This window comes from Faecalibacillus sp. MSK20_93, from assembly GCF_020589945.1.
Classification (GTDB): domain Bacteria; phylum Bacillota_I; class Bacilli_A; order Erysipelotrichales; family Coprobacillaceae; genus Faecalibacillus; species Faecalibacillus intestinalis.
On sequence record NZ_JAJDKA010000024.1, the window covers coordinates 1 to 41,375 of the forward strand.

Consider the following 41,375-nt stretch of genomic DNA (forward strand, 5'->3'; position numbering starts at 1 on the left):
ACTCCGCCTAATAATTTAGAGCGAACCTCTAAGCACCGGATAATTTAATATACCAAGAAAAAGGGCAAACGCCCTTTTTAAAATTGTTTTAAATATTCTTCATTTAAAGCGATGACTTTTTTCATCATCTCTTGACCACAGGCACCAATTGTATTTCTTTTGTTGACACAAGTGTTGACATCAATTGCTTGATAAACATCTTCTTCAAAAACATCAGAGATATTTTTTAATTCTTCTAGAGAAAGTTCATCAAGATCTTTGTTTTGGCTAATTGCATATAAAACAAGTTGACCAATAATACCATGAGCATCTCTAAATGGTACACCTTTATTTACTAGATAGTCAGCAGCATCAGTTGCATTTGTAAAACCACCAGTAGCTGATTTTTTCATTTTATCTTTATTAAATGTTGTTGATTTTAACATATCACTTAATAATTGAAGGCATCCTTTAGTTGTATTTAAAGCATCAAAATACATTTCTTTATCTTCTTGCATATCTTTATTATAAGCAAGAGGAAGACCTTTCATAGTTGTTAAAAATCCCATAAGGGCACCATAAACACGTCCTGTTTTCCCTCTGATCAATTCGCAAATATCAGGGTTTTTCTTTTGTGGCATGATTGAAGAACCGGTTGAGAATGTATCATCTAAATCAATAAATTGATATTCATTTGTATTCCAAATAATCATTTCTTCAGATAAACGTGACATATGCATCATCATTGTAGACATTGCGCTTAAAAGTTCAATTAAATAATCACGATCAGAAACGCCATCAATACTATTTAAACAAGGTCCTTTAAAACCTAAAATTTCAGCACTGTATTCTCTATCTAAGGGATAAGTTGTTCCAGCAAGAGCCCCAGAACCTAATGGACAATAAACCATTCTTTCATAAATATCATGTAAACGTGATTGATCACGCTTAAACATTTCAAAATAAGCTCCCATATGATGAGCTAAAGTAATTGGCTGTGCTTTTTGTAGATGGGTAAAACCAGGCATGATGGTATCGATATGTTCTTTCATGATTTCGTGAATGGTTTTTAATAAATCAACAAGTAAAGTATTCAACATTTCGATTTGATCTTTTGTATAAAGTCTCATGTCTAAAGCAACTTGGTCATTTCTACTTCTACCAGTATGTAATTTTTTACCAGTATCACCAATACGATCAATCAATGTTGATTCGACAAAACTATGAATGTCTTCAAAGTTTTCATCAATTTCTAATGTTCCATTTTCAACTTCATTTAAAATTTCTTTTAAAGTTTTTTCAATTAGTTGACCTTCTTCTTGTGTTAAGATTTCTTGTTTTGTTAACATTTTTACATGACCGATACTTCCTTTGATATCTTGACTGGCAAAAGTTTTATCAAATTTAATAGAAGCATTAAAATCATAAACAAGTTGGTTTGTAGGTTTAGTGAATCTTCCACCCCATAAATTCATAAATTTCCTCCTTTAAATAAAAAGAGCAGTGGGCTCTTTTTATTTTTTGTTATTTAATTTCATTGCACGTACTTTAGTTGAAAGACCATATAAAGTAATAAATCCTTCAGCGTCATGATGATCATATAAATCACCAGTTTTAAATGATGCGATATCTTCATCATATAATGAATAAGGAGAAGTTGTACCTTCTTTAATAATATTTCCTTTATATAATCTAAAGTTTGTTGTACCTGTTACATATTCTTGAGTCTTATTAACAAAAGCAGTTAATGCTTCTCTAAGTGGTGAGAACCATTTAGCAGCATAAACAAGTTCAGCAAATTCAACAGAAACAAGACGTTTATATTTAAGTGTCTCTCTATCTAAGATAAGTTCTTCTAATTGTTGGTGAGCTTCCATTAAGATAGTTCCACCTGGTGTTTCATAAACACCTCTTGATTTCATACCAACAACACGGTTTTCAACGATATCGATAATACCAATACCATGTTGACCACCGATTTCATTTAATTTTTCTAAGATTTCTCTTTGAGACATCTTTTCACCATTTAAAGCAACAGGAACACCTTTTTCCCAATCAATTGATAAGTGAACATCTTCTTCTGGAGCTTTTTCTGGAGAATTTGATAATACTAATAAGTGATCATAATTTGGAGCACATGATGGATCTTCAAGTTCTAATCCTTCATGAGAAATATGCCAAATATTTCTATCACGTGAGTAACTATTATCAGCAGAGAAAGGTAAATTGATACCATGAGCTCTACAATATTCGATTTCAGATTCACGAGAATCCATTGTCCATTTTGGATCACGCCATGCAGCGATGATTTTTAAATCTGGAGCTAAAGCTTTAATACCTAATTCAAAACGAATTTGGTCATTTCCTTTACCAGTGGCACCATGACAAATTGCTGTTGCACCTTCTTGACGAGCAACATCAACAAGTACTTTTGCAATTAATGGACGAGCAGTTGCAGTCCCTAATAAGTATTTGTATTCAAATACAGCATCTGCTTGAACAGTAGGCATAATGTAATTTTCTACGTATTCATCAACCACATTTTTGATATAAAGTTTACTTGCACCACAAGCTTTAGCACGTTCTTCTAGACCGTCTAATTCTTCTTTTTGACCAACGTCAATACAGCAACAAATAACTTCACAATCATAGTTTTCTTTTAGCCATGGGATAATCGCAGTTGTATCTAATCCACCAGAATAAGCTAAAACAACTTTTTCTTTCATTTATAGTTTCCCCCTTATTTTTTATCTTATAAATTATTATTATCATAAACTACTTTTTTCAAATATGCAATATACTTGTCGAAATGTTGTAGACCCAAAAAGTAAGCCCCATCTTTATTATATATTAAAAATTTTTTTTCTTAATAAATCATTATTGACAAAATGGAAATTTGTCATATAATGGTTTTAAACTCGAAGACTAAAAGAGTAGTCTTTATGGAAATAAGAGCAATCCTATGTTGATGGAAGATAGGAATGGAAGTAAAGATGAAGCGCATTTACGAGAGAAAAGATGGAAATAGAAGTATATCTTTTGGTAGATCTGCCTTAAAGATGAAAGAGGTTGTAAGGTCAACTTACAACAATTAGAGTGGTAACGCGATCAGTCGTCTCTATTTAGAGACGGCTTTTTATTTTTTATAGGGGGAAAAGTAGAATGATTAATGTCGGAATTGTTGGTTCAACTGGTTATGGAGGATGTGAGCTTGTAAGATTTTTATTAACACATCCCAATGTCAATATTGAATGGGTTTCATCAAGAACATATAGTGATCAAGAATATAGTGATGTTTATAAAAGTTATTTCACTTTATTAGATCAAAAGTGTGTAGATGAAGATATTGAAAAATATTTAGATAATGTTGATGTTGTATTCTTTGCAACGCCTCAAGGGGTCTGTGCAAAGATGGTCAATGAAAATGTTTTAAAGAAAGTAAAGGTTATTGATTTATCTGCGGATTATCGTATTAAAGATGTTGAAACTTATGAATCATGGTATGGAATTAAACATGCTTCACCTGAATTTATTCAAGAAGCTGTTTATGGATTATGTGAAATCAATAGAGAAGATGTTAAAAATGCAAGACTGATTGCTAATCCTGGATGTTATCCAACATGTTCTATTTTATCGATTTATCCACTTGCTAAAGCAGGACTTATTGATATGGATACGTTGATTATTGATGCAAAGAGTGGAACAAGTGGTGCTGGTAGAGGAGCAAAAGTTCAAAATCTTTATTGTGAAGTGAATGAAAGTATTAAAGCTTATGGTGTAGCAAGTCATCGTCATACACCAGAAATTGAAGAACAATTAGGGTATGCTTCTTCATCAAAAGTATTACTTAACTTCACACCTCATCTTATTCCAATGAATAGAGGAATTTTAATTACAGCTTACGCTTCATTAAAAAAAGGAGTAAGTGAGGAAGATGTTAAAAAAGCGTATGATATTTATAAAGATGAATATTTCGTACGTGTCTTAAAAGAAGGAAATGTTCCAGAAGTAAGAAATGTAAAATGTTCAAACTTTGTTGATGTTGCTTATAAAGTAGATCCTCGTACACATAGAGTGATTATGATGGGAGCCATGGACAATCTAGTTAAAGGAGCTGCTGGTCAAGCAATTCAAAATATGAATATTATGTTTGGTTTAGATGAAAAGACAGGTCTTATGTTAGCACCTGCAGTTTTATAAGGGGAAAAAGAGTATGAAAATAATAGAAGATGGAACAGTTACTAATCCAAAAGGGTATAAAGGTGCTGGATTACATATTGGTATTAAAAAGAAAAATAAAGATTTTGCTTTAATTGTTTCTGATGTTGAAGCAAAAGCAGTAGGAACTTTTACAACAAATATGGTAAAAGCGGCTCCTGTTTTATGGGATAAACAAGTTGTAGAAAACAGTGATACAGTAAAGGCTATTGCGATTAATAGTGGGATTGCCAATGCTTGTACTGGAAAACTTGGTGAAGAAGCAAATGAAAAATTCGCAAATATTGTAGGAAATGCTTTAAATGTAGAAAAAGAAAAAGTATTGATTTGTTCAACAGGAGTCATTGGTAAACAATTATCTACTGATCCAATTGAAAAAGGGATTGATGAAGCTTTAAAACAATTAAAAGATGATCATCAAGCAGGAATTGATGTAGCTACTTCAATTATGACAACAGATACAAAACCAAAACATTTAGCTGTTGAAATTGAAGTAAAAGGAAAAACGGTAACTATTGGAGCATGTTGTAAAGGTTCAGGGATGATTCATCCAAATATGGCAACAATGCTTGGATTTATTACAACTGATTTAAATATTTCTAAAGAATTATTAAATAAAGCATTAAAATCAGTTATTCCAGATACTTTTAATATGATTTCTGTAGATAGAGATACTTCAACAAATGATACTGTTTTATTACTTGCTAATGGTTTGGCTGGTAATGATGAAATTGTAAAAGAAGATGAAGATTATCAAACATTTAAAGAAGCTTTATATTATGTTAATGAATACTTAGCTAAATGTATTGCAAGTGATGGAGAAGGGGCTACTAAATTATTAGAAGTAAATGTAAATGGTGCAAAAGATGTTAAACAAGCAAAAGTAATTGCTAAAAGTATTTGCACATCACCACTTGTAAAAACAGCTATTTTTGGAAATGATGCAAATTGGGGAAGACTTTTATGTGCGATGGGATATTCTGGGGAAGAATTTGATCCTTATCAAGTAGATTTATATATAGAAAGTGAATTTGGCAATTTAAAACTTGTAGAAAATGGGATGGCTACAGATTATAGTGAAGAATTTGCAACTAAGATTTTATCGAGTGATTATGTAAAAACAAATATTGAAATGAAAATTGCTGATGCAAAGGCAACAGCTTGGGGATGTGATTTGACTTATGATTATGTCAAAATCAATGCTGATTATCGTTCGTAGGGGGAAAAGAGATGCAACAAGAGTTTAAGAAGGAAATTAATAAAGCGGAAATTTTAGTAGAAGCGCTTGGATATATGCAAAAATATGAAGGTGATATTGTTGTTATTAAGTATGGTGGAAGTGCAATGACAAATGAAATCATCAAAAAGAGCGTTTTAAAAGATATTGCAGTTTTAAAATCAGTTGGGTTAAAACCAATTATCGTTCATGGTGGGGGAAAAGACATCAATAGAATGTTAGACCGTGTACAAATTAAAAGTGAGTTTAAAAATGGTCTAAGAGTTACTGATAGAGATACTTTAGAAATTGCGGAAATGGTTTTATCTGGAAAAATCAATAAAGGTCTTGTAACACATTTAGAACAAATTGGAACACATGCTGTTGGATTATCTGGAAAAGATGGAAATATGATTACGGTAGAAAAGGTTATGCCTCAAGGTGAAGATATTGGTTTTGTAGGGAAAATTACAAGTGTGGATACTACACTCATCAATACTTTATTAGATCAAGGGTATACACCAATTATTTCAACAATTGGTTTAGATGAAAAATATCATGCTTATAATATTAATGCAGATGATGTTGCTACAGCAATTGCACGCGCTGTTAAAGCAAGTAAACTTGTTTTCTTAACGGATATTGAAGGTGTATTAGAAGATCCAAATAACTCAGAAACATTGATTTCAAAAATTGATACTGAATCAGCTAAAGAATTATTTGAAAGTGGTATTATTACTGGAGGAATGATTCCAAAACTTAAAAACTGTTTAGAGGCAGTACAAAATGATGTTAAACGTGTTCATATTTTAGATGGTAGATTAGAACATAGCTTATTAATAGAAATCTTTACTAAAAAAGGTGTTGGAACAATGATAAAAAAATAGAACTCATAGCGAGTTCTATTTTTTTAATTTAATAATATTTATTTCATCATAAGTTAAAAAACGATGTTGCTCATTTGATTCTTTATGAAAACCATTAGAAATAAGAAGTGTCGTTCCATTATTTACATGTTTTCCACTAACATATTTTTTGCCTTTTTCCTTTGTTTCTATACTCCCTATAAAAGGAAGTTTATAATAACCACCAAGAGTATGACCTGATAGTTGAAGCTGAACAGAGCTCTCTTTTATTTGAGTAAAGTAATCTGGTTGATGGACTAAAGCAATTTTAAAATGGTTATTGTTATTTTCATTAATCAATCCAGAACAGTCACCTGTGTTTTCTAAACCTAGAAGGTCAATGACTGCATCTTTATAGTAAATGGAACGAGATTCATTATGCAAAACTTCAAATCCTGCTTCTGTTAATAGATTTGTACAATTTGTAGAATCGCTTTGATCTTTTTCACCCATAACTGCGAATTTACCATAATGAGATTGAATGTTTTTTAAAGTCTGACTTACTTTTTCTATTTCAAATGAAGAATCACTATAAATATCTCCACCAAAAAGAACAAGATCAACATCTTTTTGATTAAATTCTTTAACTGCTTTTTTTAATCGATTTAAATCTTCTTTTGTAGAAAGATTTAAATCAGAAAGATAACCAATCGTAAAACCATTAAATTCCTTAGGTAATGTCTTTTGAGTATAAGTAACACTTTTAAAACGATAAGTATCTTTACTTTGAATATACCATTGATAAAGACATAGAACTAAGAAAAGAGATAGGATACATAAAATGATTTTTTTTATTTTTTTCATTATTTTTTATTCATAATAACAGGAATAATCATTGGATTTCTTTTTGTTTTACGATAAAAATATTGAGAAAGAACATCTCTTGTTGTATTTTTGATTTCACCAAAAGTTGTTTTTCCTGCAAGTAATTGACCTAAAGCTTGGCCAACTAAATTTTCAGCTTCACGAATCATTGGAAAACTATCTTTCATATAGACAAATCCACGAGAAATAATCACAGGTTTTGTAAGTAACTTTCCTTCATGTGAATCCATAGCAATTAAAACAGAAACCATACCATCTTCAGATAAGATTTGACGATCCCTTAAAACAGCAGTTGATAAACCTGAAAGATCATTACCATCAACATAAATATCATCTACATGAATTCTTGGTCCTAAACGAGCAGTTCCTTTATTAAGTAAAATTGTATCTCCATTACTTAAAACAAATGTATTTTCTTTAGGAACGCCTACTTCTTGAGAAAGTTCAGCATGAATTTTCAACATACGATATTCTCCATGCACTGGGAAGAAATATTTTGGTTTTGTAAGTAATAACATTAATTTTTGTTCTTCTTGACTTGCATGTCCCGAAGTATGCAAATTATTGAACGCTGTATTGACTAAAACTTTGGCACCTGCTCTAAATAAGCGGTTAACAACAACATTGATACTTGATGCATTTCCTGGAATTGGACTTGATGAAAAGACAACAGTATCTCCAGGTTTGATTTTAACGAATTTATGTGTTCCATTAGCAATACGACTTAACGCAGCCAAAGCTTCTCCTTGACTTCCTGTACATAGAATTAAGATTTCATTATCAGGTAATTTTTTTGCTTCATTATTACTGATAAAGAAAGAATCAGGTGCTTTAATATAACCCATTTGTCTTGATACTTGGATGTTATTTTCCATTGAACGACCAAAAACAAGAATTTTACGATTAAATTTAACTGCTGCTTCTACGATTTGTTGGACACGGTGAACATTGGAAGCAAAAGTTGCTACAATTAAACGTCCTTCAGTTTTTCTAAATTCTTCTTGAACAGCATATGCTACTTGCTTTTCGCTTTTAGAAAAAGTAGGAACTTCAGCATTGGTAGAATCGCTTAATAATAAAGTAACACCAGTTTCACCTAAAAACGACATTTTTTGGAAATCAGCAGGATCTCCTACAGGTGTTAAATCAAACTTAAAGTCACCTGTTGAAACAATTCGTCCGTTAGGAGAATTAATAATAATTCCTAAACTTTCAGGAATAGAATGATTGGTTTTAAAGAAACCAATATTAAAATATTTAGTTTTTATTTGATATTCATCATCGATACGAATCAAGTGCGTTGCATTTGTTAAACGCTTTTCCTCTAACTTTCTTGTAATCATCGCACAAGCAAGGGGAGAAGCATAAATGAATGGTATTTTTACAACTTGTAGTAAAAAAGGAATTCCTCCAATATGATCTTCATGACCATGAGTAATCAATAATCCTCTAATTTTGTTTTCATTACGTTTTAAATAACTATAATCTGGAATGACATAATCAATACCAGGTAAACCTTCTTCAGCAAATTTTACCCCAGCATCAATAATGATAATTTCATTATCGTGTTCAACACAATACATATTTTTTCCAATTTCATTTAAACCACCTAAAGCATAGACTTTAGTATCGATTGTTTTATTATGTTTTGTATTTTTATAGTTTTTATGTGTTGATCTATGACGATTAAAATTTTTATTTTTTGTATTTTTATTGCCATTATATTTATTATGGATTGGCTTTTCTTGCATAAATGACCTCCTTATATTTTTTTGTTTTATTATAGCATAAACTTAAAATGTATTATAGACTATCAAAATGAAAAAAGTCAAATTATTATACCCAAAAATAAAAAAGATTCTCAAATGAGAATCTTAAATTTTTTTACATATAGCAATTGCTAGAGAATGAGGTCCAATATGACAAGAAACACTTAATGATAAAGGATCACAAATAATATTTTCACCTGGATAAAGTTCTTCAAGTTCTTTTTTTAATTCTAAAGCGGGTGCTTCATCATAAGTGTAAGCGACACAAATATGCACGTTATGATAGTCATCATCAAAGCGTTCTTTAATATCTTTAGCGATTGCTTCTTTCATGATTTTAGTTCCTCTAGCCATTGTTCTAGTTTTAGCGAAAGAATCTAATTTTTCACCTTGTATTTGTAAAATAGGTTTAATTTTTAACATCCCACCCAATAAAGCAGCAGCAGGGGTAATACGACCACCTTTTTTTAAATAATCAAGTGTATTAACAGTAATATAAATAGAAGCATTTAATTTATTTTCAGTTAAAATATCACAAATTTCTTGTCCTGATTTTCCTTGATCAGCTAATCTTTTAGCATCAATGACATCGTATTTTTGAGTAACAGAGATACGTTGACTGTCTACGACAAAAACACGATTATCGTATTCTTGTGCTAGCATCATAGCTGTTTGGCACGAACCACTTAATCCACTAGACATTGGAATATGAACGATTTCATCATAATCTTTTAAAATTTGATCCCATAATTCTTTAACGTTTCCTACAACAGGTTGAGAAGTAAAGATTTCTGCACCATTTAATTGTTTTTCAAAGAATTCTTCATGAGTTAAATTTATATCTTCATAGTATGTTTGATCATCAATAGTAAAAGGCATTGGCAAAACAAAAATACCAAGTTCTTTTGCTTCTTTTTGACGAATACCTGCATTACTATCAGTCACAACTGCGACTTTTTTCATAATACCACTCCATTTCTAGTATAATCACAAGCACATAATAACAGTTATAGCGATAAAATTCAAATAATATAAGCATATCACTTGTAAAAAAAAAGAGTTTTGGCATAATATAATGGAGGTGAAATTATGGAAGTTATTACAAATGTACAATTTGATGAAGTTATTTCTAAAGGTGTTGTTGTGATTGATTTCTTTGCTAATTGGTGTGGACCATGCAAAATGTTAGCTCCTGTTTTAGAAGAAGTTGCTCAAGAGTTACCAAAAGTTACATTTGCAAAAGTAGATGTTGATCAAGATCCTTCATTAGCAGGAAGATATGGAATTCAATCTATTCCACATTTAATTCTTTTTAAAGATGGTCAAGCTGTTGATCAAATTAGTGGTTTTGTTGGAAAAGATGTTATCTTAGAAAAACTTAATCCTTTATTATAATAGGCAGTTTGCCTATTTTTTACATATGATAAAAAATATTGTTTTAGATATGGGAAATGTCTGTTGTAAATGGGATGTTTCCTATATTGCAAGTCAGCTTGCATCTTCTTTAGAAGAAAAAGATTATATTATTAAACATTTATTCCAAACAAAACAATGGGCACAACTTGATCAAGGGGTTCTTTCTTTACAAGATGCCAAAAAACAATTAATTGAACAAATTCCTGATGAAAAAAGGGATTTAATTGTGTATGCTTTTGAACATTGGTTTGATTATTTTGATCAGTTTGATGAAATGGAAGAATTTATTAAAAGATATAAGGGTAAAGGATATCAATTTTATTTGTTGTCTAATTGTTCAATGCAATTTTATCAATATTATCAATCAAAATCTATTTTTCAACATTTTAAAGAGCTTTATACATCTGCAAAATATCAAAAAATAAAACCAAATTTAGATATTTATCAAGATTTTTTAAGTCGTTATCATCTAAAAGCTAATGAATGCCTTTTTGTTGATGATTTAAAAGAAAATATAGACGCAGCTATAAAAGTTGGTATGAAAGGCTTTGTTTATCATCAAAATATACAAGAGTTAGAGAAATATATAGAAAATATCTTATAAAAGTATGGATTATCATTTTTTATGATAAATACCATACTTTTTCTTTACCTATAAATATTTTGTGATAAAATGGGTGCAGAAATGTAAGAGAGGGAGAATATTTATGACAAAAAAGAAGAATAATTGGTATTCAAATCATAAAAAGCCTGTTTTAATTTGTGGAATCGTTGTTTTGGTTCTTCTTATTGTTTATTTAGCAGGAATGCTATATTACAATGATAAGTTTTTAAATGGAACAATGGTCAATGGGAGTGATGTTGGAGGAATGACATTACAAAAAGCAAATGATCAATTATCTAAGAAAGTAAATGGACAATCATTAAAATTGATTTTTAATGATGGACAAAGTGAAGTATTACAATCAGCTCAATTAGGTGTATCTTATAATAAAGATAATTCATTGAATCAATTAATGAAAAATCAAAATAAATGGGCTTGGTTTATAGGATTCTTTAAAAATGAAAAAAATACTTTAACTGATTTAATACAAATCAGTGATGAAAACTTAACAAATGGTATAGCATCAATGGAACATGCTAAAGAAGAAAATCAAATTGCACCAACAGATGCCTATATTCAATATAAAGATGGAAGTTTTTCAATTATTGAAGAAACGTTAGGATCAAAATTTAATATTGAAGAATTAGTTAAAAATATCAAGGTAGCTTTAAGTGAAGGAAAACAACAATTAGATGTTACAAAAGCAAATGGTTATGTTAAACCTCAAGTTTACAAAGATGATCAAGATTTGAATAATCAATTAAAGGCAGCAAATGAATATTGTTTATCAGCAATTACATATACAACACCTAAAGGAAAAGAAATTGCTTTAGATGGAAGTACACTTATTACTTGGTTAAGTAAACAAGATGATGGAAGTTATACAAAAGATGAAAGTGTTTTTAAAGAAAAATTAACTGCCTTTGTTAAAGAACTTGCAAGTCAATATAATTCCATTGGTGCAACAAGAACGTTTACTGGAAAAGATGGACAAAGTCATACAGTCAGTGGAGGAACTTATGGATTTAGAGTTTCTACTGATAGTGAAGTAAGTGCATTATTAAAAATGATCAATGAAAATAAAAGTGAAAATAATAGAATACCTGAACATACAGGACAACTTCCATCAGGAGAAAATGGTGGACTAGGAACGACTTATTTAGAAATCAATATTACAAAACAACATTTATGGTTTGTTAAAGATGGAAGTGTTGTTTTAGAAAGTGATTTTGTAAGTGGTAAAGAAAGTGATCCTACAAGACTTACACCAAGTGGTACATATTATATTTATAATAAGGAAAGAAATAGAGTTTTAAGAGGAACAAAACAACCAAATGGGAAATATGAATACGAATCACCTGTTTCTTATTGGATGCCATTTAATAAAGGTATAGGGCTACATGATGCTTCATGGAGAAGTACGTTTGGTAGAGATATTTATATTAATAGCGGTTCACATGGATGTATTAACTTACCAACAGGATTTGCTGGAAGCTTATATTCACAAATTTATGTTAATTTACCAGTCGTTGTTTATAGATAAAAAAAGAGATTGCATCAGCAATCTCTTTTCTGTACATTATTTTACAACAACGTTTTGAGCTTGTGGACCACGATCAGTTTCTACTACATCATAGTCAACAGTTTGACCTTCTTCTAATGTTTTGTATCCATCAGCTTGAATTGCAGAGAAGTGAACGAAGATATCTTTTCCTTCTTCACTAGTGATGAATCCGAATCCTTTTTCGGCATTAAACCATTTTACTTTTCCGACAGCCATGTCTGGTACCTCCTATAAAAATTACAAATGGAAATACTCTATGTATAAAATCGCAAATATGAGATTGTGTACATAAAGTGAAATACAACTTCCTCATATTTGAGATATTTTGGAAAATCATATAAAACCTTTGCATATCTATTATATCATTACAAAAAATATTTTGTAAACAGTTTCAATTTATTTTTTTAATGATAAAATAGAAAGAAGAGGAGGAATTATTATGCCATATATATCATTTAAAACAAATCATAAATTAACCTTAAGACAAGAAAATACAATTAAATCAAAATCGGGGGAACTCATTTCACTTATTCCTGGTAAAACAGAAAAAGCTTTGATGATTCATATGGAAGATGATCAAATTATGTATTTTAAAGGAGAAGAAACTCCTTGTATGATGATTGAAATCAATCTTTATAAAAGTGCAGAATTTGATGATAAGAAAAAATTAACAGAAGCGATGATTCAAATGATTCATGAAACAACGAAAATCGAAGCTGATAATATTTATGTTATTTTCCATGAATTTGATCATTGGGGACTTAATCAAACGTTGATTTAAAATAAGAGCAGGTTATCCTGCTCTTATTTGCTTACGTGGCCACTATTTAAACCTTCATCTTTTTTATTTAAAGGAAGCCAGTCTAAAATTTTTAAAATATAACGATCCCAGAAATCCCATTCATGATTTCCAGGTCCTTCTTCATAAGTTAAATCTACTTTTTCTTCAAGTAAAAAGTCACGATATTTACGATTTGTGGCAAGTAATAAATCATCCGTTCCAATACACATATACATTTTAGGAAGTTGATCATGAGGGATTTTCTTTACTAAAGCATAGTAATCTTTATCACTCTCTTTTAATTTTGTTATATCGCCAAATAAACTTTCATAATATTTTTTAGCGTCAACCCCTTGAATGATAGGAGGTTTACAATCTACCCAATCATCTAACATCAAAGCACTTGAAAGACCGGCAATAAAACCAAAAGTATTGTAATACTTTAAACCATTGACAATAGCACCATAGCCTCCCATTGAAAGACCAGCAATAAAAGTATCTTCTTTTCTATGAGAAAGAGGGAACATTGCACGTGTCATTTCTACAAGTTCTTCTCCAATAAATTGACTATATAAATTATGCGTATTTTCTTGATCAACGTAGAACATATTTTCTCCACTTGGCATCACGACACATAATCCTCTTTCACTCGCAAATCTTTGAATACGGGTACCATAAAGCCAATCATTTTGATCACCAAAGATACCATGTAATAAATAAAGTGTTTTATATTCCTTCTTTTGATTATATGTCATTGTATCCATATCTAATGTATCTGTTGGTAAAACAACAGTAACATCAACAGTTCTAAGTAATGCTTTTGATAAATAATTTAATTTAATGATTGCCATAACTACACCTTCCTTAATATATCTAAAGTATGAGAACTTACGCCAATCATATCTAATCTTTCACAAGTAGATAAATGGTATTGCATAAAAAGTTCAAATGTTTCGTCATCCATTTTATTTAAAATAGGACGCATATAATCTGCTGGTCCATCAGCAGCAATAATCTTAATTCTTTTTAAATTCAAATCTTGATTTAATTGATTGATCAGTTCGATTCTGACATAACTATAAAGATCATCGATATTGGTTTGTGTTTGAAAATGTTCATCAATTTTCCCACTTTTTAAAGCTTCCTTAATATGACCATCTCTAAAGCCATGAACAAGTACACTATAATCATTCATGACATAAGCAACTAAAATAACTCCTCCTGTTTTAGTTACACGTTTAGCTTCAGACAATGCTTTAAGTTTATCTTCGTAATTAAAAAGGTGATACATTGGTCCAAATAAAAGTGTTAAATCAAAAGTTTCATCTTGATAGCGTGATAAATCTAAAGCAGTTCCTTGATAGGCTTTCACATTACTTTTCTTTGCTTTTAACATTCCAAGATTATATTTCACAAGTTCAATAGCGTCTACTTCATAACCTTCTTGACTTAAAGCGACAGAATATCTTCCTGTACCAGCACCGATATCTAAAATACGATCACCAGCTTTTAAATAATCATGAATATATTTCATAGAAGTACGATATTCTACTTGTCCATGTTTTCTTAAAAGACGTTTGTCTTCACAAAATTTTCCATAATAATTTTCTAATTCATTCATACACTTATCCTTTTCATTATTATATTCTTTTTTATTGTATAATAAATCTTAAAAAGAATGTAGATATTTTTGTAAAAAATACTTTACAAAATTCATGAAATAGTGTAAATTAATACATGCAGTTGATACGGCGGACGTGGCGAAGTGGTTAACGCACCGGATTGTGGCTCCGGCACTCGTGAGTTCGATTCTCATCGTCCGCCCCATTTTTTAACTGTATAATAATAGTCCATGGCGGACGTGGCGAAGTGGTTAACGCACCGGATTGTGGCTCCGGCATTCGTGAGTTCGATTCTCATCGTCCGCCCCATTAGTGAAGATAAAGTCCTTAATAAAGGATTTTTTTGTTTATGGAGAAGAATATGATTAAATTAGTACAACCACAAATAACAGATTTAAAATATAGAAAAAAATTATTAAAAGATAAAAAGACCATGGATTTTAATAAAATCAATGGGGGAACTGTTGATTTTAATGAAAAAATATGGAAGTCTTGGTATCAGTTATGGATGAATGATACTAAACATTATTATGCTTATGTTTATGATGATGAAATAAAAAAATATATTGGTGAAGTATCTTATTATTTTGAAGAAGAATATCGAGAATATGTTTTAAATATTATCATTGAATATCCTTATAGACATTTAGGAAAAGGAAAAGTTGCTTTAGAACTTTTATGTAAACAAGCTAAAGAAAGTGGTCTACGCTTTTTATGTGATGATATTGAAACAAATAATCCTGCCAAAAAACTTTTTCTTGATTTAGGTTTTAAAGAAGTTTGGGCAAGAGAAAATATTACTATGTTGAAAAAACGCCTTTAGAACCAGGTTTGTTTTTTTTCACAAGATTTACACATCCTTTTTGTATACTTAAAACTATAGAAAGGATGAAGTCTTATGGAAAAGAAGCTAGATACGTATCTCATTTATTTAATTTATATTTTTGAATTTATTTATACAATAAGTTCACTCTATTTGAATGGTCATGCCATCTCTATAAGTGAAATGATAAAGAAAATGCCTATCTTTGATAATGTTTTTCAAATAGCTTATTGTATGATTTTTATAGTAGGTATTCTTTATTTTTTGTTTCTTCTTTATAAAATAGGACAACATAAAATCATTGATTTAAAGAAAAATACAGGTTTATTGTTTGGAATTATTTTTATGGATTTGGCATTATATAGATGTTTTATTATTCCAATGTTGATCATTTCACCAGCAATGAAGGTTGTTTGTATATGTTTTTTAATTCATTTACTTATTTATATTAAAAATCGAAAAATTTATATTTTAGGAAGATGAAAGTTTGTGCTTTCACCTTTTTTTCATTTAATCATGATATGATAAAAGTGGTGATAGTTATGAAAAAAATATTAATTGTAGAAGATGATCAAAGTATTGCATCTTCTTTAAAAGAAATGTTAGAGAAGAAAGGATATTTTATAGAGATTGCTGAATCTAAAAAGGAAACTTTAAAAAAAGTCAATGAATATGTTGATTTAATTCTTTTAGATATCCAACTTCCTGATGGTAATGGAATTGATTTATGTAAAGAGATTAAAGAAAAATATGAGATGCCTATTATTTTTTTAAGCTGTTTAAATGATGAAGAAACAATTGTAAAAGGATTAAATGAAGGTGGCGATGATTATGTTTGTAAGCCTTTTGGAATTAAAGAACTCTGTGCCAGAATTGAATGTGCTCTTAGAAAGGTAATAAAACAACAAGGAATCTATTATATAGATGACTTAATTATTGATACTTTAAAACATAAAGTATTTAAAGAAAATCAAGAATTAGAATTGAGTGCTATTACTTTTACTTTATTAGTAGCACTTGTCGAAGGACATGGAAGAGTACTTACAAGGGATTACTTATTGATGATGATTGAAGAGATAACAGGACATGTAGTAGAAGATAATACGTTAACTGTTCATTTAAAAAGACTCAGAAAGACTTTAGGGGAATATCAAAACCAAAAATATATTGAAACATTAAGGGGTGTAGGGTATCGGTGGAAGATATAAAAAAAGAAAAGAATATTCATATGTATTTTATGATTTCAATTGTATTAGCTATGTTTATGGAAATATATGCTTTTTTAATGAGATTAAATTTATTGAATATTTTTATTTTTATAAGCTTTATTTTTTATTTGTGGAATCAAAATCATAAAAAGAAACAAATGAATTATTTAATACAATGTTGTGATGCTATTATTGAACAAAAAGATTTTTCGATTATTGATGGTGAATCTAAAGAAAGTCTATTATCTAATAAATTATATGTGCTTAATAAAAGATATCATCAATCATTAGAAGCTGTTAAAAAAGAACAACTCAAATTAAAAGACTATATTGAAGATATCTCTCATCAACTAAAAACACCGATTACCTCTATTCGCATACAAACAGAATTGTTACTTGAAGAAAACCAAAATAAAAAGTTGTATTCTATAGAACATCAAATACAACGAATTCAACTTTTAGTCAATGACTTACAAACCATCGCCTTATTAGATTCTCATAATATCCAATATTGTTTTAAAGAATATGATTTACAAACGCTTATTGATGAAATAGAAGAAGATCTAGACTACCTAAATCCGCAAATTCATTTAAATAAAAATATAAAAGTATTATGTGATGAAAAATGGTTTATAGAAGCATTGGAAAATATTATTAAGAATTGTTTAGAAAAAAATTCTACACCCCTTTCTATTTTTGCTTATGAAAATGAAACAACTTTAAAAATGATGATTCAAGATCAAGGAAATGGTTTTAAGAAAAAAGATCTTCCTTTTTTATTTCAAAGATTTTATCGTGGGGAAAATTCAAAAGGGACAGGATTAGGACTTTATATAGCTAAAGAAATAATAGAGGCTCATCACGGTTTTATGAAAGCTTATAATCAACAAGGTGCTTGCTTTGAAATTGTACTTCCTCAAATGAAAATGAAGAAAAAAATCTAATTTCACTTAGTTTTCATGATTGAATCGTAAGATAAAGTTAGAGGAGGAAAGAATATGTCACATACGATCAATATGCTCGCAAAAAGAAATATTCAAAAGTATAAAAAGCATTATCTTATTGTTTTAATCGTTCTTTTAATTGTTTCTACTTTTATTTTTTCAAGTTTTTTTATTGTTGATAATCTGTATCAAATGAAAAAGAACTATCATATTTCAACCTATGGTTCTTGGTATACACGAATAGAAAATATTGATGAACAAACTCAAAAAGGAATTGAAATCTACAGCAAAGACTATTTTAAAGATATTATTAAATATGGTTATGTAGATTTTCAAGGAAAATATGATAATTACCAAATAGGTCATATTGAAAAGGATATTTATTCATTGTGTCGAGTAAAAATTATTAAAGGAAGAAAAATACAAAATGATCAAGAAATTTTAATCAATCAAAAAGTTTCTAAAAAGTATAAACTTTATGATCAAATAGAAATAGAAGGAAAAAATTATACGATTGTTGGTATTATACAAACCGCCAATAAAAACTTACCTGATATTTATACAAACTTAGAGACGTATCAAACAAAAGATTATTATTCGAATATGTCTATTTTATCAGATAATCATTATATTCAATTTAATGATGGAAATAACTATCAAGAAATAGAAATTCATTATGATTATAATCCTTATGGTTATGATCATAATGAATTTCATAATCAAGTAGAAAAAGCAACCAATCAGCTCCAACAAACGTTTGAATTTATTATAATTACACTTTTTGTTTTATTCGCTTTAACTTCTACTTCCCTAAAGAAGAGAATGAAAGAAATGGCTCTTTATCGAGGAATAGGAATGACAACGAATCAATTAATGATGATGGTCATGCAAGAAAACATGCTGATTTCTTTTCTTTCTATTTTAATAGGATTGTTAATAGGTGTATGTGTATCTTTAGGTTATCTCTATCTTCAAAGTAAAACCTATCATACATTTATTTATCAAATTTCATTTAAAGAAATATTATTTTTAGTATTGGTATTGATGAGTTGTACTTTTATAACGATTCTCATTCCTGTTTATTCAAGCTCTAAGAATGCTTTGATAGGTATTTTTGATAGCAAAAAGTTTAATTATATTCAAGTAAGGTATAAAAAATTAAAGAAACAAACACTTGCTTCTTTAGCTACGAGAGAGTTATGGGTAAATAAAAGAATGAATATCTGTTTTTATGTATTTGTTTTAATACTTTCTTTATATGGGCTTGTTTATTTCTATCAAGGACATCCCATTCAAACAAAAGATCAAAATGAACAAAGTCAAGTAGAACTTATTAAGGCGACTCAAAAAGAAGCAAATTTATTTTTAAAAGAATTTTCTCAAAATGACATTATTATTAATCATCATTATATTGATGAAGGAATAACTATGACCTATCGAGAAATTCCTCAATCTGTTTATGAACTTTGCCAACTTTATTATTATCAAAGTAATAAAGATGATTTAAAAGGAAGATTTCCTCAAAAAAGTCATGAAATTGTCGTGGGCAATCATTTTAATCATGTTATTCTTTCAAAAGAATGGTATCCAAATCTTAAAGTTGAAGCGAATCAAGTAACTTTTAAAGGAAAGAAATATCGAGTAGAAAGTTCAACATCTTCTCATAATGATCAAGGAAATTATTTAGGAGATGACAATTATGAGATTGCTCTTGATGAAGTAAAACTCAATGAAAAAGTGATAATTGCAGGTGAAGAATATACCATTGTTGGAATCAATGAAAATGAATATTATAATGATTCAATGATTTATATGTTTGAAGATGATTTAAAACGATTCAATACAAGTGATGAATATTATTCAGGATATCATTGGTATCCAATAAAAGATGTTATAAAAGTAGAAAAGTTCATGAAAAAACATTATGAAGCAAGAGTTTATGAAATGGTAACAAGTGATGAACTTTCAGTAAGTTTGTTTTCTACATTAAATATTCCTAAACATCTTTTAATACTTGCATTAGCTGTAGGTTTTATTTTAATGATGTTTTTAAATTACAATCATATTGAAAATAATTATCAAGATTATCTTATGTATCATATTATAGGTTTAAGTTATCGAGAAATTAAAATAAAACAAGTATGGAAATCAATAAAGATGTTTTTATATACACTTATTCCTTGTGGTTTTTATGAGTTGATTTTATTAAGAGGAAGTATCGATCATTATTTTCCAATAGCGCAATTAATACTTTTAGTAGGGATTATTTTTCTAGTTTATTTATGTGTTTATAATATTCCTTTATTAATTGTTTTAAAAGCACATCAAAATGAAGAAATAAGAAAGGAAGATGACTAATATGAATGTTATTTTAGAAGCGAAAGATATTGTTAAAACATATGGCTATGAAGATAATAAAATCTATGCAACCAATCATATTGATTTACAAATAGAAGAAGGCTCTTTTGTAGCCATTGTTGGAAGAAGTGGAAGTGGAAAAAGTACACTTCTTCATATCTTGGCAGGTTTAGTAAAACCAACAAAAGGAGAAGTTTATTTAGAAGGAAAGTCTCTTTATGAAATGAATGATCATACTTTAACGCGTTTTAGACGAAGAAGAATGGGTTTTGTCTTTCAATTCTTCAATCTTATTTCCACACAAAATGTTTTAGAGAATATAGTTTTACCAATTCATTTAGATGATGGCGAGATTGATGATGATTATTTAAATGAAATTATTAATCTATTAGGTCTAGAAGAAAAGAAGAATTCTTTTATTTATGAACTTTCAGGAGGACAACAACAAAGAGTTGCCCTTGCAAGAGCCCTTGCAAGTAAACCAGCGATTATTTTCGCGGATGAACCTACGGGGAACCTCGATGCTAAAAGTTCTAAAGAAGTTGTTGATTTATTAAAAATCGCCCAAAGAAAATATCATGAAACGGTTATTTTAGTAACTCATGATCAAGAAATTGCCTCTATTGCTGATCGTGTTATTACGATTGAAGATGGAAAAATTATTCAAGATACAAATCATATTTAAATACGTTTATTTGTGGTTTAAATAAAGATAAAAACATCTTTAATATTTTCTTTTTGTTAGAGTAGAGCTATGGAGGAAAATTATGGATGATTTAACGATTTATGAAACAGAAATAATTGTCGTAAAAATGGACGAAGAGTCCATTTTTTTGATAGAATAGAGAAAAGGAGAGAATAATTATGGAAGTAACAATTAATGGTGTAAAAAAAGAAGTCAGTAAAGAAGAGATGAAAGATCGTGTGATAGGTTATTATGATGCAGTAGGGATCAAACATTTTTATTTAGAAGTTGATGAAATGGATGATGAAGAATTAAAGGCTTTATATGTAAATTCATTTGCGAGAGAATAATTGTATGAAATTAATTAGGAAAGATCAGGCGATTCATGTAGATAAAACAAACGGCACAAAGGTAGACTATTATTTATTAAATGATGCTGAAATTCATTATAATAAAATTAATCCTCGTACATTGCAAGAATGGCATAGACATCATCGTATTTCAGAAAATATTTTTATTTTAAAAGGGGAGCTTGTTTATCGTTATTTAGATGAAACAAATCAGGAACAATCATTAAAATTAAAACAGGGGGATTTGCTTTCTGTTGATAAAGATATTCATACTTTTGAAAATCAAACAGATGAGGTTGTAGAATTTATAGTGTTTCGGTATCTTCCTTCTTATAAAAATCAAAGTGAAATGATTAAAAATGATAAAGAAATAATTGAAAGGTAATACGGAAGTATTATCTTTTTTTACTAAAAACACATTTTATTAACTAATATTTAGTAAAATATATTGATAAAGTTTACTAAAGTGATAAAATGAGATTGAGAAAGAATGGGGGATAGAAAATGAATCATCAAATTAATCGACTTATTTATTTTGGTTTACAACATCATTTAATTAGCGAAGATGATGAAATTTATGCAGTGAACTTATTATTAGATTTATTTCATTTAGATCATTTTACTAAAGAAGAAATGAGTGAAGAATTAGAAGTGGCGACAGATATTTTAGAAGAAATGTTAGATTATGCTTGTCAAGAAGGTTTCATTGAAAATAATATTACAGAACGAGATCTTTTTGATACGCGCATTATGAATTGTTTAATGCCTCGTCCAAGTGAAGTGATTCAAACATTTAAAGAGTATTATAAAGAAGATTCTAAAAAAGCAACAAAGTATTTCTATGATTTATCTATTGCATCGAATTATATTCGAAAAACAAGAACAGATAAAAATATTCGTTTCAAACAATTTTATAAATATGGTGATATTGAAATTACCATTAATTTATCTAAACCAGAAAAAGATCCAAAAGAAATCATGAAGGCAAAAACAATCAAAGCCAGTGGTTATCCCAAATGCCTTTTATGTAAAGAAAATGTGGGTTTTGCAGGAAACTTTAATCATCCCGCAAGGCAAAATCATCGTATTATCCCATTAATGTTAAATGGATATCGGTATTACATGCAATATTCACCTTATGTTTATTATAACGAACATTGCATTATTTTTAATGAAAACCATCAACCAATGGTCATTAATGAAAATACTTTTAGATCATTATTTTCATTTGTTAAACAATTTCCACATTATATGCTAGGTTCAAATGCGGATTTACCAATTGTAGGAGGATCTATTTTAACACACGATCACTTCCAAGGAGGACATTATATCTTTCCAATAGAAGGAGCGACAGTTGTTAAAGATATATCTTTAGACAAATATCCTGATTTACAAATCAGTGTTTTAAATTGGCCTTTATCAACCATTCGTGTACGTTCAACAAATGATGAACAAATGATTCGATTTGCCTTAGATACTTTAAATAAATGGATCAATTATTCTAATGAAAAATTGGATATTATCGCTTATAGCCATGAAACAAGACATAATACGATTACTCCAATTGTAAGAAAGAAAAATGGATTGTATGAAATGGATCTTGTTTTAAGAAACAATCGAACAAGTGAAAAATATCCTGATGGTATTTTCCATCCTCATCAAAACTTACATCATATTAAAAAAGAAAATATTGGTTTAATTGAAGTGATGGGACTTGCGGTTTTACCGGCAAGATTAAAAGATGAATTAGAAGTTTTAAAAGAATGTTTATTAGGAAAAAAGAATATTTTAGAAATTTCAAATATGAAAAAGCATGTGGCATGGTATAATGAATTAAAGAGCCATGATTTTAATGAAGATACAGTGGATCAATTACTAAAAGAAGAATTAACACATAAATTCGTTAATGTATTAGAAGATGCGGGTGTCTTTAAAATGAATGAAGAAGGGAAAGAAGCTTTTATTAAATTTGTAGAAATGGTAGGAGAAAAAGAATGAAAAAAGCAAGTTTAGTGATTAAAGAAATTCAAGAGGGAACTTATAATGATGTTTTAAAAGAAGTCTATATTGATGAAAGTCGTATTGAAAAACAACCTCAAAGATATGTAGCAGCAATTGAAAAATTTATTTCACTTTATGGAGATCAAGAAATTGAAATCTATAGTACACCAGGAAGAAGTGAAGTCAGTGGGAATCATACGGATCATCAAAATGGTGAAGTTTTAGCGGCAGCCATCAACTTAGATATTATTGCGGTTGTTTCTAAAAATGATGTCGTTAAAGTTTTATCGGATGATTATGATTTAAAACCTATTTCTTTAGATGATTTATCAAAAAAAGAAGACGAAGTGGGCACATCTGAAGGACTAATGAGAGGAGTTCTTGCCCGTTTTAAAGAATTAGGTTATGCCATTGGTGGATTTAACGGCTATATGACAAGTGATGTTTTACAAGGCTCAGGGTTATCTTCATCAGCAGCCTTTGAAGTTATGATTGGAACCATTCTTTCAGGTCTTTATAATGAAATGAAAGTCGATCCTGTCGTGATTGGACAAGTGGGACAATATAGTGAAAATGTCTATTTTGGAAAACCATGTGGTTTAATGGATCAAAGTGCTTGTTCAGTAGGAAGTTTGATTCATATTGATTTTAAGGATAATAGTAAACCTGTTGTCGAAAAAGTAGATGTTGAATTTTCTTCATTTAAACATAGTTTATGTATCGTAGATGTCCATGCGTCTCATGCAGATTTAACAGATGATTATGCAGCTGTTCCTTATGAAATGAAAAAAGTAGCTCAATTCTTTGGCAAAGAATTTTTAAGAGAAGTGGATGAAAAAGATTTTTATAACCAATTAGTTGCAGTAAGAAAAGAAGTAGGAGATCGTGCGATTTTAAGAGCAATTCATTTATTTAATGAAAATAAACGTGTGGAAAAAGCAGTATCTTCTTTAAAAAATAATGATTTTGATACGTTTAAACAAGTTATTAAAGATTCAGGAGATTCTTCATATAAATACTTACAAAACGTTTATTCAAATAAATATCCAGATAATCAAGCTGTTTCTTTGGCCCTTGCTTTATCAGAAGGTATTTTAGAAAATCATGGTGTATGTCGTGTTCATGGAGGTGGATTTGCGGGAACGATCCAAGCCTTTGTCGAAGATGAATACGTTGATCATTATAAAGAAGAAATTGAAAAGTATTTTGGTGAAGGTTCTTGTCATGTCTTAAAAGTAAGAAAATTTGGTGGAATGAAGGTACTTTAAGATGATTAAAATAGAGAAAGTAGAAAATAATATTGATTTAATTACACTTAAAAATGATGAATTAGAAGTTGTTGTTTCTAATTATGGATGTACACTTGTTAAAGTGTTGATGAAAGATCAAGTAGGAAATGTTGATGATGTGGTTTTAGGATATGATGATTTTAAATCTTATCAAACATTAGATGCCTATATTGGGGCGCTTGTTGGAAGAGTTGCTAATCGTATTAAAAAAGGAACTTTTGAATTAAACGGTCAAACTTATCATTTACCAATTAATAATGGACCTAACTCCTTACATGGAGGAATCAAAGGCTTTTCTTATCAAGTATTTGATTATCAAGTGCTTGATGAAACAAGTGTTGAATTCCATTATGTTTCTAAAGATGGGGAAGAAGGATATCCTGGTGAGTTAGATTTTAAAGCAATCTACTCACTTGAAGGCGATACACTTACCATGCATTATCATGCAACTACTTCGAAAGATACGCTTATTAATATTACGAATCATTCGTATTTTAACTTATCTGGCAAAAAAGAAAATGTATATCAACATTTATTAAAAGTTCATGCTGATCGTTTTGCTTGCATTGATCCTGATGGACTTCCTACAGGTGAAATAAAAGATGTCAAAGGAACATCTTTTGATTTCAATGAATTTGCCTATATTGGAGATCGTGTCGATAATGATGATGAACAATTACAACTTGGTAAAGGATTTGATCATCCAATGATCTTTAATACAAAAGAAAACCAAGTTGAATTGGTTCATGAAAAGACAGGAAGAAAATTAACCGTTTCAACGACTTTACCACAAGCACAAATCTATACAGCGAATTATTTAGATGGTCGTCTTGGTAAATATGGACAACATTACAATGCCCGTGATGCCATTTGTATTGAAACACAAAATATGCCGGATGCGATTCATCTAGAAGAAAACCCAAGTACGATTTTAAAAGCAGGTGACACTTATGATGAAAAAACATCTTATAAATTTGAAGTTATAAAAAATCTCTAGAGAAAAAATCTAGAGATTTTTAAATACATGAATTTCTTTCAATTAAAAAACAAGGTAAAAGAATTTTAATCGGTGAAATATTTTCATTATGTTTAAAAGCATCAAAAAGTTGTCTAGCAGCCATAAAGCCCATATCAAACGTTGGCGCAAATACTGTTGTAAGCGGTGGATCGGTATAATTGGTTGTTTCAATATTATCAAAACCAATGATTGATATATCTTCAGGTATTTTGATGTCATATTGTTTTAAAGCACGCATGGCACCAATAGCGATAGGATCGCTTGCTGCAAAAATGGCGGAAGGAAGTTTCTTGTTTTTAATAAGTTCATAAGTCATATTAAAACCAGATTCAATTGAAAACGTTTCTTCGCTTATAGAATAATCAATGTTGTATTTTTTACAATAGTGTTCAAAGTATTCTTTTCTTTGATCATGATAGAGCTTATCATGAATTATTTCTTTACCACCTAAATAGGCAATTGAAGTATGTTTTTGACTTAAATAAGAAACCACATCTTTAACTGCATTTTTAAAATCAAGTAAAATACAACATTCATGAATAGGATCAATATTCATATCTAAAAAAATAACATTTGAACATATCTTTTTATATGTTTCAATATCTTCTTGACTGTATTTCCCAATACAAACTAAACCTTGAATATCTTCTAATTGATTTAAATAATCAACATCTGTTTTAAAAACACGTTTGATAGCAATTTTGTTTTTAAAACAATATTCTTCTACTCCTTGACGAATACTTAAATAATAAGGGTCATTGGATTCTTCAATAGGAGATATCCATTGAATGATTCCTAATGTCATCACTGTATCATAGATTTTTTTATTTTTCTTTTTATAACCAAGCTGATTAGCTGCATCAAGAACACGTTGTCTTGTTTCTTTAGGAACAGACAAAGTAGGATCATTATTTAAAATACGTGAAACACTGGCGCTTGATACTTTCGCTAATTCAGCAATATCTTTTATTGTTGCCATAAGAACCTCCAATCTATGGTTATTTTATCATTTAGTAAACTTGAAATCAATATTTACTAAAATATCATCTTCGTTTACAAAACGTTTATTCAAAGGTAAAATAAGGTGTAAAGAAATGAGGTAGTACAATGAAAATAAATGAATCAAAACATGGCTTTGTCGTTAAAAAAAGGACAGAAGTCAGTGAACTTAATGCAACAATGTATGAAATGGAACATATAAAAACCCATTTAAAACTTGCTTGGTTAAAACGTGATGAAGAAAATAAAACATTTGGTATTGCGTTTAAAACCTTACCAAGTGATGATAGTGGGGTTTTTCATATTTTAGAACATTCGGTCTTATGTGGATCTCAAAAATATCCTGTCAAAGAGCCTTTTGTAGAATTAATGAAAAGTTCAATGAGTACTTTTTTAAATGCCTTGACCTTTGAAGATAAAACCTTTTATCCTATTTCATCTAGAAATAATCAAGATTTTATGAATCTAACAAAAGTTTATTTAGATGCAGTTTTCAATCCTTTGATTTTAAATAAAAAAGAAATCTTTTTACAAGAAGGATGGCATATTGAAGCTACAGAAAAACCAACTTATAAAGGGGTTGTTTTAAATGAAATGAAGGGGGCTTTTTCAAGTCCTCATGAAATTATGATGAATGCGTTGAATCGTGCTTTATTTAAAGACAACTGTTATCAATATGTTTCAGGGGGTGATCCTGAAGCCATCACTGATTTAACCTATGAACAATTTATCCAAACTTATCAAAAATATTATCATCCTTCTAATGCCTTTGTCTTTTTAGATGGAGATGTCCAACTTGATGACGTCTTAGAACTTTTAAATCAAGAATATCTTTCTTCAATGGAAGCGAATTTACCAATAGAAGGACCAATTTATCAACAACCTGTTCAAGTTTCTAGACAAGTGGTAGATTATGAAATAGGGGAAGAAGAAAACGCTGAAAATAAATATCGCATGGCCTGGGGAAATGTGATTGGAAGTTATCAAGACTATGAAAAAGTCATTGCGATGCAAGTATTAAGTGATGTTTTATGTGGTGATAATCAAGCGGTTTTAAATAAAGCCCTTTTGGAAAAAGGACTAGCTGAAAATGTTTATTTAGCGATTAATGATGGTGAATTACAAAATTGGTGTCAATTAGAAGTTGATCATATAAAAGAAGAAAACTTAGATCAAGTTAAAGAAATTGTTTTTGATACGCTTCAAACATTGATTAAGAAAGGTATTGATCGTCAACAACTTGATGCAACACTTGCTTATTTAGAATTAAATTTAAAAGAAAGAAACTTTGGGGGATATCCTCAAGGAATTATTTTTGGTTTCCAAGTATTAGAAAGTTGGCTTTATGGAGGTAAACCAGAAGCCCATTTAGAATATGGAAAGATCTTTGATGATTTGAAAAAGAAAGTAAATGAAGGGTATTTTGAAAATCTTATCCAAGAAGTTCTTTTAGAAAATAAACATAGTTGCGAAATTGTATTAAAACCTTCAAAAGAGTTAGGAAAGATTCGTCGTGAAAAAGAAGAAAAGAAATTAACAAATGTTTTAAATTCTATGACAGATGTTCAAAAACAACAATTACAAATAGAACAAAAACAATTAGATGCTTTCCAACAAGCACCAGACACTTTAGAAAACTTAAATACTTTACCAAAATTAAATCTTGAAGATATTGAAGCAAAAGTACAAAAGATTCCTTCAAAGTTGATAGATTTAGAAGGATGCAAAGTTTTAAAACATCCAACAGAAACTAATGGTATTTATTATTATGCTCTTTATTTTAATATAGATCATTTAGATTTAAATCAAATCAGTACCTTATCTTTTATTTGTTCCTTATTAGGAAATATCTCTACAATAAAACATAGTGCTAAAGATCTTTCTACAAAGATTCGTCTTCTTTGTGGAACAATGAATTATTCTATTAATACATATGAAACAACTAATAAAGAAAATCAAGTTTACTTCAAAGCAACATTTTCTACTTTAGAAGAAAATGAACAAGAAGCTTTACAACTTCTTGTTGAAATCTTACAAGAATCTGTTTTTGATCAAGAAAAAATGATTCGTGATATTTTAAAACAACGTATTATTTCCTTAAAACAAGCGATTACTATGTCAGGACATAGTTTATCTATGAAAAAAGTTTTAGCAATGGTAAGTTCTTCGGGTGTTATTGATGAATATAGTAGTGGAATTGCTTATTATAAATGGTTAAAAGAATTAGATGATCATTTTGATTTTGTTGCTTTAAAACAAAAATTAGAAAGTGTTTATCAAAATGTTTGTTTCTATAATCGTTTAACTTTATCTTTTACTGGAAATGATGATACAAACTTAGAAAAACAAGCTCTTTATTTAAAGGAAACATTAAAAATCTCTGATGCTTTAGAAAAAGCAATCATAAAACCTTTTTCTATTAAAAAAGAAGGAATTATTATTCCTTCAGATATTGCTTATGCCTCTAAAGGAGGTTATCTATTAGAGACTTCTAAAATAACACCACTTGCTTCAAACATTATTTCTTTAGCGTATTTATGGAATGTAGTAAGAGTACAAGGAGGTGCTTATGGTACAGGTTTAGTATCGCGTGCTTCAGGATTTACATGTTGTTATTCTTATCGTGATCCAAATGGAAAAGAATCTTTAAAGAAATATGAAAAATGTGGAACATTTTTAAAAGATTATTTAAAGGAAAATCATGATTTAACAGGATTTATTATTGGCACACTTTCAGGATTAATGCCACTTATGATGCCTTATAATATTGGCAAATATGGTGATTTATATTATTTTAATCAAAAAGATGAAAAAGCAAGACAAGAACAATTGGAAGCTATTTTAAATGTAGATAAGGATGAGCTATTAGAAATTGCGAAAGAAATCGATGAAACTTTAGAAAAAGGTGGAATATGTATTATTGGTGGTAAAAATCAAATAGATCAATGCGATCTTGATGAAATTATTTCATTATAAAAGAGGTATTTTCAATGTTAGAGAAATATGATGTTTATTTAAGACCATTTAACTGTCAAAGAACATTGCATATTTATTTACCTAATGATTATTATCAAAGTGATGAAAGATATCCAGTTGTTTATATGTTTGATGGACATAATTTGTTTTTGAATAGTGATGCTACTTATGGTAAATCATGGGGCTTAGCTGAATTTTTAAATCATTATGATAAGAAATTGATTATTGTAGGGATTGAATGTAATCATGAAGGGAATGAAAGATTAAGTGAGTATTGTCCTTATAACTTAAATAGTCGTTATTTTGGACGTGTTCAAGGAAAAGGTATTCAAACATTAGATTGGCTTGTTTATGAACTAAAGCCGATGATTGATCAAAAATATAGAACATATCCTTTTAGAGAATGTACAGCCATTGCAGGAAGTTCTATGGGTGGTTTGATGGCTTTTTATGGAGTTATCAAATACAACCAATATATTTCTAAAGCCGCTTGTTTGTCACCGGCCTTTGGCTTATGTAAAAAACGTTTAGAAAGAGATCTTCCTCAAAATTTAAATCCTGATACACGTATTTATATGTCTTTAGGAACGGAAGAATTTAAAAGACCACAACGTTATATTAAAAACATTCAAGAGTTTAATGATTATATTGTATCTAAAGGTGCAACAAGTTATATCAATATTATTCCTGGAGGTCATCATAATGAAGCTGAGTGGGAAAAACAAAATGAGTTGTATATGAATGTGATGTGGAAATAAAATGAATATTGAATTATACGATAAAATCAAAAATCTTTATTTAAAATATCATAAAGAAAAAACATGGAATCATGTAGAAAGTGTAGCCAAAGAAGCTAAAAAGCTTGCAATTCAATATCATCTAAATATTGAAAAATGTATGATAGCAGCTTTGTTGCATGATATCAGTGCAATCCTTTCACCAGATGATATGTATAAATACGCTAAAGAATTAGGGTACCAAATAGATCCAAGTGAAGAAAAATATCATTTCTTATTGCATCAAAGAATTTCTAAAGAAATTGCATATGATTATTTTCATATTGAAGATGAAGATATTTTATCAGCAATTGAATGTCATACAACTTTGAAAAAAGAAATAAATGATTATAATAAAATTATTTTCTTAGCTGATAAACTCGCTTGGGACCAAGGAGGAATACCTCCTTATTATCAGCAATTAAAAGAAGCAGTCAATATTTCTTTAGATAAAGGATGTTATTAGTTTATAAGTTATCAATTTGAAACACATCAACTTCTTATGCCTCATACTTGGTTATTAGAAGCTTATGAAAAATTAAAACAGACAAATGAAGGCAAATAGTGTCGGGAGAAAATCTTTTTTCTTAACTATAATACAAGTACAGTAGAGAAAAGGAGAAAAAACATGGATTGGGTAAATGCAATTGAAAAAGCAATTCAATATATTGAAAATCATTTAATAGAAGATATAACAGTGAAAGATGTTGCAAAATATGTTCATATTTCTGAATTTTATTTTCAAAAAGGATTTGCTATGTTATGTGGATTTACTATTAGTGAATATATTCGTAAAAGAAGATTATCGCTTGCGGGTAATGAAATTGCTGGAAGTGATATAAAAATTATTGATATTGCCATAAAATATGGATATGATTCGCCAGATAGTTTTACCAAAGCTTTTACACGTTTTCATGGTGTAACACCAACAGTTGCTCGTAAGAAGCATACAACTTTGAAATCCTTTGCTCCACTGAAACTAACAATAGCTTTAGAAGGAGGATATCTTATGGATTACAAGATTGAAAGAAAAAAGCGTTTAAAGTTATCGCAAATGAAAAAACGTTTGCTTATGAAAATGCTAAAAAAGTCATTCCTGATTTTTGGAAAGAACATTATCAAACAGGTAAAGGAAAAGTTGTTAGAGGAGTTTATGGAATTAACATTGATAAACAAATGGGGCAAGAAAACTTTGATTATTTAATTGCAGATCCTTATCAAGAACAAGTTATTCCAGAAGGCTTTGTGTTAGAAACTATTCCTGAATTTGAATGGGCAATTTTTCCATGTGTTGGCGCAATGCCTAAAGCCTTGCAAGATGTAAATATTAAAATATTTACAGAGTGGTTACCGGCGTTAAAAGATTATGAATTTGCTGCTGGATATTGTGTAGAATATTATGATGATCCAACAAAATATCTTAAAGGTACATTGGATGAAAATTATTATTGTGAAATATGGATTCCAATTAAAAAAAGATAAAAGAAATCTCTAATAGAGTTATTTTCTATTAGAGATTTTTATTAGATAAGATATCAATTAAAAATGGAACAACTTTTTCATCAGACATTTCATCTAGAGAAGAAATAAGACGGTATTCACTATGTTCTTCAGGATCTAATTGAATTACATAATCATTTGTATTTTTTAAAGTACAAATATAAACAAGTCGAGTAAACATCGTATTTTTACCTTTGTCAAAATTACTATCTTCATGAATGATTTGTTTTACTTCAACATCTAAATTAACTTCTTCTTTGAATTCTCTAATTAAAGCTTCTCCAGGTGTTTCCAAGTCTTCTACAGAACCTCCAGGGATATCCCAATATTCAGGATATACATTTGGTTTTCCTCTTTTGATAATACTTCTTTTAATGACAAGGTATTTATCATTGATTTTCATTAAACCATGGACAATAAGTTTGTTTCGAAATTCTTTCATATGATTTTCCTCCTTATGGGTAAGTTTTATTATAAATCTGTTTTCAATAAAAATGCAATGAGAAAAATATGATATAATAAAATCAATAAAGATTAGAGGAAATGTGTATGGATAAAAATAAAAAATGGATTGATTATACTATTGAATTACAAAGTTTAGCACAAGCCGGACTTACTTATGGAAAAGATGTTTATGATCAAGAACGCTATGAACGTATTCGCCAACTTTCCGCTATGATGATGGCAGATATTTCAAATAAACCAGTAGAACAAGTAGAAGGGCTTTTTTGTAATGAAGTAGGGTATCAAACACCCAAAATTGATACACGTGCTGCTATTTTTAAAGAAGATAAAATCTTACTTGTACAAGAGAAAAATGGAACATGGTCATTACCTGGTGGTTGGTGTGATGTCAATGTCTCAGTTATGGAAAATACGATAAAGGAAGTAAAAGAAGAAGCAGGACTTGATGTTGTTGTTAAAAATGTCATTGCAATTCAAGATAGAGAAAAACATAATCAACCAATCTATGCTTATAAAGTATGTAAAATATTTATGCTTTGTGAAGTAGAAGGTGGTGTTTTTAAAGAAAATAGTGAAACAATAGGTTTTGATTATTTTACAAAGGACAATCTTCCAATACTTGCTACAGAAAAGAATAATGAAGAACAAATTCAAATGTGTTTTGATGCTTATAAGGCAGGAGAAAAATGGAAAACATATTTTGATTAGAAATTATTTATAAAATCTTTTTATGAAGGAAAAATAATGTTTTAATGATAAAAAAGGAGAAATATTATGGAAAATAAAGATGTTCAAAAAATAGCAAAAATGACAATACAATATGCAAAAGAAATTATTAAACCTGGTATGTCCCTTATTGATTTGAGAAATGATTTAGAGAAGAAAATGCTTGAGTTGGGCGCAGATTCTTTTTGGTATTGGGATGTAGGAGCATTTATTTTTTCAGGAGATGAAACAAATGTTTCAATATCAGGTAAACATTATGTAACTGCAAATAAAACTATACAAAATAATGATATTATTACGATTGATTTATCACCTCAAAATAATAATGTTTGGGGAGACTATGCAAGAACAATTATTATTGAAAATGGGATAGTCGTTGATTGTGTAGGAAATATTGAAAATGAAGAATGGAAAAAAGGATTACAAATGGAAGATAGACTTCATCAAGAATTATTGAAATATGTTACTGTTGAAACAACCTTTGAAGATCTTTATTTTCATATGAATCACTTGATAAAGGAATATGGGTTTATAAATTTAGATTTTTTAGGAAATTTAGGACATTCTATTGTAAATAGAAGTGAAGATAGAATTTATATTGAAAAGGGAAATAAAACAAAATTAATAGATGTAAATTATTTTACGTTTGAACCACATATAAGTGTTTTAAATTCTAAATATGGTTATAAAAAAGAAAATATTTATTATTTTGTTGAAGAAAAATTAGTTGAATTATAACTTATATTTAATGGGGAGTCGTCAATGAAAAAAGATTTTGAAAATTTAAAAAAAATATTTGAACAAGCAAATGAACAACTATTAAATCTTGATATTGATTTATTTGAATCACAAGTATCTGAACAAACAATTTGTGGAGCACTGGCTATAAGATTACATGATATATTAAAAGATACCCAATATTCCAAGTATTATGTTGATATTGAATATAATCGCAATAGAGGTGGAAAATTTAAAAAAATGTCTAAAAGTATACAGGGTCCAGACGAAGAAATAATAAGAATTAAAACAGATTTAATTGTACATAGTAGAGGCGAATGCATAGAACGAGATAATTTACTTGCACTTGAAATGAAGAAAAGTTATCGACCTAAAAAGGAGAAGGATGCAGATAGGAGCCGATTAAAATGTTTAACTAAAGATAGCTTTAATCATGAGTGGTCTTTTGATGGAACAGAACCTCCTGAACATGTTTGTCGATATGCTATAGGCATATATTATGAGATTGATTTTGATAAAAATACTATCTCAATAGAATATTATCGTAAAGGAAAGTATCATACGAAAGATAAGAAACTCATTAAAAAAGGAACAGATTAATTAAACAAATGTTCCTTTTTTACTTTATTTCATAATGTGATATGCAAAGTTAGCAAAACCATTTTTATCATAAGAAGTAGAAATGTAGTTTACAATTTTCTTTACATCATCTACTGCGTTATTAACAGCACCACTATAATTTACTTTTTTTAACATTTCTAAATCATTTAAATGATCTCCAATTGCATACGTATTTTCTAAATTAATATTAAAATGTTTGCATAAAATATCAATAGCATTTGCTTTTGTTACCGATAAAGAAGATATCTCGGTGTTTAGTTGACCTGAAGAAGTGATTTTGAAATCTTTGTCATATTTTTTATTTATACTTTCTATAAATTTAAAATCATGAGTAATGATTTCTAATTTAAATAAATCTTTATCTTTTGTTTTAAAGTCGTTGATAATTTGCTTAGTAAGAGGGACACTTGAAAATATAATATCATAGTAAACTTGCATACCATAAAGAGCATAATCAATATCAGTAGTTTTAGTCATTGCTAATTGATAAAGTCTTTTTATTAATTGTTTAGATTTATGATAATAAAAGTGACATTGATCGTAAAGAATATAATAGTAATCTAATTTATTACATTGATCGATAATATCAAAAATCTTGTTTTCTTTAATAGGCATATTTGCAAGTAAGAAACCATCTTGTAAATAGATTTGAGCACCATTTAAAGCAATAACAGGTATTTGTAGATGATATTTTTCTAATAGATTTATTTTAATATCATTATAACTACGCCCAGATGCAAAGACGACAATAAAACCTTTATTTTGTAATTGATATAAAGCTTTTAAATTTTCTTCACTAATTTCATGTTGAGCAGTTAAAAGAGTTTTATCTAAATCAGTAAATATAATCTTTTCTTTATTCATAAAAACCTCCTTAATCGTTTGACAATGTTTAAAAATTAAGATAGGATTTTTTTAACTTTAAATTAATATATTTTCTTTAAAACATCATGTTTATAGGTGAGAGTGTAAATAAAATGTCTTAGAATTTATATGATTTAAAGTTTTTCTTTTTCTAACCATTGTACTTTTTTGTTAATGATAAAGTGATCGATAAGCCATAATGTTCCATTAAAAATAATAAGAAAACGATAAGCATTATTTAATGAAAATAATGAGCAGGTAATAAGTGAAATTGAAAGACCAATAATTCTTCCTAGGGCAATTGGAAATTCAGATGCAACAATATATTCGTATTGGTTATAATCGTTGTTTGCTATTATGGCTAATTGGAATTTAACGGATTGAAAGATTGTTTGATTCCAACAGTAGACAACACCAAGTAAGATATAAGTGATTAATAATATTTTAGGCGATTGAAAAATTCCTAATAAGGACATTATTCCAAAATAAATCATAGAAGCAATTAAATGATAATTCTTTTGATTGGTTCTATTAAATTTACTAGCAATTAAACTTGAACTGAAAATACCAATACAAGCCATAATTGAATTAAATTGACCGATAATTTGTTCGTTAGAAATAATTGTATAAGCAAAAACAGTAAATATCTGATTAAATATTGAATCTCTAATACCGTTACTAAAATTATAATATTTATTAGCATTCCAATATTTGTTACCTTTAAGTTTTAAAACTTCTAATAATCTAATATTTTGATTTAAAGTAAGTCCTTTTATAAAAATAGACATATAAATACCAATAATAAGTAACAAAGCGGATATAAAAAATAAAATATAATAACCTGTTAGTTTAGTATAAATGGAAATAATATAACCTGAAAGTGAAGGCATAATAATTCCAAAAAGATAACTGAATGTTTGTTGATATGAAAAGAAGCGACCTTGTTCACTTTCTTTTACGAGTTGTCCAGTAAGTAGGTTAAACGAAAAATAGTAAAAACCTTGACCAATTCCATTAAAGATACCTAATGGAATTAAAAATAATTGGGCTTGTTCTTTTAATGATAAAATAAGCAAATAATAAGCAATCATTGAAAAGATGCCAGTTTTAAGAAAAGTAACAAGATTTATTTTTGATATAAATTTTGTTCCAATAATAAAAGCAATAAGCAAAGAAACATAGTTAAGAATATTTTGAAATAAGATAATAAATATACTATTTGTTAGTCTTACTAAATAAACATTCAAAAAAACTGAGGCAATATTTGAACCAGCAAGGAATAACATTCCTACAATAAGTAAATATTTTGTTTCCTTTGTTAAAGTATTTTTAATTTTTAGCATTTCTAAAATTTTTAATTGCTATTTTTAATAATTCTGAAACTTCTTCTTGCGAAAGTGAAATGCTATCAACAAGAACATAAGTTGCAATACCATGCGTATAAAATCGAATATTTTGAAAAAGTTGGCAAGCTTCATCAAATGAAATTTGATACTGTTTTTCAATCTTTTTAATAATATTTTGATTGTACGATGATTGAATTATTTGTGATAGCGTTCTTTGACCACCAATATCTGAAATATAAACAGCTTTGAACAGATTTTTTTCTTTTCTTGCAAATTCGATATAGGCATAGCTAACGCGATACAATTCATCATTTTCATCAACATAAATATCTGTAAATTCTCGATAGTATTTATATATTTCTTCAATAAGTTCTTCTTTTAATTCATCCATATTTTTGTAAACCCTAAAAATAGGATTTGTAGAACAATTCATTTCTTTTGCAATACTTCTTGCATTAACTTCCTCAAAACCACTTTTTCTTATTATTTCAAGAGATGAAGTTAAAATATCTTGCTTATTGATTTTTGATTTTGGTGGCATAACAAAACTCCTTTCTTATAAAATAACATTTGTTACGTAACATATGTTATTTTATAATTAAAAATTAAATTTGTCAATGGAACACATCATAGAAGATATTTTAATTCCTCTTTTTTATTATTTGTGTAATATTATAATTCTATTTAGTTAAAGATGTTGATTTATACGGAAATATTAGCTTTTACAGGAGTAGGAATATCAAAATAAAGTAATATGCCGATATCTATAGAAAAGCAGAAGTAGGGTTTAATGATAAAAAAGAGATATTACAGAAAATAGGAATGTTCAAAAAAAAGAAAAATGACAATTCGATGTATAAAAGGAATTATTAAATTTGGTTGTTGATATATAAAAAGTTTCCCATTATGAGAAACTTTGATTTTAAAACTTAATGTTTTTTAATTTTCTTTTTAGCTAACCTTACCATGCTATCATCTAATGTAGTACGTGGGTTTTCTAAATTATAAGTTTTTGCCAAATCTTTGTAATGTTTATCCATGTAATCTTTTATTTCATTAGTTGATTTTGTTTGGAATAGGGTAATTAAGTTTACATCATCTTCTATTTTAAAAATATCATTTAATTTCAAAATAAATTTAGATGTATTTTCTTCGATGTCTGAACTTTCAAAAAAGTAATTTCCTGTGTTTGTATAGATGTTTAAATCTACAAAATAATTAAAGTAAATACTAAATTTTCCAGAATTACGGTGTGACATAAAACCTTTGAAACCATCTTTTAAAAGACCTACAGATGGATTGTAGATTCTATTAACAGGTAAAATTTTGATATTATTAATACTACTAAACGGAATGGTAATATCTACGTTGGATTCATTTTTAATTACTAAAGCATCTTCGTTTAAAATAAGTTGTTGTACATCATCAGAAATACTTGTTACTGAAAATTGTGCTTTTATTCTTTTTTCTTCCATTGCAAAAACCTCCTTTTTAAAAAATAAATTTATTACATCAAAGAACTTTAAATTATGAATAGTCATTTTATCTTTATTCAATTATACCATATAACATGTAGAAATATTGTGATTTAATCAGCTTTTTTATTTGTTGAAATGTTTTTAATGGGTTATAATAAGCACTAATATCATCTATAACAGTATATATCGATTCTTTAAGTTAGATACATTCAAATATATAGAGAGATTGGTTTTAATCATTGCACTTTATAGATAACCAATAGAAATATGTGATATAATTTCATGTAGTTAAGGGAGTTGATTTATATGAAAATATTAGCTTTTACAGGAGCAGGAATATCAAAACAAAGTAATATTCCAACATTTATGGAAAGACCAGATGTAAGAGAAAAACTATTTAGAAGTTATGCCAATACACATCATGAAGAATATAATGAGGTTATTAAACAGCTTAAAGCCAATATGAACGGTGCTAAACCGAATGATGCTCATATTGCTTTAGCTGAGTATCATATACCAATTATTACCATGAATATTGATGGATTGCATAAATTAGCTGGAAGTGATGCTTTAGAATTACATGGTGGTTTACCAGAAGATGATGAAATGGATATTGCGTATTCTTTATATAATAAACCGGTACTTTATGGTGATCCAGCACCAAATTATCAAAAGGCTTATGAAATGGTTTATAAATTACAACCAGGAGATATCTTTTTGGTAGTAGGATGTTCATTTCATACAGGAATATCTGTTGATTTAAGAGAAGTTGCGAAAGCTAGAGGAGCAAGAATTATCGAAATACAGGAAGATGCTGCTCATAATGTAAGAAAAGTATTAGAAGAATTAAAGAAAGGATGATTTAAATAGAATTATTTCAAGGTGATAATACAATTATAAATCAACCTAAAATTATTACGGATGGTTATTATAAAGATTTTGGCAATTTGTTTACTGATTAGCTATATTGTATTTTATATTGGAGAAATCATATATATTTAGATACTATATAAAATAGTTTACATATATCAAACAAATGTTGGAAAGAAATGTTAATAAATATCTTATAATTATCACAGGTATTAATGAAAAACCAAGTGGTTTTCTCAATCGTATTGTAAAAATACAAAAATTAATTTATTTTTATATGGAGTGTAAAAAGGTAAAAGGAGAGTAATATGTCAGTTGAGAGAATAGGCGTTTCATCGGTAGAAAAAATTATAAATCAAATGGGAATGATTTTTAGAGAGCAGCCTGTGGATGATTATGGAATTGATGCGCAAATTGAAATTGTTGAAAATAAATGTGCTACCGGAAAATTAATTGCTGTTCAGATTAAATCGGGTAACAGTTATTTTAAGGAATTAACACCAAATAGTATAATATATAGAGGAAAACGAAAACATTATGATTATTGGTTGAATCATTCTTTACCGGTGATAATCGTTTTGTATGATCCAGAAAAAGATAAATGTTATTGGAATATAGTTAACAAAGAAACAGCAATTTTATCTGAACAAAATTGGAAGATTGAAATTTCTTTTTCTAATCTTTTAGAAAACTCTAAATCATCTTTGATTAAAATTGCAGACAGATTAACAGAGTATGAAAAAAAGTTCAATACTTTTTTATTTGCAAAGCCATGGATGAAACAAATTATTTATGGAAATAGAATTGTTTTAAATGTTGAAGAATGGATAAATAAATCATCCGGTAGAGGTACTTTTAAGCTGAAAATAATTGATAAAAATGGTAATGATAGGCAGGTTGTTAATAGTACATTTATTGGGTTTGGAACAAAGCCGTATAATCAAATTTTTCAAGAATTATTTCCATGGGCATTTATTACTATAGATTACAATTATTATAAAGATTATGATAGCATAGCAATGCGTGATAATGATTATGAAGCAGCTGAATATACTTATTTTGATTCTGTTGGTGCGGTATTTGATATGAGTGAATTTAAATATATTGTTCCCAAAGACGCACTACCAATAAAAAAATGGATGTGTGATCCTTGTAATATAAGACCGTACAGCATAGGTGGAGGGGAAGTAGCGTTCTATCAATTAATATTAGAATTAAATGATGTTGCAAAAGCATTTTTAATTTTAGATGATTTCATTAATGAGACAAATTTTTATACATTATTAAGTTAGATAAAAAATATTATAGTGAAGAATTTTTTGAAATTATAATAAATATTTAACATGATTAATAATGTAACATATTCTTAAAAAGTATGAGATAAATAAAATAACATTGATAAAGTATTAAGTGATTAACCGAAGAATAAACAATTGTTTATAAATTTTTTTTGATTTAAAAAATTACTAAATCTAAATAAGTAGGAATTGTAAAATGTATAAATGAAGTATTTATATTGTGAAAAATTGGATGATATAAATATTTTTTAATTAAATGAGAAGAGGAGATTAAAGCAAATGGAGACACATATTCATAATCCGTATAAAGTAAATTGGAAAATGTACGGGCTTATAGGTGTGATATCAATTTTAGTAATGATTTTTGCTTCTTTTTGTTGCCCTAATGCACAAAATGTACAAAGTATTATTTTTGATATAATTAGAAATTTATCTTACGGAGGTGTTGCATCTGTTTTTATTGCTTTATTAATTGAAATAGGAAATGTCAAAGAGAAAAATAATAAAGCTAATAATTTGTATGAAATGATTTATAGTGATTTAAAAATTAATATTTTGTGGTATTTGAATGGTTGGGCACAATTTTGTAATATAGTATACAAAGATAAAGAATACAAAGATGAAAAACATACTTGGACTGAATGGTATGGCATTGTTAAAAATCGTTTTATAGAATTAGATGACAAAAGACAAGAACAAGCACTAGAATTCTTTAAAGATGAATTAATATATAATTTAGATGTAATAGAAAAATCTATAGATTATATAAATAAACAACAATTTATTTTGAGTATTAATGAATTATACGATGAAAATTTAAAATCAATTATTGAGAATTTTAAATTTGAATGTTATGGTGCAAAGTCATTTTTAAAAATAAATTTTAATAGTGAAAAATTTTGGAAATCATTTGATGCAATAAATGAGGATTTAAAAAAATATATATATAGTTGGACGGATATACAATATTATAATTATTATAAATTTAAACCTTTTGATATTTTAACTAATAAAAGTGATATTAGAACCGCAATTATCGAGAGTAAAAAACATAATAAATTAAAGTAATTTTATTACACGAATTGTTTTAGAAAGCTAACTATATAAAATTCAAGTGATTTTATGAAAAAGTTTGAAAATATT

42 protein-coding genes, 2 tRNA genes, 1 pseudogene and 1 other annotated feature are annotated in these 41,375 nt (G+C 28.3%); of the genes and pseudogenes, 31 read left to right on the plus strand and 14 right to left on the minus strand.

From position 1 onward, the window contains the following. Positions 1–77: 77 nt before the first annotated feature. Complete coding sequence (gene argH / locus LJD34_RS08395; protein WP_227359611.1) at positions 78–1,454, minus strand: argininosuccinate lyase; 1,377 nt, start codon at positions 1,452–1,454, stop codon at positions 78–80. Between the two features lie 39 nt (positions 1,455–1,493). Further along, entirely contained in the window at positions 1,494–2,705 is a 1,212-nt protein-coding gene (locus LJD34_RS08400) for an argininosuccinate synthase (RefSeq protein ID WP_227359612.1), read from the minus strand. 186 nt (positions 2,706–2,891) lie between these two features. Then, positions 2,892–3,102: a binding site (T-box leader), on the plus strand. A 39-nt stretch (positions 3,103–3,141) separates the two neighbouring features. Here LJD34_RS08400 and argC point away from each other — a divergent pair. Genes argC through argB form a run of 3 tightly spaced genes read left to right on the plus strand, consistent with a single transcriptional unit; the run spans position 3,142 to position 6,300 of the window. After that, complete coding sequence (gene argC / locus LJD34_RS08405; RefSeq protein ID WP_032090483.1) at positions 3,142–4,179, plus strand: N-acetyl-gamma-glutamyl-phosphate reductase; 1,038 nt, start codon at positions 3,142–3,144, stop codon at positions 4,177–4,179. Between the two features lie 13 nt (positions 4,180–4,192). Further along, the gene (gene argJ, locus LJD34_RS08410) at positions 4,193–5,416 is read left to right on the plus strand and encodes a bifunctional ornithine acetyltransferase/N-acetylglutamate synthase (RefSeq protein ID WP_227359613.1); all 1,224 of its coding nucleotides are present in this window, start codon (positions 4,193–4,195) and stop codon (positions 5,414–5,416) included. Between the two features lie 11 nt (positions 5,417–5,427). Continuing rightward, positions 5,428–6,300 carry an acetylglutamate kinase gene (gene argB / locus LJD34_RS08415; RefSeq protein ID WP_227359614.1) on the plus strand — a complete coding sequence of 291 codons (873 nt, stop codon included), beginning with the start codon at positions 5,428–5,430 and terminating at the stop codon, positions 6,298–6,300. Positions 6,301–6,315: 15 nt separating this feature from the next. On the opposite strand, the gene LJD34_RS08420 is transcribed toward argB, so the two are convergent. From LJD34_RS08420 to LJD34_RS08430, 3 genes are all read right to left on the minus strand, one after another. Beyond that, positions 6,316–7,122: a metallophosphoesterase gene (locus tag LJD34_RS08420; RefSeq protein WP_227359615.1), complete on the minus strand. Its 807-nt coding sequence runs from the start codon at positions 7,120–7,122 to the stop codon at positions 6,316–6,318. Beyond that, positions 7,122–8,894, minus strand: a complete 1,773-nt coding sequence (gene rnjA / locus LJD34_RS08425; protein WP_022002864.1) for a ribonuclease J1 — start codon at positions 8,892–8,894, stop codon at positions 7,122–7,124. Before rnjA ends, LJD34_RS08420 begins: the two co-directional genes overlap by 1 nt. Positions 8,895–9,017: 123 nt before the next feature. Next, positions 9,018–9,875 carry a DegV family protein gene (locus tag LJD34_RS08430; RefSeq protein WP_032090472.1) on the minus strand — a complete coding sequence of 286 codons (858 nt, stop codon included), beginning with the start codon at positions 9,873–9,875 and terminating at the stop codon, positions 9,018–9,020. A gap of 126 nt (positions 9,876–10,001) precedes the next feature. Here LJD34_RS08430 and trxA point away from each other — a divergent pair, with 126 nt between their 5' ends. The 3 genes from trxA to LJD34_RS08445 all read left to right on the plus strand — a co-directional run bounded on the left by trxA (position 10,002) and on the right by LJD34_RS08445 (position 12,475). Next, complete coding sequence (gene trxA / locus LJD34_RS08435; RefSeq protein WP_147579543.1) at positions 10,002–10,307, plus strand: thioredoxin; 306 nt, start codon at positions 10,002–10,004, stop codon at positions 10,305–10,307. A gap of 25 nt (positions 10,308–10,332) precedes the next feature. After that, positions 10,333–10,932 (plus strand): HAD family hydrolase, encoded by a 600-nt coding sequence (locus tag LJD34_RS08440; RefSeq protein ID WP_022002861.1) that lies wholly within the window; start codon positions 10,333–10,335, stop codon positions 10,930–10,932. A 103-nt stretch (positions 10,933–11,035) separates the two neighbouring features. Beyond that, positions 11,036–12,475, plus strand: a complete 1,440-nt coding sequence (locus LJD34_RS08445; protein ID WP_227359616.1) for a L,D-transpeptidase family protein — start codon at positions 11,036–11,038, stop codon at positions 12,473–12,475. Positions 12,476–12,511: 36 nt separating this feature from the next. Here the strand turns inward: LJD34_RS08445 and LJD34_RS08450 are convergent, their stop codons facing one another. After that, positions 12,512–12,712: a cold-shock protein gene (locus tag LJD34_RS08450; protein ID WP_022002859.1), complete on the minus strand. Its 201-nt coding sequence runs from the start codon at positions 12,710–12,712 to the stop codon at positions 12,512–12,514. 223 nt (positions 12,713–12,935) lie between these two features. Between LJD34_RS08450 and LJD34_RS08455 the strand changes: the two genes are divergently transcribed. Continuing rightward, the gene (locus LJD34_RS08455; RefSeq protein WP_022002858.1) at positions 12,936–13,277 is read left to right on the plus strand and encodes a phenylpyruvate tautomerase MIF-related protein; all 342 of its coding nucleotides are present in this window, start codon (positions 12,936–12,938) and stop codon (positions 13,275–13,277) included. A 23-nt stretch (positions 13,278–13,300) separates the two neighbouring features. Here the strand turns inward: LJD34_RS08455 and LJD34_RS08460 are convergent, their stop codons facing one another. Both LJD34_RS08460 and LJD34_RS08465 read right to left on the minus strand, forming a co-directional pair. Beyond that, a complete protein-coding gene (locus LJD34_RS08460) occupies positions 13,301–14,128 on the minus strand; it encodes an alpha/beta hydrolase (RefSeq protein WP_117831861.1) in 828 nt (275 codons plus the stop codon). 2 nt (positions 14,129–14,130) lie between these two features. Next, positions 14,131–14,898, minus strand: a complete 768-nt coding sequence (locus tag LJD34_RS08465; protein WP_227359617.1) for a class I SAM-dependent methyltransferase — start codon at positions 14,896–14,898, stop codon at positions 14,131–14,133. A gap of 130 nt (positions 14,899–15,028) precedes the next feature. On the opposite strand from LJD34_RS08465, the gene LJD34_RS08470 reads away from it, so the two are divergent. The 13 genes from LJD34_RS08470 (at position 15,029) to LJD34_RS08530 (ending at position 25,554) form a co-directional block, all read left to right on the plus strand. Next, positions 15,029–15,104: transfer RNA gene (locus tag LJD34_RS08470), tRNA-His, on the plus strand. 28 nt (positions 15,105–15,132) lie between these two features. Further along, a tRNA-His gene (locus LJD34_RS08475) sits at positions 15,133–15,208 on the plus strand. Between the two features lie 52 nt (positions 15,209–15,260). After that, on the plus strand, positions 15,261–15,722 hold the full coding sequence (locus LJD34_RS08480) for a GNAT family N-acetyltransferase (protein ID WP_227359618.1): 462 nt from the start codon (positions 15,261–15,263) through the stop codon (positions 15,720–15,722). A 75-nt stretch (positions 15,723–15,797) separates the two neighbouring features. Beyond that, positions 15,798–16,205 (plus strand): hypothetical protein, encoded by a 408-nt coding sequence (locus LJD34_RS08485; protein ID WP_227359619.1) that lies wholly within the window; start codon positions 15,798–15,800, stop codon positions 16,203–16,205. Positions 16,206–16,264: 59 nt separating this feature from the next. Further along, positions 16,265–16,930, plus strand: a complete 666-nt coding sequence (locus LJD34_RS08490) for a response regulator transcription factor (protein WP_147579550.1) — start codon at positions 16,265–16,267, stop codon at positions 16,928–16,930. Further along, complete coding sequence (locus LJD34_RS08495; protein ID WP_227359620.1) at positions 16,918–17,874, plus strand: sensor histidine kinase; 957 nt, start codon at positions 16,918–16,920, stop codon at positions 17,872–17,874. The genes LJD34_RS08490 and LJD34_RS08495 overlap by 13 nt, the downstream gene beginning before the upstream one ends. A 54-nt stretch (positions 17,875–17,928) precedes the next feature. Continuing rightward, complete coding sequence (locus LJD34_RS08500) at positions 17,929–20,232, plus strand: ABC transporter permease (protein WP_227359621.1); 2,304 nt, start codon at positions 17,929–17,931, stop codon at positions 20,230–20,232. A 1-nt stretch (position 20,233) separates the two neighbouring features. Continuing rightward, positions 20,234–20,917, plus strand: a complete 684-nt coding sequence (locus LJD34_RS08505; RefSeq protein WP_032090463.1) for an ABC transporter ATP-binding protein — start codon at positions 20,234–20,236, stop codon at positions 20,915–20,917. Between the two features lie 179 nt (positions 20,918–21,096). Further along, a complete protein-coding gene (locus LJD34_RS08510) occupies positions 21,097–21,267 on the plus strand; it encodes a hypothetical protein (RefSeq protein ID WP_022002849.1) in 171 nt (56 codons plus the stop codon). Positions 21,268–21,271: 4 nt separating this feature from the next. Next, a complete protein-coding gene (locus LJD34_RS08515) occupies positions 21,272–21,652 on the plus strand; it encodes a cupin domain-containing protein (RefSeq protein WP_227359622.1) in 381 nt (126 codons plus the stop codon). A 119-nt stretch (positions 21,653–21,771) separates the two neighbouring features. Further along, positions 21,772–23,265, plus strand: coding sequence for a UDP-glucose--hexose-1-phosphate uridylyltransferase (locus LJD34_RS08520; RefSeq protein ID WP_227359623.1), 1,494 nt, complete (start codon positions 21,772–21,774; stop codon positions 23,263–23,265). Further along, entirely contained in the window at positions 23,262–24,536 is a 1,275-nt protein-coding gene (locus LJD34_RS08525) for a galactokinase (RefSeq protein ID WP_119363641.1), read from the plus strand. Before LJD34_RS08520 ends, LJD34_RS08525 begins: the two co-directional genes overlap by 4 nt. A gap of 1 nt (position 24,537) precedes the next feature. Then, positions 24,538–25,554: an aldose epimerase family protein gene (locus LJD34_RS08530; protein ID WP_227359624.1), complete on the plus strand. Its 1,017-nt coding sequence runs from the start codon at positions 24,538–24,540 to the stop codon at positions 25,552–25,554. 19 nt (positions 25,555–25,573) lie between these two features. Here LJD34_RS08530 and LJD34_RS08535 read toward each other — a convergent pair whose 3' ends face one another. Continuing rightward, a complete protein-coding gene (locus tag LJD34_RS08535; protein ID WP_227359625.1) occupies positions 25,574–26,554 on the minus strand; it encodes a LacI family DNA-binding transcriptional regulator in 981 nt (326 codons plus the stop codon). Between the two features lie 128 nt (positions 26,555–26,682). Between LJD34_RS08535 and LJD34_RS08540 the strand changes: the two genes are divergently transcribed. The 5 genes and pseudogenes from LJD34_RS08540 to LJD34_RS08560 all read left to right on the plus strand — a co-directional run bounded on the left by LJD34_RS08540 (position 26,683) and on the right by LJD34_RS08560 (position 31,808). After that, a complete protein-coding gene (locus LJD34_RS08540; RefSeq protein WP_227359626.1) occupies positions 26,683–29,550 on the plus strand; it encodes an insulinase family protein in 2,868 nt (955 codons plus the stop codon). Between the two features lie 14 nt (positions 29,551–29,564). Further along, positions 29,565–30,308, plus strand: a complete 744-nt coding sequence (locus LJD34_RS08545; RefSeq protein ID WP_147579559.1) for an alpha/beta hydrolase — start codon at positions 29,565–29,567, stop codon at positions 30,306–30,308. 1 nt (position 30,309) lies between these two features. Next, positions 30,310–30,792 carry a bis(5'-nucleosyl)-tetraphosphatase (symmetrical) YqeK gene (gene yqeK, locus LJD34_RS08550; protein WP_227359627.1) on the plus strand — a complete coding sequence of 161 codons (483 nt, stop codon included), beginning with the start codon at positions 30,310–30,312 and terminating at the stop codon, positions 30,790–30,792. A gap of 291 nt (positions 30,793–31,083) precedes the next feature. After that, positions 31,084–31,209: pseudogene (locus tag LJD34_RS16790) on the plus strand (AraC family transcriptional regulator); the annotation flags it as partial. 164 nt (positions 31,210–31,373) lie between these two features. Beyond that, entirely contained in the window at positions 31,374–31,808 is a 435-nt protein-coding gene (locus LJD34_RS08560) for a GyrI-like domain-containing protein (protein ID WP_318532720.1), read from the plus strand. Between the two features lie 28 nt (positions 31,809–31,836). On the opposite strand, the gene LJD34_RS08565 is transcribed toward LJD34_RS08560, so the two are convergent. Continuing rightward, complete coding sequence (locus tag LJD34_RS08565; RefSeq protein WP_227359629.1) at positions 31,837–32,268, minus strand: NUDIX hydrolase; 432 nt, start codon at positions 32,266–32,268, stop codon at positions 31,837–31,839. Between the two features lie 107 nt (positions 32,269–32,375). Between LJD34_RS08565 and LJD34_RS08570 the strand changes: the two genes are divergently transcribed. From LJD34_RS08570 to LJD34_RS08580, 3 genes are all read left to right on the plus strand, one after another. After that, positions 32,376–32,999 carry an NUDIX hydrolase N-terminal domain-containing protein gene (locus tag LJD34_RS08570; RefSeq protein ID WP_227359630.1) on the plus strand — a complete coding sequence of 208 codons (624 nt, stop codon included), beginning with the start codon at positions 32,376–32,378 and terminating at the stop codon, positions 32,997–32,999. A gap of 66 nt (positions 33,000–33,065) precedes the next feature. Continuing rightward, positions 33,066–33,755 carry a M24 family metallopeptidase gene (locus tag LJD34_RS08575; RefSeq protein WP_032090453.1) on the plus strand — a complete coding sequence of 230 codons (690 nt, stop codon included), beginning with the start codon at positions 33,066–33,068 and terminating at the stop codon, positions 33,753–33,755. A 24-nt stretch (positions 33,756–33,779) separates the two neighbouring features. Next, positions 33,780–34,355 (plus strand): hypothetical protein, encoded by a 576-nt coding sequence (locus LJD34_RS08580; protein WP_227359631.1) that lies wholly within the window; start codon positions 33,780–33,782, stop codon positions 34,353–34,355. 24 nt (positions 34,356–34,379) lie between these two features. Here LJD34_RS08580 and LJD34_RS08585 read toward each other — a convergent pair whose 3' ends face one another. The 4 genes from LJD34_RS08585 to LJD34_RS08600 form a co-directional block, all read right to left on the minus strand. Next, the gene (locus LJD34_RS08585) at positions 34,380–35,240 is read right to left on the minus strand and encodes a Cof-type HAD-IIB family hydrolase (protein ID WP_032090449.1); all 861 of its coding nucleotides are present in this window, start codon (positions 35,238–35,240) and stop codon (positions 34,380–34,382) included. A 134-nt stretch (positions 35,241–35,374) separates the two neighbouring features. Beyond that, complete coding sequence (locus LJD34_RS08590) at positions 35,375–36,583, minus strand: MFS transporter (protein WP_227359632.1); 1,209 nt, start codon at positions 36,581–36,583, stop codon at positions 35,375–35,377. Next, entirely contained in the window at positions 36,570–37,127 is a 558-nt protein-coding gene (locus LJD34_RS08595) for a TetR/AcrR family transcriptional regulator (protein ID WP_032090447.1), read from the minus strand. The genes LJD34_RS08590 and LJD34_RS08595 overlap by 14 nt, the downstream gene beginning before the upstream one ends. A 388-nt stretch (positions 37,128–37,515) precedes the next feature. After that, positions 37,516–38,061, minus strand: coding sequence for a hypothetical protein (locus tag LJD34_RS08600; RefSeq protein ID WP_032090446.1), 546 nt, complete (start codon positions 38,059–38,061; stop codon positions 37,516–37,518). Positions 38,062–38,370: 309 nt separating this feature from the next. On the opposite strand from LJD34_RS08600, the gene LJD34_RS08605 reads away from it, so the two are divergent. From LJD34_RS08605 to LJD34_RS08615, 3 genes are all read left to right on the plus strand, one after another. Next, positions 38,371–38,925, plus strand: a complete 555-nt coding sequence (locus LJD34_RS08605) for a Sir2 family NAD-dependent protein deacetylase (RefSeq protein WP_032090445.1) — start codon at positions 38,371–38,373, stop codon at positions 38,923–38,925. Positions 38,926–39,242: 317 nt separating this feature from the next. Beyond that, positions 39,243–40,226, plus strand: coding sequence for a DUF4365 domain-containing protein (locus LJD34_RS08610; protein ID WP_032090444.1), 984 nt, complete (start codon positions 39,243–39,245; stop codon positions 40,224–40,226). 285 nt (positions 40,227–40,511) lie between these two features. After that, a complete protein-coding gene (locus tag LJD34_RS08615; RefSeq protein WP_227359633.1) occupies positions 40,512–41,300 on the plus strand; it encodes a hypothetical protein in 789 nt (262 codons plus the stop codon). The last annotated feature ends 75 nt before the right edge of the window (positions 41,301–41,375 follow it).

Excerpts from the sequence above, each read along its gene's own strand:
- argH (WP_227359611.1), bottom strand. The coding sequence starts at position 1,454 with ATGAATTTATGGGGTGGAAGATTCACTAAACCTACAAACCAACTTGTT.
- LJD34_RS08400 (WP_227359612.1), bottom strand. The coding sequence starts at position 2,705 with ATGAAAGAAAAAGTTGTTTTAGCTTATTCTGGTGGATTAGATACAACT.
- argC (WP_032090483.1), top strand. The coding sequence starts at position 3,142 with ATGATTAATGTCGGAATTGTTGGTTCAACTGGTTATGGAGGATGTGAG.
- argJ (WP_227359613.1), top strand. The coding sequence starts at position 4,193 with ATGAAAATAATAGAAGATGGAACAGTTACTAATCCAAAAGGGTATAAA.
- argB (WP_227359614.1), top strand. The coding sequence starts at position 5,428 with ATGCAACAAGAGTTTAAGAAGGAAATTAATAAAGCGGAAATTTTAGTA.
- LJD34_RS08420 (WP_227359615.1), bottom strand. The coding sequence starts at position 7,122 with ATGAAAAAAATAAAAAAAATCATTTTATGTATCCTATCTCTTTTCTTA.
- rnjA (WP_022002864.1), bottom strand. The coding sequence starts at position 8,894 with ATGCAAGAAAAGCCAATCCATAATAAATATAATGGCAATAAAAATACA.
- LJD34_RS08430 (WP_032090472.1), bottom strand. The coding sequence starts at position 9,875 with ATGAAAAAAGTCGCAGTTGTGACTGATAGTAATGCAGGTATTCGTCAA.
- trxA (WP_147579543.1), top strand. The coding sequence starts at position 10,002 with ATGGAAGTTATTACAAATGTACAATTTGATGAAGTTATTTCTAAAGGT.
- LJD34_RS08440 (WP_022002861.1), top strand. The coding sequence starts at position 10,333 with ATGATAAAAAATATTGTTTTAGATATGGGAAATGTCTGTTGTAAATGG.
- LJD34_RS08445 (WP_227359616.1), top strand. The coding sequence starts at position 11,036 with ATGACAAAAAAGAAGAATAATTGGTATTCAAATCATAAAAAGCCTGTT.
- LJD34_RS08450 (WP_022002859.1), bottom strand. The coding sequence starts at position 12,712 with ATGGCTGTCGGAAAAGTAAAATGGTTTAATGCCGAAAAAGGATTCGGA.
- LJD34_RS08455 (WP_022002858.1), top strand. The coding sequence starts at position 12,936 with ATGCCATATATATCATTTAAAACAAATCATAAATTAACCTTAAGACAA.
- LJD34_RS08460 (WP_117831861.1), bottom strand. The coding sequence starts at position 14,128 with ATGGCAATCATTAAATTAAATTATTTATCAAAAGCATTACTTAGAACT.
- LJD34_RS08465 (WP_227359617.1), bottom strand. The coding sequence starts at position 14,898 with ATGAATGAATTAGAAAATTATTATGGAAAATTTTGTGAAGACAAACGT.
- LJD34_RS08480 (WP_227359618.1), top strand. The coding sequence starts at position 15,261 with ATGATTAAATTAGTACAACCACAAATAACAGATTTAAAATATAGAAAA.
- LJD34_RS08485 (WP_227359619.1), top strand. The coding sequence starts at position 15,798 with ATGGAAAAGAAGCTAGATACGTATCTCATTTATTTAATTTATATTTTT.
- LJD34_RS08490 (WP_147579550.1), top strand. The coding sequence starts at position 16,265 with ATGAAAAAAATATTAATTGTAGAAGATGATCAAAGTATTGCATCTTCT.
- LJD34_RS08500 (WP_227359621.1), top strand. The coding sequence starts at position 17,929 with ATGTCACATACGATCAATATGCTCGCAAAAAGAAATATTCAAAAGTAT.
- LJD34_RS08505 (WP_032090463.1), top strand. The coding sequence starts at position 20,234 with ATGAATGTTATTTTAGAAGCGAAAGATATTGTTAAAACATATGGCTAT.
- LJD34_RS08510 (WP_022002849.1), top strand. The coding sequence starts at position 21,097 with ATGGAAGTAACAATTAATGGTGTAAAAAAAGAAGTCAGTAAAGAAGAG.
- LJD34_RS08515 (WP_227359622.1), top strand. The coding sequence starts at position 21,272 with ATGAAATTAATTAGGAAAGATCAGGCGATTCATGTAGATAAAACAAAC.
- LJD34_RS08520 (WP_227359623.1), top strand. The coding sequence starts at position 21,772 with ATGAATCATCAAATTAATCGACTTATTTATTTTGGTTTACAACATCAT.
- LJD34_RS08525 (WP_119363641.1), top strand. The coding sequence starts at position 23,262 with ATGAAAAAAGCAAGTTTAGTGATTAAAGAAATTCAAGAGGGAACTTAT.
- LJD34_RS08530 (WP_227359624.1), top strand. The coding sequence starts at position 24,538 with ATGATTAAAATAGAGAAAGTAGAAAATAATATTGATTTAATTACACTT.
- LJD34_RS08535 (WP_227359625.1), bottom strand. The coding sequence starts at position 26,554 with ATGGCAACAATAAAAGATATTGCTGAATTAGCGAAAGTATCAAGCGCC.
- LJD34_RS08540 (WP_227359626.1), top strand. The coding sequence starts at position 26,683 with ATGAAAATAAATGAATCAAAACATGGCTTTGTCGTTAAAAAAAGGACA.
- LJD34_RS08545 (WP_147579559.1), top strand. The coding sequence starts at position 29,565 with ATGTTAGAGAAATATGATGTTTATTTAAGACCATTTAACTGTCAAAGA.
- yqeK (WP_227359627.1), top strand. The coding sequence starts at position 30,310 with ATGAATATTGAATTATACGATAAAATCAAAAATCTTTATTTAAAATAT.
- LJD34_RS08565 (WP_227359629.1), bottom strand. The coding sequence starts at position 32,268 with ATGAAAGAATTTCGAAACAAACTTATTGTCCATGGTTTAATGAAAATC.
- LJD34_RS08570 (WP_227359630.1), top strand. The coding sequence starts at position 32,376 with ATGGATAAAAATAAAAAATGGATTGATTATACTATTGAATTACAAAGT.
- LJD34_RS08575 (WP_032090453.1), top strand. The coding sequence starts at position 33,066 with ATGGAAAATAAAGATGTTCAAAAAATAGCAAAAATGACAATACAATAT.
- LJD34_RS08580 (WP_227359631.1), top strand. The coding sequence starts at position 33,780 with ATGAAAAAAGATTTTGAAAATTTAAAAAAAATATTTGAACAAGCAAAT.
- LJD34_RS08585 (WP_032090449.1), bottom strand. The coding sequence starts at position 35,240 with ATGAATAAAGAAAAGATTATATTTACTGATTTAGATAAAACTCTTTTA.
- LJD34_RS08590 (WP_227359632.1), bottom strand. The coding sequence starts at position 36,583 with ATGCTAAAAATTAAAAATACTTTAACAAAGGAAACAAAATATTTACTT.
- LJD34_RS08595 (WP_032090447.1), bottom strand. The coding sequence starts at position 37,127 with ATGCCACCAAAATCAAAAATCAATAAGCAAGATATTTTAACTTCATCT.
- LJD34_RS08600 (WP_032090446.1), bottom strand. The coding sequence starts at position 38,061 with ATGGAAGAAAAAAGAATAAAAGCACAATTTTCAGTAACAAGTATTTCT.
- LJD34_RS08605 (WP_032090445.1), top strand. The coding sequence starts at position 38,371 with ATGAAAATATTAGCTTTTACAGGAGCAGGAATATCAAAACAAAGTAAT.
- LJD34_RS08610 (WP_032090444.1), top strand. The coding sequence starts at position 39,243 with ATGTCAGTTGAGAGAATAGGCGTTTCATCGGTAGAAAAAATTATAAAT.
- LJD34_RS08615 (WP_227359633.1), top strand. The coding sequence starts at position 40,512 with ATGGAGACACATATTCATAATCCGTATAAAGTAAATTGGAAAATGTAC.